The organism is Methylobacterium sp. WL1, assembly GCF_008000895.1.
Taxonomy (GTDB): domain Bacteria; phylum Pseudomonadota; class Alphaproteobacteria; order Rhizobiales; family Beijerinckiaceae; genus Methylobacterium.
The window spans coordinates 3,359,564-3,415,708 of record NZ_CP042823.1 but is presented as its reverse complement, the minus strand read 5'-3'; the positions used below and the strand labels follow the sequence as shown (position 1 = coordinate 3,415,708).

The following is a 56,145-nucleotide window of genomic DNA, read 5'->3' as shown; positions in this document are numbered from 1 at the left end:
GGCCGAAATCGTGCGTTGGATGAAGCAGCCCGAGCACCGGCCCGACCAGGAAGCCGAGCGCGAGCAGGATGACGATGGCAGGGATGCGCAGTCGGGCCGCGAGAACCTGAGCGGCCATGCCGCCACCGACGACGCAAAGGACCGCCGTCGCCAAACCGTGTTCCATGCACGACGCTCCGGACCGACGTTCCGACCCACCCCCTTTGGCAGCCGAACCGGGATCCTACGATGGGGTGGGGGCGGTCGCGTGGTTCCTCCCGGACAGGCGGAGGATGCAGCGTACGCGCACGGTCAATCGAGCGGTCCCGCTACGGTTCCCGTTCAAGCGGCGCAGCCATGGACGCAGCCGCGGGGCTACTCGCTGACGGTGACTGCTTCGGCCACTCGGAGCGTTCGTTGATCGACGGCCGCGCGATCGACGGACCGTCCCGTTTCGTCTTCGGCGCGGCGGGCTGGGGGATCTGCCGCACGCCGGGTGCGATCAACCGCATTGGGACCGAGAGCTTCACCCACATGGACGGCGTCCCCTGGATCGAGGACGCCCGGCATTGGGTGTCGCGAGAGCAGCGAGCGCGTTTCGTCGCCATCCCGCTCCCCGCTCTCCGACGCAACCGCACGCCGGGACGACAAGCTTTCGCCTGGGCTGGTGATCCACCCAACGACGCAGGACGATCGCGCACCGCCGGCGCCCCGCGTGCTCGAGCGGCAAATCGACTATCGGCGCCGGCGTCGATAGTCGATTTGCTGCAGCACCTTGGCTCCGTCCAGGCAAGGTCTGCTTCCGGGTGTGACGTCCGGTGGCCTAACCGAACAAGATGGGCACTTTGCGGAACGTCCGGCTCCGGAGGACGGGTCGCGGCTTGGTGAGGGTTCACTCCGACAGCGAAATGCCGGGTCGCAGCGGGTCACCAAAATCATCGAGCTGCCTAAATTGCATAGGTGCTCGCACTTTGAGTCAGACTGGTGCGGCACCGGCGCAATCTTCTACACCGTTGGGGTAGATGTTTGCTCCCGGCATGTGGTGTGACGGATCGAGCCTGAAGCGTCCGGGCTCTTTCGTCCAGGTCGGGCAGATAAGTTCGTAGGGGGTGAGGCTTCGCAGGGTCTTCAGCCGATGACCGTAGTTGTAGGCCTCCACGAACAGTTGCAGGTGGCGGCGCAGCTCGTCGTTGTCGGTGTAATGGTAGCGCTTGACCGTGGCGTCCTTGATGGTGCGGTTCATCCGCTCGACCTGGCCGTTCGTCCACGGGCAGCGTGGTTTGGTCAGGCGATGCTCGATCTTGCTCTGCTCGCAGGCCCATTCGAACGAATGCCAGCGGTACAGGCGCGGCCCGTCCTGGGTCGCCCAGTAGGCGGCCGCCTTCGCTTCGGCCTCCGCGTTCACCGGCTTGTTGTCGGTGAACTGAATGCCGTTGTCGGTCAGGACCGTGTGGATCGTGTAGGGCACGGCCGCGACCAGATCGCGTGGAAAGGCCGCTGCGATCCGCTGAGTTGCCTTCTCGTGAAATTGAACGAAGGCAAATTTGCTCGTGCGGTCGATGGCAACGAACAGGTGGAGCTTGCCTTGTTCGGTGCTGACCTGTGCGATGTCGATGTGAAAGTAGCCGATCGGGTAGGCTTTGGCGCGCGAACGCTTGGGCTTGTCGCCGTCTATTTCCGGCAGTCGACTGATGCCGTGACGCTGGAGACAGCGGTGCAGACTTGAGCGGGTCAGGTGCGGAATGCTGGCCTGAAGCGCGTAGAGGCAGTCATCCAGTGGCAGCAGGGTATGCCGGCGAAAGGCAACGATGACCGCTTCGTGCTCCAGGCTCAGCACCGTGGAATGAGGCTCCTTCGGTCCCATCCGCGCATCGGTGCAGGACGGACGCGACCGCCACTTCTGCACGGTGGTCGGGCTGATCCCAGAGTGCTTCGCGGCGGCTCTCACGCTCTCTTTACGAGCTTGGATTGCCCGACGGACCGTCTCTGTCGTTGTGGCGCTGCCGTGGAGAATCTGTCCCACAGCGCGTCCCTCGATGTGGCACCAGATGTATCACTACACGGCGGGACCAAACATCTAGGAAGGGCGCGAGCGAGCGCTCGCGCTGAACCTATTGAGCGAGCCGCACCACCTCGCCAGCCGGTTGGGTGCCGGATAGCGGGTTGTCGACCGATGTTGCGGCCTCTGACAGCAGGTTTCCTGCACACCTCCGGAATGAGTTTTCTGCATCTCGGCTTTGAATAATTTTAATCGGCGTTCCAGCCGAGCGCCGGATTAAGCGGCTTGAGCGGACGTCAACACCTCACTGCGCCAGGCTTCGCATCGCCATCCGTCCCGCCTGGCCGAAGAGGAAATCCATGCGTTCTTTCGTTCTCGGCGCTGTTCTCGCCGCCCTGATCCCGCTTTCGGCCCAGGCCCAGGAGACTGGTGACGCGGCTGCCGGCGAGAAGGCGTTCGCCCCCTGCAAGGCGTGCCACAACTTCCAGAAGAACGGGGTGGGTCCGGATCTCAAGGGCGTGGTCGGGCGCAAGGCCGGCACCTACGAGGGCTACAATTACTCTGCCGCGCTGAAGAATTCCGGCCTCACCTGGGACGAGGCCAACCTTCACGAGTGGCTGAAGAACCCGAAGGCAAAGGTTCCCGGCAACAAGATGATCTTCCAGGGCTTCACCGACGACAAAAAGATCAACGACGTGATCGCCTACCTGAAGGCCCAGTCCTGAGGAGGCTCTCGATCGAAGGATCGAGCGCCTCAGCACAGATGAGCTATTCCGTGTCATTGAGGTCGGAATAATCCCTGGTGATCACAAAAAATTTGTGGCAAATATTTCGTTCGGGTAGTCATCAGGATAGATTTACTTCGGTGACTGGTATTGCTATCGTTTGATCGGTCGCCGGCGTAACGCACCGAGCGTCATTTTCCTTGAGCCCCGCCGGCATCTGCCGCGCGGGGTTTTTCTTGCTCTCGAATCTTTGGCGCACCGCGTCGGCGACCGAGATCGCAGAAGTCCAACTTGTCGCGACAGCGGATGACCCTGGCGGTCCTGGCCGTCGCGCGTCACCTGATGCTAGCGAAGGCCCAGCGCTTGATGGACCAGAACGACTGTCCGAAACCCTTCGAGAACCACGGCACCGTCTATCTGATCTGAGGCGGCTTGGCCTTAGAGGCTCCGACCTGTCGGACCCGCTCCGGATGCAAATTTGGGTGGAACCGCCCGACGCATGGTTGCAGGTTTACTGCGCGTTCTGCTTGTTGCGCCGGCTTTTGAACCGTTGGGCGTGTGAGTGCGTTCCCAAAGACTTCGGTCAATCAGGATAAACGATGCCCATTCGCGTTCTCACGGCTGCGGCCGTCGCCAGCCTCTTCCTTGCCGGGCAAGCGTCTGCACAGGCCCCTGCCACCGCGCCCGCGGCCCCTGGAACGCCGGGCGTCGTGGCGCCGCAGAACAGCACCACCGGCGGCAACGCCGCCGTGACGGCATCGCCTACAGGTCAGCCGGCCGATACGCGGTCCAACAGCTCCTCGTCCGCCGGAAATGCCAACCAGCCCGAGCGCGCCGTACCCCAGGGCGGCGGCGGTGGCGGAAGCAGCAAGTAACGATCGAGCCTCTTCGGGCTGCGTCGTTCAGCATGTTGAATGGCGCGCCGATCAAGATGGCCTCGGATCCCGCAGTGACGCGGAGGTCCGGGGCCAGCAGTTCGCCCCAAGAAAAGGGGCCGCGTTTTATATCGGCCGGCTTATGAGCCGCAGCGCGTTTGCTGCCAATCAGCAGCTGAGACGGCGGCCTTCGGCCATTCCGATCTTCCGGTAGTGATACAGACCGGACTTTACCTGCCCGCTGATGACCGCACGGCGGACGTCCGGATTGCAGCGCAGATACTCCATCTCGTCGAACGCATAATCGCCTCGTCCGCCGCGGGGTGCACGATCATAATCCCGCCCGTAATCACGGCGGTCCCGCGAATCGTAGTCCCGTTCGCGACGGTCATAGTCGCCGCGGTCGTAGCCGTAATCTCGGCCGCCATAGGGTTGGGCCAAGGCCGGGGCCACGGCGCTGAGGAGCGCCAGACCCAAAACGGTCGCTGAAATCGCCTTCATGCGGACTTCCTTATCGGTACGAAGCAAGAACGAGTTTAGGGAAATGTGGTTCGACGCCGGAGTTGCAGTCGCTGTCTCTACGTCAGTCGTCATGTTCGTGGTCGGACTTGCAGGACAAAGCGGCGTACCGGAATAATCTCTCATGTGCGCGGGTTCCGTCCAGGACAAAGAGCTGGAGGAGAACCACGAGACCGGTTCGTGCCGTTCACGAATGCGCGGCGTTCTGCATGGTTGGAGGCGCCTGCGGACATCGTGTCGATCATCGCGGTGTCGCGCGGTTAAGTGCGCGCCAGGTGCCGCCCGAAACCACCATCTGTGCTAATCAATCACCTCGTCGGCCGTCGCGAGGAGCGACGGCGTGATCGTCAAGTCGAGGGACGCGGCGGTTTTCAGGTTGATCAGGGTCATGAAGCGCTCGCTCGCCTGCACCGGCAGGTCGCCGACGGACGCCCCGCGCAGGATCCGGTCGATGTAGCCGGCGGCCTGCTGGACGTCCCGGGCCACACTGGTCGTGTAGGCCGCGAGCCCGCCCATGCGGACCTGGGCCGCGTAGGCGTAGACCGCAGGCATGCGATGCCGGGCGGTCAAGTCGATGATCTGCCGGCTGTAGACTCCGGTGATCGCATCCGGCAGCACGATCAGACCGCCATGAGGTTCCTCGGCGAAGGTGGTGATCGCCCGCTCGATTTCGGCCGCGTCGTGGACGCCGCTGGCCTCGGCCTGGATGTGAAGTTCCGGGCCGATCCGGGCGAGTTCGGCACTGTAGCCGGCAAACCGCGTGCGGTAATCCGGATTGATGATGGCGCGCGCCCGCGTCACGCCGGGGCTGAGTTCCTTGAGGAGCTGCAACCACTTTCCGACGAATGTGTAGTCGAAATTTGTGAACCCGGTCAGGTTGCCGCCGGGCCGCGACAGGCTGGCAACCAGGCCGCCGCCGACCGGATCCTGCGCTTGGATGAACACCACCGGTGTGGTCGTGGTCGCCTGCTGAAGGGCCGTCGTCCCGACGACACCTTGCGCGAAGACCAGATCGGGCTTGGCCGCCAGGATCTCGTCGGCCTGCCGGCGCATCTTCGCGCTGTCGCCGTCGCCGTACCGCAGGTCCACGGCGAGGTTCTGGCCCCAGGTCCAGCCGAGCTTCTGCAGGCTGTCCTTGAGCGTGCCGACAATGATCGACACATCCGGATGACCCTCGTCGTAGACCAGGAGGACACCGAGACGGCGCCGAGCCGAAGTCTGGCCGCATCCGGCCGCGGGCCAGGCGATGGCGCCTCCGAGGCCCACCAGGACGTCGCGTCGCCTCATGCGCGTATTCCCGGAGAACTCCGGCTGAGGCAGTCGCGCGGTCGGCCGATCGAAGGACGCGCCATCCCGCCTGCTGCTAGATTGACAGAGAACCGTGTTTCGCGTGTCGGCCATCGCGGACTGCGGGTCGAGGGCATGATCGGGCTCAACGGACTTCGATGCGCGTTCCGGACGCGCCGTTGAGCAGGCGCTTGAGATGGAACGCCGACAGGGCATCGTCGGGCCGAAGCCCGATCAAGGCTGCGAAAGCCGGCATGGCGCCGGCCTCACCCGCCTCCAGCTTGGCGAAGGCATCGAGATAACGGTCCAGCATCGCCGCGTCGTACTCAGCCTCGGTCAACGGCTCGAACGCACGCAGCGCCCCCTGCTTGCCGCGCAGGACGAGATCGCCGACCGGGCGCCCGCGGAACTGCTCCGTCCGGATCACCACGCTCTGGCTGACGCAGATCCGCGTGCCGAAAGCCTTGTTGGCGTTCTCGAGACGTGCGGACGTGTTGATGGTGTCGCCGTAGGCCGTGTAGTCGAAATACCGGCCCCCCCCGAAATTGCCCACGATGGCCGGCCCGGCATGAACGCCGATCCGGGTCGCGCCGATCTCGATCCCCCGGTCCCGCCAGCGGGCCCGGAAAGCCTCGGAGGCGGTGTCGAGGGTGAGCGCGCAGGCGACCGCCCGCGCGGCATGGTCCGGTTGGTCGCCGGGGGCCCCGAAGAGGACGTGGATGGCATCCCCGACGATCTTAGCGACCGTGCCCTCGTGCGCGAACACGAGATCGGTCATCTCGGCGAAGTAACCGTTCAGGATTTCGGCGAGCTGGGTCGGGTCCAGGCTCTCGACCAAACTGGTGAACCCGGCGATGTCGGTGAACAGCGAGGCCACCTCGCGCCGCGCGCCGCCGAGTTCCAGGCCCGACGCGTCGCCGGCCAGGCGTTCGGCGAGATTGGGCGAAAAGTAGCGCGCCAGGGAGGCGTGCGCGCGCTCGGCCAGCATCTGTCTCCGGCGACCCTCGCGCAGTGTCCCGACGTGCCGGAGCGTCCGCGCGATGGTGGTCTCGAAATCGGTGAAATCGATCGGCTTCGTGAGGAAGTCGAACGCCCCGCGATTCATGGCGGTGCGGATGTTGGCCATATCGCCGTAGGCCGAGACGATGATCGTCGAGGGCTTGTCGTCGGATTCCTGCAGCTTGGCGAGCAGCGTCAGCCCGTCCATCCCCGGCATGTTGATGTCGGATACGACCATGTCGACGTCGCAGTTCTCGGCCAGCAGGTTGAGGGCCTCGTTGCCGTCATGCGCGAACAGGAATCCGACCTGGCCGTCGCGGATCTGACGGCGGAACTTCTGGGTGATCAGCGCCTCGAGATCCGGCTCGTCGTCGACGACCAGGATCTTTGCCGGCGGTGCCTCGGCGATCATGCCGTCCCCGCGATGGAGGCCAGGCGACGGTCGATCTCACCCCGCAGCAGGTCGAAGTCGATCGGCTTGGTGATCAGATCCACCGCGCCGCCCGCCAGGACCTTCTCGCGCGTCTCCGCGTCGCCGTAGGCCGTGATCATGATCACCGGGACGTTGGGGCGTGCGGCCCGAACGAGCGGGAGGAGCTCCAGCCCGGTCATGCCCGGCATGTTGATGTCGGAGAACATCAGGATCAGGCTGGCTCCGTCCGCGGCTTTCACGCAGGCCAGGGCCTCGGGAGCCGAATGCGCGAATTCCATAGCGAAACGCCCGGCGCGCAACTCGCGGCGAAACTGCTGCCGGAACAGGTCGGTGACATCGGGCTCATCGTCCACGACGAGGATGATGACGTTCATGGCTCGCTCTTTTCCGCGGCGACGATCAGCTGCGCGGCCTTTGCGCCGTCGCGCGGCAGCGTGATCGTGAATTCGGTGAACTGGCCGGCCTCGGTGGCCAAGTCGATGGCCCCGCCATGCTGCTTCACCAGGATGTCGTGGCTCAGGGACAGGCCGAGGCCCGTACCTTCTCCGGCCGGCTTGGTCGTGAAGAACGGATCGAACATCTTGGCCTTGACGCTGTCCGGGATGCCGGTGCCGTTGTCGCGCACACGGATTTCGACGCTCTCGCCCAGATCGCGGGTCGTCACCGACAGGGAAGGCTCGTAACCCGGCCCGGTTTCCACGGTCTTGCGCTTCTCGGTGGCGTAGAATCCGTTCGACATCAGGTTCAAGAGGACGCGGGTCAATTCCTGCGGGTAAACATCCGCGGCGCCGGCCGCCGGATCGAGATTGCGGTTCAGGGTGATGTTGAAGTCCGGCTGGGCCGCGCGGGCGCCGTGATAGGCGAGGTTCAGGCTCTCTTCGACCAGGGCGTTGATGTCGACCATGCGGTGCTCGCCGGACCCGGAACGGGAGTGCAGCAGCATGTTCTTGATGATTGAATCGGCGCGCTTGCCGTGCTGCACGACCTTTCCGAGGTTGCCCTTGAGCAGATCGGCGATCTCGTCGACCTCCTCGCGGATCTTCGGATCGAGCGCGGCGGGCTGAAGCGCCTCCTGCAGTTCCTCGACAAGTTCGGAGGACAGGGACGCGAAATTGTTCACGAAGTTCAGGGGGTTCTTGATCTCGTGGGCGATCCCCGCGGTGAGCTGCCCCAAAGAGGCGAGCTTCTCGGACTGGACCAGCCGGTCCTGCGCCTTGTGAAGATCGTCGAGGGACTTGTTGAGGTCGTGGGTCCGCTCCTCGACCTTGGCTTCCAGGGTCTCGTAGGATTCCTGGACGCGGCTCGCCATCAGGTTGAACCGGTCGGCCAGGGTCTCGATCTCGTCGCCGGTGCGGATCACGATGCGCTCCGACAGGTCACCGGATCCGAAGCGTTCCGCGCCGTCCTCGAGCTGGCGGATCGGCACGACCAGGCGGTGGGCGAGGAAGGTCCCGGCGACCGTCGCAAGCATCACGCCGAGACCCATCAGGGCTAGGGTCTGGACCACTGAGGCGTAGAGCGGCGCCATCGCCTCGCTCAGCGGCACCTGCACGAACACGATCCAGTCGACCCGCGGGATGGCGGCATGGGCCGCCAGCACCGAGCCACCGTCGAACGCGGTGGCGATCCCGTAATCCGTCGTGTCCGGATTGGCGCCGGTCCGGCGGGCCGCCAGGGCGGTCGCGACCTCCGGCAGGGTGGAGAGGTCCGTGTCCCGCAGGACGAGGCTCAGATCCGGGTGCGCGATCAGCCGCCCGCTGGCTGTCACCACGAAGGCGTAGCCGCCCGCGCCGTTGTGGATGCTGCTGACCACGTCCCAGATCAGCTTCAGGTTGACCTCGGCCACGGTGACGCCGGGGTTGCGCCCGGTATGGGCGACCGAGACGGTCATGTACGGCTCGGATCCCCGCCGGAAATAGACCGGGCCGAACCAGACCTTCTCGGCGAGCGCTTGGATGAAGCGTGGCGCCGTCGAGAAATCCTTGCCGCTGCCGACGACGTCAGGTTCCAGGCGCGAGATCCGCAGCTGCTCCCTGCCGCTCGGATCGAGATAGGCGACCTCCGTGATCGCGGGCGCCTGCCGCAGCAGTCGGATGAAGTCGTAGCGCTGCTGTTCCGGAGTGATGCGGCGCCATTCGGCCCGGGTGGTCCAGCCGATTTGGCTCTCGATCTCGGAGATGAAGGATTCGACCCGCTCGGCAGCCGCGTGCGCCTTCTCGCGCTGAACCTCGATCGCGGTTCGTTTGGCGTCGCCGTAATTCAGCAGCAGGTCGACCACGCCGTTGATGAGCAGCACCAGGGTCACGAGGCCCACAAAGGCGACCGCGAACTTCGCCGCCAGCGGCAGGCGGAAGCGTCGGGCCCGGATCTCCAGGCCCGCAGGCGCAGGGACAGGGTCCACCCGCATCATTCGACGATCTCGTCCGCTTGGGCGAGCAGCGCCGACGAGATCTCCAGTCCCAGTGTCCGTGCCGTCTTCAGGTTCACGATGAAGTCGAACTTCGTCGGCGCCTGCACCGGCAGGGTCGCGGGCTTTTCGCCGTGGAGGATGCGATCCACGTAAGCTGCTGCGCGGCGCACGGCATCCGCCGGGTCGGGACCGTACGACATCAGGCCGCCGCGATGCGCGAAGCGCCGGATCGCGAATACCGCCGGGACGCGATGCTGAGCCGTCAGAGCGACGATGCGGTCACCGTTGGCCTCGCTGAACGTCCCCGGGGCCACGATCAGCCCGGCCTCGCCCCGGCGCCCCAGATCCGCGACGAGCGGCTCGATCGCGTCGGCATGGCTGACCATGACGACATCCGTCTCGATGCCGAGGGAGGCCGCCGCCGTCCGGAGCGCCTCGGAATAGAAGTTGCCGCGCCGGATTTCCGTGTTGGCATTGGACAAGAGCACGACGTGTCTGATCGTCGGCAGCGCTTCCTTGAGGGCCGCCAGCCATTTCCCGGCCAGGGACGCCTCGTACAGGGTGAAGCCGGTGACGTTGCCGCCCGGTCTCTGAAGGCTGGCGACGTATCCGGACCCGACCGGGTCGGAGGCACCGACGAAGATGATCGGAATCGTTCGGGTCAGGGACGACACGGCGGAGAGCTGCGCGTTCAGGAACGCGAAGATCACGCGCGGCTCCGACTTCACGATCTCGGCCGCCAACGCGCGGGTATGCTCCACATCCGCCCCACCCCAGCGGTCCTCGACGCGCAAGTCCGCGCGGCCGTGATCGCGCAGGGCCGCCCGGAACAGGGCCGAGAGGGTGCGGCCCTCGGTGCCGCCGTCCGCGAACGGCCAGAGCGCCGTCACCCGGGCTTGCTCCTCGGCCGGTGCAGCCAGCGGCCATCCCGCAGCGGCCCACGACAACCCGGCAAGGACGCTGCGCCGCCTCATCCGATCACCGCGCCGGTGCTTCCGCCATCGCGACCCAATCCCTGATTCCCCCGACGCCCGATCGAGAACTTATGGCACGCATGGCCGCGCCACCAAGGCCGAGCGGTGGACGCAGTTATCAGAATGCCAGCCGCATCCCCCCGACGATGTTGCGTGGCGCACCTGCGAACACGGACCCCGTGGTGGTCGCCAGCACGGCGGCGCCGTTCTGGAGGCCGGTCGTGCCGCTAAGTGAATTGGCGATCGTCTGGGCCGATGCGGCGTAGGTCGTGTCGAACAGGTTGCGCACCTCCAGGTAGAGGTTCAGCCGCTTCGCGTAGCCGCCGGTCAGCTCCGTCGCATAGTGCACGTTGGCGTTGACGATCGCGAAGCCGGGTGCCTTCAGCTGGTTGGCGTTGTCGATGTAGAAATCGCCCTGCACCACCGTCTCGACGAACGCCCCGAGCCCGGCCAGCGGCCCCGCCGGCACGTCGTAGCCGACCCGGGCCAGGAGCTGGTGGGCCGGCACGCCGGGGATCTGGTTGCCCGCCCGGTCGAACCGGCGCGTGAAGCTGCCGGCACTCAGCTGCTCGGTGTAGCGCGTGTAGATCTGGTCATCGAACGTGTAGGCCAGGACCCCACGCCAGCCCGGCGCGAAGGCCCAGTCGGCCCCGACCTCGAGGCCCCGATGCTCTGAGGCCGGCGCGTTGAACGTGTAGGACAACAGGCCAGCGCCCGGCGATTGCGAGACCAGCTCGTTGCGGAAGAACTCGTAGAAGCCGGTCACGCTGAAACGCAACGTCTCGGTCGGGCTCCAATCCGCCCCGAGGTCGAAGCCGAGATTCTCTTGGGTCTGAAGCTGGGTGTTGTTGCCCGGCAGGCCGGCCGATGTGACGAACAGGTTGCTGGCGGCCGGCGTGGTGTACCCGGTGGCGACCCGGCCCCGGAGCGCCCAGGTCTCGTCCGGCCGGTAGACCAGCGCGATCTCGGGGGCGACGTTCAGGAAATTGCGGTCGGCATCCGCCACCGTCCGGGTCGCTCCCCCGGCGGTGTAGCTGTAGGCGAGGTTGCGGCCGGTGATGGCTGTGCCCTCGGCGCTGATCCCGAGCACGCCGGTCCACCGGTCAGACAGGGCGAGCTCCAGCCGCGCCCGCCCGCCGAGATTCGACTGCACCGCGTCCTGGACGCCGATCAGCGCCCCGAGCCTCGGGCCGCCATAGGGCGCCCGGTTGTAGGTCGTGCTGTGGTTGTCGATCGTGTTGTAGGCGAGCGCGACGTAGCCCACCGCCGGCAGGCCGAACAGGTCGCCGCGCCGCGTCAGGTCGGTCAGGAAGTTCCAGGCCGGGAACGAGCCGCGGCCCGAGGTCGTGTAGAACGGCTGGTTGAAGTTGCGTTCGTCGAAGCCGAGCTGCGTGCGCCAGGTGGTGAACGCGTCGATGTCGTGCTCCCAGCGTGCCGCCACGACCGTGCGCCGGTCCTTGCGGCCGAACGCGCCCTCGTCGGCGGTGACCGGCACGGTCGCACCGAATGCTCCGTTGCGGAACAGGCTGAAGGTCGTGCAGCCCGGGGCAGCGATCGCGGCCGCCGCGCAGCCGCGTTGGTACGGATTGATCCGGTACTGCGCCAGGGAGGAGCGGGCCGCGAGATTCGTGTCGAGGTTGTTGTTGATGACCTTCAGGGTGAAGCGGTTGTCCGGCGTCGGCGTGTAGCTGGCGAGCAGGTTGATGGTCTGCGTGTTGAAGCTCGAATGATCCTGATACCCGTTGGCGCGGACGTCGCTGGCGAACAGACTGATCTCGAACGGCCCGCTGGCCTTGCCGACGGTGAAGTAGGTGTTCAGGTAGCCGAAGCTGCCCGCGTCGGTGCCGATCTCGTAGCCGTCGATCTCGCGGCCGGTGCGGGTGCGGAACGCGATGGCGCCGCCCGTGGCATAGTTGCCGAACAGGGGCGATTGCGGTCCGCGGAACACGTCGATGCGGCTGTAGGCCCGCGGGTCGGTCAAGTCGAAGCGGGACGCGCCATCGGGCTGAGTGAGGATGAAGCCGTCCTCCAGCACCACCGTATTCTTGATCACCCCGGTGGACCGGGCATTGTTTCCCCGGATCGAGATGATCACGTCGCGCCCGCCATTGCCCTGGCGGACGGTGACGCCCGGGCTGTTGGCGAGCACCGAACCGATGCTGGTCGCGGGGCGATCGGCGATAGTGTTTTCGCGGCCGATCCCGGTGACCACCTGGCCGACCGGGTGCTCGATGACCGACGGGGCCGAGCCGGGAGGGGCGGCGATGCCGAAGGGTGACGCGATGGCGGTCCGCCCGGAGCCGGGATTGGCCGCACCCTCTACGGAGAGTTCGTCGAGCGTGACGGATTGCTGCGCCGAGGCGGGGAGGGCGCCGCCGCCGAACAGCAGGGCCAACGCGCCGAACCGCGCGGCATTCTGGTGGATCAACATCCTGAATTCTCGTCTGATCGATCTGGGGACCGGACGGCACAGTCGCCGCACGGGAGCGCACGTGATCAGGCGATGAGGGGCGGCGCCCGGGGTTGGCCGGTGATGCGCTGTGGCGCGTCCGGCCGCGATGGGGGCGGGATCGGCCACGCCACCGCGATCCAGCGCAGCGGCCGGGCGACGGTGGGGCTGCCCGTAAGGGGCGGGGGGACGATCCCGGCGCGACACAGCCGACAGACCTCACAGGCCGGGGGCGCGACCGGTTGCTCCACGGTGGCGCTGATCGCGTCGTCTCCCGCCGGGTGACCGCACAGGATCGCCCCGGGCAGCATCCCGGGTGCGGTCAACGCCATCCGCAGAGCGGCCATCGGGGCGAGCGCCTGCACCCAGAGGGCGAGCAGGATCAGCCCGGCTCCGAGGAATCGGGTACGCGTCCCAGGATGCGCGAAATCGGTCGTCACGGGCGTCGAGCCCGTCAGTCTGGAGTCAGGCGGTCCTACGCCGGTGGGCGACCTGAACGGCGCAGTCGATCGTGAGCATGCCCAGGATCGCGAGTCCGGTCAGGGGAAACAGCACGCCGAGCCCGGCGATCACCAGGGCGACGGTCGCCACCACCCGCCGGTCCCGCGGCCAGGGCGGCACACCGAGTCCGCCGGCTGGGCGCCGCTTCCACCACATCGTGGCGGCGGTGACGGCGAGCAGGATCGTGGCAAGGCAGAACGCCAGCATGGCGAACTGGTTGATCCGGCCCCAATGCTCTCCCTTGTGGATGCCGATCCCATACTGGATCGCGCGCGCGACCGAGCCGAGGTCGGCAAAGTGGACGTCGACCAAAGGTGCGCCGGTGTACTGATCGAGGGAGATCATCCGTTGCTGTGCGACGTCGTGCGGGTAGACGGCGGCCGCGTAGACCCCGTCGACTCCGACCGGGAGCGCGAGTTCGTAGCCCCGCTCCATCCCGAGCCGCGTGAGAATGTCCGCCGCCTGATCGATCCCGATCGGTTCAGCCGTCCGCCCAGCCGGCAGCGAGCGCGGCACCGGCGCATCCTGCAAGGTCCAGCCCGCATCCGGCAGCCGCGCGCGCAGCGGCACTCTCGAGACCGGTTTGCCGGCCCACAGGATCGCCGGCTGGCCAAGGCCTGCGGCGTTCGACCAGGTCCGGAGCTGCTGCCCCCACCAGATCGACCAGGGTAATCCGGTGATCGCCAGGAACAGCAGGCCGCTGCCAGCCACGAGCCCGGTCACCGCGTGTAGGTCGCGCCACCAGACCCGGCGGCGCGGCGTACCCCGCAGGCTGACGATGCCGCCGCCCTGGCCGCGCGGCCACCACAGGTACAGGCCGGTGACGACCAGGATGATGGCGAAGCCCGCCACAACTTCGATCACCGCGTTGGCCAAGGCGCCGAAATAGCTGAGGCTGTGCAGCTGCCGCACCACCATCATGAACTCGCCGTCGCGATCCACACGGTCGAGCACCGAGCCGGTATAGGGATCGAGGTAGACGAGGCGCTTGCGTCCCCCCTCGGACAGCGTGACCACCGCCGATGCGTCGGGTGCGGCCGGGTCCGCATAGGAGACCGGTACCCCATCCGGTTCGGCCTGCAGGGCGTTGAAGATCAGGCGGTCCGGCCCGAGCGGTGCCGTCGCCTGGACGGCCACGCGGGTCCGGTAGGCGAACAGGCTGCCGTTGATCTCGTCCTTGAACAGGTAGAGCGCCCCGGTGGCCGACAGGGTGATCAGGAACGGCAGGCACAGCAGGCCGGCGTAGAAGTGCCAGCGCCACACGGCACGATAGACGGCCTCGCGGGATGCGCGCAGAGCGGCGACGGCCCCGAACGCTGGGGCATCGCCGTGCAGAAGAATCGACATGGGAACGGTCCGGGCCTGAACGATCGGGAAGCGGGATCGTCAGGCGGCGGGCGGACCTCGGGCGGAGGTGGCGGTGCGCGGCGGGCCCGTCTTCGGGCGCTCGGCTTCCGGCTGCCAGGCGAGGCGCGAAGCCGGCGCGAACGGCCACGCGACCACCGCCGGCTCGGACACGGGCAGCGCGACGCTTCCGGCCTGCACGAGCGTGCAACACGGATGGGCGTGGTGCGCGACAGTTTCGTCGTCCGGCGCCCCCGACCCGTGCTCGGCGCACAGGACCGCACCGGGCAGCCCGACCGCGCGGGCCGGCGTCGCAAAGCCGAGGAAAGCCTGAAGCAACAGCGCGTAGAGCGCGACCATCCCGATGATCGCGCGGCCTTGAACCGTCTGGGGCAGGCACCGGCGCATGGCGTCGTTGTTAGGCGTCTCCGCCACCTGCCGTCAACGGGATGCCGGAAGCGCGGAAGCGGCTTCCCACGCGACGTTCGTTCAGCCGGCTGCGCGCAACTCCGGCAGCGCCTCGGCGCTCCAGACTCGGACATGGGCGTCGATAGCCAGCGCCTCGTCCACGTCGGCGGGTGCCGTGCGGTACGGGCCGGCGAAGTGTTCGCAGGCCCGCTCGACGATGTCGCTGATGCCGTAGAATCCGATCCGGCCGGCGATGAAGGCTGCCACCGCCACCTCGTTGGCCGCGTTCATCACGGTGGGCGCCGCACCGCCAGCGGCCAGCGCCGCCCGGGCGATGCGCAGGCACGGAAAGCGCTCCTCGTCGGCCGCCTCGAAGGTCAGCGCGCCGAGCTTCACGAGATCCAGGGGCCGGCCCCGGGCGATGGTCAGGCGGTCGCCGAGCCCGAGGCAATGCGAGATCGGCACGCGCATGTCGGGCAGGGCCAGCTCCGCGGTCACGGCGCCGTCGAGCCAGTAGACGAGGCCGTGGATCACCGATTGCGGGTGCACGACCACGTCCAGGCGCTCGGGCTCGATGCCGAACAGGTGGTGGGCCTCGATCAGCTCCAGACCCTTGTTCATCAGGCTGGCCGAATCGATGTTGATCTTCATGCCCATCGACCAGGTCGGATGGGCCGCGGCCTCGGTGGCGGAGGCGGCGGCGATCCGCTCGCGGGTCCAGGTCCGGAACGGGCCGCCGGACGCCGTGATCATCATGGTGCGGACATCCGCCAGCGGCCGGCCGGCGAGCGCCTGGCTCAGGGCGTCGTGCTCGGAATCCATCGGCAGGATCGTGGCGCCGTAGCGCGCGGCGTCGCGCATGAAGGCGTCGCCGGCACAGACCAGGCTCTCCTTGTTGGCGAGCGCGACCTTGCGGCCTAGCCGGAGCGCGGCGTGGGTCGATTTCAGACCGGCGGCGCCGCTCACCGCGGCGACCACGATGTCGGCGTCCCGGGCGGCGGCCTCCATCACCGCGCTCTCGCCGGCTCCGTTGGCGATGCCGCTGCCCGAGAGCGCCTCGGCCAGCGCCGGGCCGGCGGTCTCGTCGGCCAGCGCCGCGAAGGATGCGCCGAGCTCGCGCGCGACTTTGGCCAGCGCGATGGCGTCGCGACCGCCGACGACGGCGCCGGTGCGGAACCGGTCCGGATGCTGGGCGAGCAGGTCGGCGGTGGAGCAGCCGATCGAGCCGGTGGCGCCGAACACGGTGACGATCTGGGTCACGGGTGAAACTCCCTCATCGTCATGGAATAGCGTCATGGGATCAGGCCGCTCCCGCGCAGGGCGAGATAGAGCCCGGCCAGCACGGCGACTGCGAAAAACCCGTCGAGCCGGTCCATAACGCCGCCATGGCCCGGGATGATCTTGCTCGAATCCTTGACCCCGTAGCGGCGCTTCAGACCGGACTCCACAAGGTCGCCGGCCTGGCTCAGCACGGAGGCCAGGGCGCTCACCCCGGCGACCATCGGCAAGGAAGCGGCGCTCGGCAGTTCCAGACCGGCGAGGTCGGCGGCCATGGCCGCAAGCGAACCGGCCACGACGGCGCCGATCAGGCCGCCGATGGCGCCCGACCAGGTCTTGTTGGGCGAAACCCGGGGCATCAGCTTCGGGCCGCCGATCTTGCGGCCGGCGAAGTAGGCGGCGATGTCGGTGGACCAGACCACGGCGAACATCCAGGCCGGGCCAATGAGGCCGATCCCGGGATCGTCGCGCAGGGCCACGGGCACCGAGGCGATCGCGGCCGCCCCGAGTACGCCGGCGAGCGCACGCAGGCGGCCGGTGGCGGTGCGGGCCACCGTGGCGCAGGCCGCGGCCCCGAGGAGCAGGACGGCGATGCAGGCGAGGGCGGGTGCGCCGCCACGCTGGCACAGCAGGAGGGCGGCGAGCGTCGCCGCGCCGAGCGCGATCAGCACCTCGCGCGGCTCGGTGCGGCTCATCACCATCCACTCGGCGAAGCCGATGATGCCGGCAGCGAGCCAGATCCCGGCGAACGGCCAGCCGCCATAGACGAGGGCCGCCAGGATCGCGGGGGCGAGCACCACGCCCGAGGCGACGCGCAGCCAGAGTTCGCGCCGCCCGGAGGGGCGTGCGGCCGGTGGGGCGGTGGGGGTCACGCGCGTCTCGGCCTTCGCCTCAGACGTGCATGATCTCCTTCTCCTTCGAGGCGAGCACGCCGTCGATCTCGGCGATGTACTGGTCGGTCGCCTTCTGGACGTCGGCGGCCTGGCGCTTCTCGTCGTCCTCCGAGATGGCGCTGTCCTTCAGGAGCTTCTTGAGGTGGTCGAGCCCATCCCGGCGGACGTGGCGCACGGCGACGCGCGCCTCCTCGGTGTACTTGTGGGCGACCTTGACCATCTCCTTGCGGCGCTGCTCGTTCATCTCGGGTATGCGCAGCCGGATGGTCTGGCCCTCGGTCTGCGGGTTGAGGCCCAGATCGGATTCGCGGATCGCCTTCTCGACGGCGGTGACCATGCTACGGTCCCAGACCGAGATCGACAGGAGCCGCGGCTCCGGAACGCTCACGGTTGCGACCTGCGCCATCGGCATCGACGAGCCGTAGGCATCGACCTGGATCGGATCGAGCAGCGAGGGCGTGGCGCGTCCGGTCCGCAGGGATCCGAGATCCTTGGAGAGCGACGCGACCGCGCCCTGCATGCGGCGCTTGATGTCGTTGAGGTCGAATTCCGGTGTGGCCATGGTGGTGGTCCCGACAGATCTGACGTCGTCTTCTCGCCCGGTACGGGCAGTCGCGGCCTCAATGGCGGAATTTTCCCGGTGCCGCAAACCTCTGGAGCATCGTCCCGAAAGGTGACGACCTGTTTTTGGACACCAACGATGCGCGTCGAGGAGCGCGCGTCCCGGGCCGGATCAGGGCGCCACGAGGGTAGAGGGTGCCTCGCCGGACAGGATCCCGGCGATCGAGCTCGGCGGATGCAGCGAGCCGACCACGATCGACAGCCGGCTCTCGCGGGCGAGCGCGAAGGCTGCGGTGTCCATCACCTTGAGGTCGCGGGCGATCGCCTCGTCGTGGGTCAGGCGGTCGTAGCGCGTGGCGTGCGGGTCTTTCTTGGGGTCGGCCGAGTAGACACCATCGACCTGCGTGGCCTTGAGCACGGCGTCGCAGCGCAACTCGGCGGCGCGCAGCACCGCGGCCGTGTCGGTGGTGAAGAACGGGTTGCCGGTTCCGCCGGCCAGGACCACCACCTGACCCTTGTCGAGGTGGTGCAGGGCCGGTTGGCGGGCATAGGTCTCGCAGATCGTCGGCATCGATACCGCCGACATGGTCCGGGCCGGCACGCCCGCAGCGTTGAGCGCGGTCTCGATCGCCAGTGAGTTCATCACGGTGGCCATCATGCCTAGGGAATCACCCGTGGCCCGGTCGATCCAGCCGGCCGCCGAGATGCGGGCGCCACGGATCATGTTGCCGCCGCCGACCACGATGGCGATCTCGGCCCCGGACTCGATCGTGCGGGCGATGTCCTCGGCGAGCGCCGCCAGCGTCGGCGGATGGAGCCAGTAGCCGTCCGGGGCGGCCAGGGCCTCGCCCGACAGCTTGAGGAGGATACGGCGAAACGGCGTCGCTTCCGGCATCTCGATCTCCGGTTCCATACCGCATCACCCGAACCCGCGAGGCTTCTACGTCAGCCGCGGGATCGGCGTCGAGGGGCGGACGTCGATCCCGGCGGGGATCACGGGGACGAAGTCCCACCGACACGCGATCGACGTGCAGCTTTGGCAGAGGAGCGGGGCACGCCATCGGGATGAACACCCGGGATTTCATGCGCATCGCACTCGTCATTAACGTCGCGTCCGGGGCCGTGGCGTCCGGCACGACGCCGGAGGCGATCCGGGAGAAGCTCGTGGCGGCCGGGATCGAGCCCCTGGGGGAGGCCGACCGCGGGGCGGCTCTGCCGGTACGGATCGCCGCCGCAGCGTCGGAGCCGGGCATCGACGCCCTGGTGGTCGCTGGTGGCGACGGCACCATCGCGTGCGCGGCCGCCGCCCTCGTCGGGAAGGCGACGCCACTCGGCATCCTGCCGCTCGGCACGCTGAATCTCCTGGCCCGTGATCTCGGCGTGCCGCTCGATATCGATGCCGCGGTGGCGGCCCTCGTCTCGGGCACCCGGCGGCGGATCGACGTCGGTGAGGTCAATGGCCGCACGTTCCTGATCAACTCTGTGCTCGGCCTGCCGGCGCGGGTGACGCGGCACCGGGAAGTCCATCGCCGGCAACTCGGCTCGCGCAGCCTGCTGCGCTGGATCCACGGGGTTTTGCGCCATCTCGTACGCTATCCGCGGCTGACCGTGACCGGCACGATCGACGGCGTAGCGCGGACCTGGCGGTTCCGGCTGCTGGCGGTGGTGATCGGCGACTATGCCGAGCGGCCCGGCCACGTTCTGGTGCGGTCACCGAACGATGCCGGGCAGCTCACCCTCTACGTCCTGTCGCAGCTCTCGCTGGTGCGAACCCTCCGCCTCGCCCTCGGCTTCGCGTTGGGCGACTGGCGGCGGCTGCCGGACGTGGAACGGCTGCCGGCCGCCAACCTGACCATCGCATCGGAGACGCGGGCGCTGCGGGTCATGAACGACGGCGAGGTGATGCTGCTCCCGACTCCGCTGCGCTACCGGATTCACCGGCGGGCGCTGACCGTAATCGTCCCCGGGATGGGCGAACGCCGGTGAGACGGATCAGTCACATCTCCGACCTGCATTTCGGCCGTACCGACCCGGCCGTGGCGGAGGCCCTGATCAACGAGCTGAACGCCGATGCGCCGGACCTGATCGTAGCGTCTGGCGACTTCACCATGGCTGCACGGCCGTCGGAATTCGCGCAGGCCCGCGCCTTCCTCCATCGCCTGAAGACGCCTTGGATCGGGGTGCCGGGCAACCACGACATCTCGCCGTTCCGGCTGGTCCAGCGCTTCGTGTCCCCGTTCACGCGCTATCGGCGCGCCATCGCGGCCGAGACCGAGCCGTGCTTTGAGGACGCCGAGATCGGGGTCGTCTGCCTCAACACCGCACGGCGCTGGGCGCCGGAGCCGAATTGGTCGCACGGCGTGATCCGCCGCAGCCAGCTCGCCCGAGCGGAGGCCCGTCTCTGTGCGATGCCCGACCAGCTGTTCAAGATCGTGGTCGGCCACCACCCGTTCCTGCCGCCGCCCTGGGACCCGGGAACGCGCACGGTCGGGCACGCCGACCGGGCCTTGGCCTTGTTCCGCCGGTGCGGCGTGGGGCTGACGCTCGCCGGCCACCTGCATCGGCACTATGCGCGCTACGCGGAAGGAGGGGGATCAGTCCCCGATACGCTCGACCGGACTCTGGTCCCAGCACGCCCGGGGCGGCTGCTGACCATTCAGGCCGGCTCGGCGACCTCGACGCGCCTGCGGGGCAACGAGCCCAATTCCTATAATCGCATCATCGTCGCGGAGGGCTGCGCCACCGTCCGGGTCCGGGTCTGGGACGGGGGCGCCTGGATCGATCTAGCGCCGGCATGACTGAAGCGTTCACGCCGGCGCCGTGTTTCAGCTCCCGGCGAACAATCCGACGGAGCCCAAAAGGGTCATGACCAAACCGGACGCGAACACGCCGATCATCAGGTAGGAGAAGGTTTTCAAAGCCATGGACGGCATGTAGCGCGGCCGTATCGAATCGCGTGTGCGCTGCAGCACGGGGCGTCGGGGATGAGGATCCGAACGCAGCCCGCGCAGCGTCTTATGGGCAGCGATGGGCGGAGATCAGCCCGGCCGCTCATAGGCAAGGTTCGGACCGAAGCAGGCACTTCAGTTCTTCGCAAGACCCCGTCCGGACCTTCTAACTCGCCGTATCCGAGGTTACGCTCGCAACCCGGATTGCCACCGCGAAAGGAAGTGCCGTGCCGGACGGAACGACTGCATTGAAGCCAAATGAACCGGACTACGACCGCCTACTTCGGGCGAACCTCGAACGGGTGTTCAACGAACGCGACAGCGCCAAGCGTGATCACGCGTTGGATGAACTCTTCGTTGCCGATCCGGTCATGTATGAACCGGCCGACGTCGTCAGGGGACGCGCCGCAATTTCCGCCGTCGCCGGCAAGCTCCTCGAGGAGTTCGGGTCAAACTTCCGCTTCGTGCCTGATGGCGCTGCGACCGGGCATCACGGGTTCGGCGTTCTGCGCTGGCATGCCGGCCCACAGGATGGCCCGGTCACCCTCAACGGCTCAGACGTTGCGGAAATCGTCGAGGGTCGGATTACGCGCCTTTGGGTGATGCTGGACCCGCCGACAAAGTAGAGGCGCGTGCTGGACGTCGACACGGTGCATCAGATGCCGCGATGAGCGTCCGCTCGAGGGCAGCAATCGATCGGTGTCGAGGGAACGCTTCGAGCCCGCCACCGCCCTGGAACCGCCAAGCCGCGTCGTTCAAATCGTGGCCCCACCCATAAATAACCCCGCCCGGCTCGCGCCGGGCGGGGTTTCGAATTTCCGAACCCAAGGGTCCGAAAAGGATCAGGCGCGGCCGGCCTGCTGGGCGACTTCGGTGGCGAAGTCCGGGCCCTCTTCCTTCTCGATGCCTTCGCCCAGGGCGTAGCGGACGAAGCCGGTCAGGGCGACGGCGCCGCCGACCTTGCCGGCGGCTTCCTTGAGCACCTGGCTGACCGTCTTCGAGCCGTCGTGCACGAAGGGCTGCTCCAGGAGGGTGACCTCCTTGTAGTAGCTCTTGAGGCCGCTCTCGACGATCTTGGCGAGCACGTGATCCGGCTTGCCGGCGTTCTTCTCGCGCAGGATGTTCGACTCGCGCTCCAGGGTTGCGGCGTCGACGCCCGACGCGTCCAGCGCCACCGGGTTGGTGGCGGCGACGTGCATGGCAATCTGGCGGCCGAGCGCCGACAGGGCCTCGACGTCACCCTCGGACTCGAGCGCCACCAGCACGCCGATCTTGCCGAGGCCGTCGGAGACCTGGCTGTGGACGTAGGAGGCGATCACGCCCTTCTTGATCTCGAGCTTGGCGACCCGCCGCAGGTTCATATTCTCGCCGATTGTGGCGATCAGGCTCTGCAGCTTCTCCGAGACGGTCTCAGTGGCGCCCGGGAAATGGGCGGCCTGGAGACCCTCCAGCGTGCCGTCGGTGTTGAGGGCGATCTTGGCGGCTTCGCGGGCGAAGGCCTGGAAGGCGTCGTTGCGGGCGACGAAGTCGGTCTCGGAATTGACCTCGACGATCGCAGCGTGATGGCCGGCGGATTCCACGGCGACCAGGCCCTCGGCGGCGACGCGGCCGGCCTTCTTCGCGGCCTTGGCGAGGCCCTTCTTGCGCAGCCAGTCGATGGCCGCCTCGATGTCGCCCTGCGTCTCGTTGAGCGCGCCCTTGCAGTCCATCATGCCCGCGCCGGTCTTCTCCCGGAGCTCCTTCACCATCGCGGCGGTGATGTTGGCCATGGCGGTCCCTTTCGTATGGTCTGGATGAGAGAGGCCCGGCACGCGGGTGAGCGGCCGGGCCCGATAAGGTTGGATCCGCGACACCCCGATGGCCGGGGCGTCGCGAGGTCCGGAAGGCTTACACCGCGGCGGCGGCCTCGACGAAGCCGCGAGCCTGCGAGACCCACGAGTCGCGGTCGATGCGGCCGTTGAGCTTCAGGTCGGAATCAACCTTGGCGACCTCCTCGGGCGTCATCGCGGCGATCTGCCAGTAGTGGTAGATGCCGGCATCGTTGAGCTTCTGGACGATCTGCGGACCGGCGCCGTGGAGCTTGGTCAGGTCGTCCGGCGCGCCGCGCGGGGCGGCGAGCAGCTCGAAATGCTCGGTGGTCTCGGCGAGCATCGCCACGTCGGCCGGATCGAGCGCGTCGGACTCGACCGAGACGGCGGCGGCGTCGTTGGCCGGCAGCTCCTCGGCCTGCGGCTCCTCGGAGGCGCCCAGATCGACGCCCGACGACCCTTGGGCCCGCGAGATGCCGTCGATGGCGGCCTTCGCGATCAGGTCGCAGTAAAGCGCGATGGCGCGGCCGGCGTCGTCGTTGGCCGGAACGATGTGGGTGATGCCGTCCGGGTTGCAATTGGTGTCGACGATCGCGGCCACCGGGATCCCGAGGCGGTTGGCCTCCTTGATCGCCAGCTGCTCCTTGTTGGTGTCGATCACGAACAGCAGGTCCGGCACGCCGCCCATGTCCTTGATGCCGCCCAGTGCCTTCTCCAGCTTGTCCTTCTCACGGGACAGCATCAGGCGCTCCTTCTTGGTCAGGCCCGGGCCGCCGGTCTCGAGCGTCTCGGTGACCTTGCGCAGGCGCGAGATCGAGCCCGAGATGGTCTTCCAGTTGGTGAGCATGCCGCCCAGCCAGCGGGAGTTCACATAATACTGGGCCGAGCGCTTGGCGGCGTCCGCGATCGTGTCGGCGGCCTGGCGCTTGGTGCCGACGAACAGCACCCGGCCGCCCTTGGCCACGGTGTCGCTCACCGCCTGAAGCGCGGTGTGCAGCGCCGGGACGGTCTGGGCCAGGTCGATGATGTGGATGTTGTTGCGGGTGCCGAAAATGTACGGCTGCATCTTCGGGTTCCAGCGGTGCGACTGGTGACCGAAATGGGCGCCCGCCTCGAGCAGCTGACGCATAGAAAAATCGACGGCCATATCTTTTTACTCTCCGGTTGGATCCGCCGCGGAGGGATGCAGCCGCCCGAAAGATTCGGTCGGCCACCGGAAGACGCCTCATTCAGGCATGAGGCCGGCTCCGCGTGTGGGATGGGCGGGCGCTTAGCAGAGGACGGGGCTCGATGCAAGGATTTGGGTGACGCGCAGGGAGCGGCTCGAGGCGTTCGCAACCGGTCGCGCTCGGCTCTGATGATGCTCCGATGGCTGCCGTCGCATTCGCTATGCTGACGTTCGCCGGAGGCCGCTTCAAGGGGCGGCAAACACCCTCGCAACATCGGGCTCGTTCATCACCCGATACCCCCCGGCCGGAAGGTCGGTCGGCAGGTCGAGCCCCCCGATTCGGTCCCGATGCAGCGCCACGACATGGTTGCCGATCGCCGCGAACATTCGGCGGACTTGGTGGTAACGGCCCTCGGTCAGCGTGACCGCGCAGTGGGCCGGATCTTCCTGCTCCAACTGCACCGGCAGCAACGGCCGGTCCTCACCCTCCAGCATCAGCGTGCCGGACGCGAAGGTGGCCGCTTCGGTCCCGTCGAGTGGCCGGTCCAGGGTGACCCGGTAGCGCTTCGCCACGTTCGCCTTGGGGGCGATGATCCGATGCAGCAATGCGCCGTCATCGGTGAGCAGCAGCAGGCCCGAGGTCTCCTTGTCGAGGCGCCCCACCGTCGAGAGCGGCGGGTCGCGCCGCCGCCAGCGCTCCGGCAGCAGCCCGTAGACCAGCGGGCCGGCCTCCTTGTGCGAGCAGGTCACGCCCAGCGGTTTGTGCAGCATCAGGCACAGCCCCGGCAACGGATCGACCGGTGCGCGGTCGATGGTCAGCCGCTGCGGGAGGTCCGGATCGAGGGCGATCCGGTCACCGGCATCCGCCACCTCCGCGCCGTCCAGCAGGATCGCGCCGCCCCGCGCCAGATTCTGGATCTCGCGGCGCGATCCGTAGCCGAGGTTGGCGAGCAGCTTGTCGAGCCGGACGGACTTCGTCGCCATCATCGGCGCGCCTCGTAGACCCGGTAGCCGCCGGCCTGCACCGTGACCGCGACGTCGCGGAAGGCCGCCCCTAGGGCGGTCTCGTACGGGAGGTGCGCGTTGGCCACGAGCCACAGCGTGCCGCCCTTCCGCAACGCCTCGGCGGCCCGGGCGATGAACGTCCGGCCGAGCGCCTGGTCCTCGGTGCCGCCATCGTGGAACGGCGGATTCATGACGACGAAATCGAGGCTCCCCGGTACCGTGCCGCCCGCCCGGATGTCGGCCCAGACGATCGTGGCGCGCGGGTCGGCGACGTTGCGATGCGCCATGTCTACGGCGCGGCGATCGACCTCGACCAGCGTCAGCGCCGTGACGGCGGGCGAACCCAGGATTACCCGGGACAGGATCCCGAGGCCGCAGCCGAGATCGGCGCCCCGTCCCTTCATCGCCGGAAGGTTGGCCAGGAGCAGCGCCGTGCCGGGATCGAGCCGATCCCAGGAGAAGATGCCCGGCTGCGTGCACAAGGCCAGGTTGTCGACGTGGCGCGGCCCGCCCTCGTCGATCGCGGCCGCGAGCCCGGTCGGTTCCGGCGGCCGCACCAGCGTGCAGATCCGGTGGTGGCGGCGCGGCTCGTCGGCCGCTTGGCATTCGAAGGCGGCCAACTCCTTGGCCAGCCGGGCACCACCCCGGTCCTTCGGGGCGAGCGCCATCATCCGGCCGCCGGGCACGAGGGCCCGCAACGTATGGGCGAGGACGTAGCGCCGCTCGATAGTGCCGGGCGGTGCCAGCACGGTCGCGGCGTCGAGGCTGCCCTCGGACAGATCTTCGAGCCGGGCAGAGCCGGGGATCAGGGGGGACAGCTGGACGGCGTCACCGGGGACCTCGGCGAGGTCAACCGGCGGCAGGCCGTAGACGGCGTGGCGCATGAATGATTCAGGATCTGGAGAGCTGGCATCGGAACGCGAATCCACGGCGGAGCGGGAAACCCGCGCCCGACTCGGATCATCCGGGGGGAACGATGCCTGTTACACTGGAATGGGCCCGGAAGCCCAGCCTCAGGATCCGCGCACCTCGCCGTCCGATCTCGACCGAGCCTCCAACCGGCAACCGGTGCGTGTGTGCAAACTGACGCGGCCACAGCCGTTCACGAAACCCCGGATCCGGGTCTATCGTGTCTGCCATGACCGTTCCGATCGATCCGCGCCCGTCCCTGCAGCATCCGGACGACGATCCCTATCTCTGGCTGGAGGAGATTGACGGGCCGGAGGCGCTGGCCTGGGTCGAGGGGCGCAACACCGAGACCCTCGCCCGCTACGGCGATGCCGCCTTCGCCCGGGACCGCGACCTCGCACGTGCGATCCTCGATCGGCCGGATCGGATCCCGCTGGTCTCGCGGCGCGGCGGACAGCTGTACAATGTCTGGAAGGATGCCGAGCATCCGCGCGGTCTGTGGCGGCGCACCGACGAGGCGAGCTTCCGGACCGGGGTGCCGGACTGGGACATCCTGCTCGATCTCGACGCCCTCGCCGTCGCGGAGGGCGAGGATTGGGTCTGGGCCGGATCGTCGATCCTGAAGGACGGCCATGATCGAGCCCTGCTCTCCCTCAGCCGGGGCGGCGGCGATGCCAAGGTCGTGCGCGAATTCGACCTGACGGCCTGCCGCTTCGTGGCCGACGGCTTCGTCCTGCCTGAGGCGAAGGGCGGGGCTGCCTGGCTCGACCGCGATACGCTGCTGGTGTCGAGCGCCTACGGCGACGGCATGGCCACACGTGCGGGCTACCCACGCACCATTCGGATAGTATCGCGCGGCTCGGATCCACAGGCCGCTGCGGTGCTGTTCGACGTGCCCGAGACCAGCATGGCCGCATGGGCCTCGGTCGATCGGGAGACGGGCGTCGAGCGGCTCGTCTTCATCGAGCAGGTCGGCTTCTTCGATACGAAGATCCACTTGGGCGACCGGACTGGCCCGCGCACGGAGCTCGACCTGCCCTCCGACGCGGATGTGCAGATCGACCGGGATTACCTCGCCGTGCGACCGCGCCAGCCCTGGCCCGTGGACGGCGTAGAGCACGCGACCGACACCGTGCTGGCGCTGCCGCTCTCCGAGTTCCTGGCCGGACGTCGCGACTTCGCGGTGCTGTGGCAACCGGACGAGCGCCGCGCGCTCCAGGACGTGTTCTGGTCGGCGGGGCGCCTGTTCGTGCATGCGCTCGACGATCTGCGCCCGACCTACACGGTTTGCACGCCGGGGGACGATACTTGGACGACGCAGCCGTTGGAGGGGCTGCCGGCGCTCGGCAGCGTCAATGTCTGGCCCCTCGACGGCGATCCCGAGGAGGCGGACGGCACGCTGCTGGCGCTGGTGCACGACCCCGTGACGCCCGCGACGCTCCTCATCATCGCGCCGGATCTCGGAGCACCCGCGGTCTTACGCGCAACGCCGCCGGCCTTCGACGCGCGTGGATTGCGCGTGACCCGGCATGAGGCGATCTCGGCCGACGGAACGCGCGTTCCCTATGTTCAGACCGGCCCGGAGGGCCAGACCGGCGAGGCCCCGGTGCACATGACCGCCTACGGCGGGTTCCGGATCCCGCTGCTGCCGAGCTACGCGCCGGTTCTCGGGAAGCTCTGGATGGAGCGGGGCGGTACGAACGTCGTCGCCAATATCCGCGGCGGCGGCGAGTTCGGGACGCGCTGGCACGATGCCGGCCGCCGCGAGGGCAAGACCCGGGCGCATGACGACTTCGCAGCGGTCGCGGCCGACCTCGTCGCGCGCGGCGTGACGCGGCCGGGCCGGATCGCCGCGGAGGGCGGATCGAACGGCGGCCTGCTTATCGCCAACATGCTGACCCGCTATCCGGAGCGGTTCGGGGCCCTGTTCTGCACGATCCCGCTGATCGACATGCGCCGCTACACTAAGCTCCTGGCCGGGGCGAGCTGGATCGCCGAATACGGCGATCCGGACGACCCGCAGGACTGGGCGTTCATCCGTGCGATCTCGGCCTACCATGCGGCTGAAGCAGACCGGCCCTACCCGCCGATCCTGCTGGCTACGAGCCGCCGTGACGACCGCGTGCATCCGGGCCACGCACGCAAGATGGCCCGGAAGCTGAACGCGCTGGGCTATGACGCGGCCTTCTACGAGCCGGCCTCGGGCGGACACGGCTACGGCAAGGACAATGCCGAGGCGGCGGCCTTCCTGGCGCTGTGCCTGACCTTCCTGCGCCGGTCGATCGGCTGGTCCGAACCGGACGCCTGACGAACGCGAGACCCCTGAATGTCTCAGGGGCTCAGCCGCCGAACCCCGCCAAAGGGCCTCGCCCCTTGATACCCGGTTCAGCCGCGCGGGAATTCGAGACCCATCTCGCGGTAGCGGGCCGGGTCGTCGGCCCAGTTCTCCCGGACCTTCACGTGCAGGAACAGGTGGACCATCGTGTCCGCCGCCTCGGCGATTTCGATGCGGGCCGCCTGGCCGATCGCCTTGATGGTCTGGCCGCCCTTGCCCAGGACGATCGAGCGCTGGCTCTCGCGCTCGACGAAGATCGTCTGCTCGATCCGCACCGACCCATCCGCCCGGATCTGCCACTGGTCGGTCTCGACCGTGGACCGGTATGGCAATTCCTCGTGCAGCCGGTCGTAGATTTTCTCCCGGGTGATCTCGGCGGCGAGCATGCGCAGCGGCGCGTCCGAGACCTGATCCTCCGGATAGAGCCACGGACCCGGTGGCATCCGGGCGGCGAGCGCCCGACGGAGATCGCCGACGCCATCGCCCTTGAGCGCTGAGATCATGAAGGTCTCGGCAAAGGGAGAGGCCGCATTGAGCTTGGCGGCGAGATCGAGCAGCCGCTCGCGCGGGATCAGGTCGATCTTGTTGAGGATCAGCATCTTCTCGCGCTTCACCCCGCCCAGTCGGCTCAGGATCGCCTCGACCTCGTCGTCCAGGCCCTTGCAGGCGTCGACCAGCAGGCACACCGCATCCGCGTCGGCGGCGCCGCTCCAGGCCGAATGCACCATCGCCCTGTCGAGCCGACGCTTCGGCGCGAAGATGCCGGGGGTGTCGACCAGGATGACCTGGGCTGATCCCTCGATCAAGATGCCGCGCACCAGCGCCCGGGTCGTCTGCACCTTGCGTGAGACGATCGATACCTTCGTGCCGACCAGGTTGTTGAGGAGCGTCGACTTGCCGGCATTCGGCACGCCGATGAGCGCGACGAAGCCCGCCCGGGCATCGGCGGGCGTGCCCGGGAGCGCCGAGGGGCCCTTCGGTGCCGAGCCCTCGGCCGGGCCGTCATCCTGTGCGTCGTCGTGATCGTGATCGGTCATGCTGTCTCCGTCGGTCCCGCCTCGGGGACGGTACCGATACCCTCGCGCTCCATCAGCGCGCGGGCGGCCTCCTGCTCGGCGACACGCTTCGAGGTGCCCTCGCCGTGTCCCGGCTCGAGCCCCTCGACCTGTACGGCAATGCGGAACCGGGGCGCATGATCCGGGCCGGTGCGCTCGACCACCGCGTAAATGGGGATCGGCAGGCTCCGGCCCATTGCCCATTCCTGCAAGGCGGATTTCGCGTCGCGGCCGCGATGGGCCGACAGGGGCTCGGTCGGGTGGAAATGCGCCTCGACGATCAGGCGCGCCGCGTCGAAGCCGGCATCGAGGTAGACCGCCCCGAGGATCGCCTCGCACACGTCGGCCAGGATCGTCTGGTTGCGGCGGCCGCCGCCCATCACCTCGCCCTGGCCGAGGATCAGGTGCGGCCCGACCTCCCAGGAGGCCGCCACCGCCGCGCAGGTCTCCCGGCGCACGAGGCCGGCCAGGCGACGCGATAGGTCACCCTCGTCGGCGTCCGGAAAGGCGGCATAGAGCCGGTCCGCCACCGCCAGCCCGAGCACGCGGTCGCCGAGGAATTCCAGGCGCTGGTAGCTGCCGCCGCGTCCGATGGCCTTGCTGGTATGGGTCAGGGCCCGGGTCAGCAGGTTCTGATCGGCGAAGGTGTGGCCGATCCGCTCCTCCAGGACACCGAGCGGCGGCCTGGGCTTGTGGGAACGCCGCGCCCGGGAAGACGGTCGGGCCTGTCCAGCCTCGTCCAAGTCCGGGCCGTTCAATGGATGGTCGAGAACAGGCGCGACCAGCGCACGTGGGCCGGCCAGTTCCAGAGCTGCCAGGCCGGGGTGCCCTCGTCGATCGAGAAGAAGATCATCTCGGCGCGCCCGACCAGGTTGGCGAAGGGCACGTAGCCGACGCTGGCGAGATCCCGCGAATCGGTGGAATTGTCCCGGTTGTCGCCCATCATGAAGAAATGACCGCTCGGCACGGTGTAGAGTTCGGTCTTGTCCCAGAACCCGTTGTCGCCGTCCCGCTCGATCACCCGGTGAACGACGCCGTTCGGCAGCGTCTCGAGGTATTGGGGCACCTTGGTCGCCTGGCCGTAGGGATCGGTCGTCTCGTAATCGGCGATCCGCTCGCGCTTGACCGCCTTGCCGTTGATGTTGAGCACGCCGTCGATCATCTGGATCTTGTCGCCCGGCAGCCCGATCACGCGCTTGATGTAATCGGTCGCATTGTCCTTGGGCAGCTTGAACACCGCGATGTCGCCGCGCTTCGGCTCGGCCGCCCAGACGCGCCCATCCGCCTGAATCGGAATGTATTCCGACAGCGGAAGCGAGTACTTCGAGTACCCGTAGGAATACTTGGAGACGAACAGGTAATCGCCGATCAGCAGCGTCGGCACCAGCGAGCCCGACGGGATGTTGAACGGCTGGAACAGCAGCGTGCGCACCACGAGGGCGATCAGCAGCGCCTGGACGCCGACCTTCAGCGTCTCGCGGATGCTGGCCCAGGTGCCGGTCTCGACCGGTTTCGTCAGCGGCTTGCCGTCGTGATCCACGCGTGCGCGTTCCATCTTCAGACTCAGATTCCGTCGCCGGAGCACGCCCCGGCTCTTCCGTTATCGTACGATGGTCCCGGAAAGCCTGCTTCCGCAATCCCGCATCATACGGCCGCCGCCAGCAGGGCACGGCCCCGCCGCTCGCGGCGGATCAGCGGTTGTCCCGAGGAATGCGCCGCAATCGTGTCCGCTGCGTGCGGCGGTCTAGACCAAGCGCGAGCCCCCCGCAACGCGCGAGGGGTGCGGGATAATCCGCCATCCCGGATCTTAACCGGATGACGAAGTCGGCAGCGCCTCGATGATCACGAAGGCTTGAGCCATCGGCGGGTCGTCCGTCAGGCTGACGTGCAGGCGGCCCTCATGCCCCGCGGGCAGCAGTTCGGAGAGGCGTGCGGCGGCGCCGCCGGAGAGCCGCAGGGTCGGCTGGCCGGAGGGCAGGTTCACCACCTCCATGTCGCGCCAGAACACGCCGGCGCTAAGGCCCGTCCCCAGGGCCTTGGCACACGCCTCCTTGGCGGCGAATCGCCTGGCATAGCCGGGCGCCCGCGCGGCGCGGCGATCGCAGCGCGCCCGCTCCCCGTCCGTGAACACCCGGTGTGTGAAGCGATCGCCGTGCCGCTCCAGCGTCCGGGCGATCCGGTCGATGTCGCAGAGATCCGAGCCGATGCCGATGATCATGCGCGCCGCCCACGATCCATCGCGGCCCGCATGTTCCGGACAGCCTGGGCGAGCCCTACGAAGATCGCGTCGGCGATCAGCGCATGGCCGATATTCAGCTCCCGGATCTGCGGCAGCGCCGCCACCGGGCCGACGCTGTCGACCATGAGCCCGTGGCCGGCATGGATCTCAAGGCCGAGGCCGGCGCCGTGCTGGGCGGCCCGCGTGATCCGGGCCAGCTCGTGGGCGATGCGCCCGTCGTCCCCCGCCACGGCGGCCTCGCAGTAGCTGCCGGTGTGCAGCTCGACGACCGGAGCGCCGAGCGCGGCGGCCGCCTCCATGATCGCCGGTTCGGGCTCTACGAACAGCGACACCCGGATGCCGGCCTCGGCGAGGGCCCGGATGCGGGAGGCGAGATGAGCGCGGCCGCCGACGATGTCGAGGCCGCCCTCGGTGGTGCGCTCCGCACGTTTCTCCGGCACCAGGCAGGCGGCGTGGGGCCGGGTCGCCAGGGCGATCGCCACCATCTCGTCGGTCGCGGCCATCTCGAAGTTCAGCGGCACCGTGAGGTCGCGCTTCAGCGCGGCGATGTCGGCGTCCCGGATGTGGCGGCGGTCCTCGCGCAGATGCGCGGTGATCCCGTCCGCTCCGGCCTCGACCGCCAGGAGGGCCGCGCGAACGGGATCGGGATACTGCTCGCCGCGTGCATTGCGCACGGTGGCGACGTGGTCGATGTTGACGCCGAGGCGCTGCTTCTCGAAGGTCGTGTTCTCGGACGTCATGGGCTCATCGGTCCCGGGGCCGGCCTGCTCCGGCAGGCGCCCTCGAACCGCCGATATGCTGGCGGCGCGCCCCATCGGCAAGACGGACTGGTACGTTGGCCGAGCGGACGCGTCCGGACCTGCCGCCCTTGCCAGTGCGGGAAAAAACCAGTATGCGCCGCCCCTCGCGTTCGCTCCGGCCGGGGGCTGAACGGACGGTGCCGCTCGCGGCATAGGGTCTTGAACGACCCGTCGTCCGGTGTCTCCGCCTTCGATCAACCGCTCGGGCCTGAAAATCGGCTCGAAGGGCTTGGCGCCGAGCGTCTCGCGAAATGAACCGGCCCGAACCAGCTGCCTTCGGGCGGCCGGGCTCCTTTTGACACTGAAAGGCCCGAATATGCCTCTCTACGAGCACGTGCTCTTGGCCCGGCAGGACGTGACGTCCCAGCAGGTCGAGACGATGATCGACACCTACAAGGGTGTGATCGAGCAGAACGGCGGCCGCCTCGAGAAGATCGAGATGTGGGGCGTGAAGTCCCTGGCTTACCGCATCAAGAAGAACCGCAAGGCGCATTTCGCGCTCCTCAACATCGACGCCCCGCCGGCTGCCATTGCCGAGATGGAGCGCCAGATGCAGATCTCCGAGGACGTGCTGCGCTTCATGACCGTCCGGGTCGAGGATCTTGATTCCGAGCCGTCCGCGATGATGCAGAAGCGCGACCGCGACGACCGCAAGGATCGCGAGCGCGGCCGGCGTCGTGACGATGACGGCTTCGGTGGTGGCGGCGGCGGCTTCGGCGGCGGCGACCGTCCGGACCGTGGCGATCGCGGTGGCGATCGTCCCGAGCGTACGTTTGGCGGGGAGGCCTAAGCCATGGCATTTGGTGCTGGTGCGGGTGCTGGCGGCGGACGCCGTCCCTTCTTCCGTCGTCGCAAGACCTGTCCGTTCTCCGGCGCGAACGCGCCGAAGATCGACTACAAGGACGTCAAGCTGCTGTCCCGCTACGTGTCGGAGCGCGGCAAGATCGTGCCGTCGCGCATCACTGCGGTGTCGGCCAAGAAGCAGCGGGAGCTCGCCCAGGCGATCAAGCGCGCCCGCTTCCTCGGCCTGCTGCCCTACGTGATCAAGTAGGCTGATTCGACCGTCCGGCCCGGGCTAGACCCGGGCCGGTCCTCACAGAGCGATCTGGCATCGCTCGATCGTTGGGGCGCAGTGTCGCCTCTAACCCTGCCTTGATGGCAGCGGGACAGCGGAAGCCATGGCACAACATATCGGCATCGGTATCGGCGCGGGCCTCGTCTCCGCACTCTTGTTCGGAGTGTTGCTGAAGGCGACCCCGCTGGCGATCGTGCTCTACCTCGTGGCGCCGCTGCCGATCCTGATCGTCGGCCTGGGCTGGAGCCACAAGGCGGCGTTGGCTGCTGCAGCCGCCGGCAGCCTGGCGCTGGCCCTGGTGATCGCGCCCTTCATGGGCCTCGCCTACGCCGCCTACATCGCCCTTCCGGCCTGGTGGCTCGCTTATCTGACCCTGCTCGGCCGCGAGACGTCTTCCGGCCTCGAATGGTACCCCACCGGCCGCCTGCTCGGCTGGACCGCCGCCACCGCGGCGCTGGCGTTCATCGCCATTGCGGTTCTGTCCTCGCCGAACCACGCGGCCTTCGACGCGCAACTTCGCGGGCTCGCCCGTACGCTGGTCCAGGTCCGCGATCCCGCTGCCCGTCCGACGCCGGACCGTCGTGCCGAGGTGCCCCAGCCGGAGGTGACCGAGTCCGGTTCGGACCCCGCGCCGGACACGGAGCAAGCACCCAAGGCCGGCGCCGACGAGGCCGAGGTGACCCGGACCGAGGTCGCGGACGCGCTCGCGCGCGTCGTCCCGGCCTTCGCGGCCAACGGTCTGGCTTTGCTCCTCACCTTCTATCTTTGGGCCTCGGCCAGGATCGTGAAGATCTCCGGCCGGCTGCCGCGGCCCTGGCCGGACCTGCCGGCGACCGCAATGCCGCGCACCACCCTGGTGACCCTGGCCGCGGCCGTGCTGATGTGCTTCGCCCCCGGCTACGTCGGCGTGTTCGGCGTGGCGCTCGTGGGGGCGTTCAGCGCGGCTTTCGCGCTCCAGGGTCTCGCGGCGTTCCACGACCGCTCGCGCGGCCGGCCCGGTCGCGGGCTGATGCTGTTCGGCATGTACCTCATCCTGTTCGTGACCCAGGGTGTGGCCCTGGTGGCACTCACCCTGTTCGGCTTGGCCGACACCGCCCTCGATCGCCGACGTCCCAAGGACAACCCGGCGCCGTGAGTCCCCGGCCCGCGAGGCCGACCAACTGAAGGAGAAAAACGATGGAAGTGATCCTGCTCGAGCGCGTGGCCAAGCTTGGCCAGATGGGCGAGACCGTGAACGTCCGCCCGGGCTTCGCCCGCAACTTCCTGCTCGCCCGCGGCAAGGCCCTGCGCGCGACGGAATCCAACAAGAAGCACTTCGAGTCGCAGCGCGCCCAGCTCGAGGCCCGCAACCTCGACCGCAAGAAGGACGCCGAGGCCGTCGCCGAGAAGCTGAACGGCCAGAGCTTCATCCTGATCCGCCAGTCGGGCGAGACCGGCGTGCTCTACGGCTCCGTCTCCACCCGCGATCTCGCCGAGGTGGTGGCCAAGGACGGCTTCACGGTCGATCGCGGCCAGTTCATCCTGAACCAGCCGATCAAGACCCTCGGCCTGCATAACGTCCCGGTGGTCCTGCACCCCGAGGTCGATGTCCAGGTCACGGTCAACGTCGCCCGCAGCCCCGAGGAGGCCGAGCGTCAGGCCCGCGGCGAGTCGGTCACCGAGCGCGAGGCGTTCAACCTCGACGACCTCGGCCTAGAGGTCGGCATGGCGTTGGCCGATGCCGGCGAAGGTGCCGACGACCGCGGCTGATTCTCTCGGGACGACCGGTTTTCGCCGCTCCGCAAGGGCCCTCCGGGTCGCGCGGGGCGGCGCAGGCCGGAGCCCTGTATACCGGTGAAGACTGGGGATCGGTCCCTCCGAGACTTGACACGTTCCAGTTTTGTTCCAGCATGGACGCCCGCCCCTCGCGAGAGTCGGCGGGCGTCCGTTCGTCCGGGCCGGGGCCGGACGAACCGGCCGTCGGCTAGGCTTCAGTAACCATACTGAGGCCAAGGTCGCGCGGTGTGATCCTGGTGCGCCCGCCGCGGCGCCTGAATTCGGAGTCGTCCGCCGATGGCCCTGCCCAATGCGCTCACGGCCAAGCTGGAAGCGGTCCAGGCCGAGTACCGCGTCGCCCCGCACAACATCGATGCGGAGCAGGCGCTGCTCGGCGCCATTCTGGTGAACAACGACGCCTATTACCGGGTGTCGGACTTCCTGCTGGCCGAGCACTTCATGGAGGATGCCCACCAGCAGATTTTTTCCGTGGCGGCGTCCCTGATCCGGGCCGGCAAGCTCGCCACGCCCATCACTATGAAGACCTATCTGGGCGACGCCGATTTCGGCGGCCAGACGGTGATGCAGTACCTCGCTCGGCTTGCCGCCGACGCGACTACGGTGATCAACGCCGGCGCCTACGGCCGCACGATCTACGACCTCGCCATCCGCCGTCGCCTGATCACCATCGGCGAGGATCTGGTGAACGGGGCCTACGAAGCTCCGGTCGAGCAGGCGCCCCGCGACCAGATCGAGGAGACCGAGCGGCGCCTCTACGAGCTCGCCGAGGCCGGCAAGTACGATGGCGGCTTCCAGAAGTTCTCCGACGCGCTCACCGCCGCGGTCGACATGGCCGCGAAGGCCTACCAGCGGGACGGCAAGCTCTCGGGCATCGCCACCGGCCTGTCCGACCTCGACGCCAAGATGGGCGGCCTGCAATCCTCCGACTTGATCATCCTCGCGGGCCGCCCGGCCATGGGCAAGACCTCGCTGGTGACCAACATCGCCTTCAATATCGCCAAGGCGTATCGCGGCGAGAAGCAGGCGGACGGCACGATGCAGACCGTCAACGGCGGGATCGTGGGGTTCTTCTCCCTTGAAATGTCAGCCGAGCAGCTCGCCACCCGCATCATCGCCGAGCAATCGGGCGTGCCGTCCTACAAGATCCGCCGCGGCGACATCCGGCCGGAGGATTTCTACAAGATCACCGACGCCGCGCGGGATATGCAGACGATCCCGTTCTACATCGATCAGACCGGCGGCATCTCGATCGCCCAGCTCGCTGCCCGCGCCCGGCGCCTCAAGCGCCAGAAGGGGCTGGACTTGCTGATCGTCGACTACCTGCAGCTGCTCTCCGGCTCCGGCAAGCGCAGCGACAACCGCGTGCAGGAGATGACCGAGATCACCACCGGCATGAAGGCGCTGGCGAAGGAGCTGGCTGTGCCGATCATCGGGCTGTCGCAGCTCTCGCGTCAGGTCGAGAACCGCGATGACAAGCGCCCGCAGCTCTCGGATCTGCGTGAATCGGGCTCGATCGAGCAGGACGCCGACGTGGTGATGTTCGTGTTCCGCGAGGAATACTACGTCAACAACAAGAAGCCGCGGGAGGGCACGGAGGAGTTCTTCGCCTGGGAGGCAGAGATGAACCGCGTCCACGGCAAGGCCGAGGTGATCCTGGGCAAGCAGCGCCACGGTCCGACCGGGACGGTGGAGCTGCAGTTCGACGCGAACATCACCCGGTTCTCGAACCTCGCCCAGAGCGAGCGGCTGCCCGAGCAGATGTGATAGAGACTCGTCCCGAAAGGCGGCTGCCGAATTTCGGGAAAAGGTCACACGGATCAAAACGCTACCGCATCTTGTGGGTTCTGATACCCGGCATGATGCGGTCGTGTGGCGATGACCGTGTGAACGGGCGGCTGCGAGGATGTGGTCGTGACAGATCCGAACCGGGCGCCGCAGAAGCTGTAGCCGGCGCGGTACGAGGACGATGTCTATGCCTGGACGCAGGAGCAGGTGCATCTCCTTCAGGCGGGTGCTTGGGCGCGTCTCGCCATCGAACATCTTGGGGACGAGATTGCCGAAGTGGGCCGCAGCGAACGCCACGTGCTGACGAGCGCCGTCTGCGTGATCCTGCTTCACCTACCGACGTGGGATCATCAGCCCACGCGGCGGAGCCGCAGCTGGATGACGTCGATACCGACGCAGCGCAGCTTAGTGGCGGAGCGTCTTGAGGACAGCCGAAGCCTCAAGTCGCAGATCCAGGCGTTCATGAATCGGACCTATCATCGCGCGCGGATCGAGGTGGCAGGGGAGACTGGGCTTGATGAGGGCGCCTCCCCGCCGTTCTGCCCCTACGACTTTACCGCGATCATGACCCGGCCGATTCCCTGGCTGCCGGACGACGGCGAGCCCCGATCGACGCGCAGGTAGGGTCGCCCCCGGCGGTCTGCGGTCGCTGCGAACCATCGCCGGATCCGGCCGTTGAGCGGAAGACGAATGTCCCGCCGCCGCAGGATCGACGATGACCGAGCCGACCCCTCCCAAGATGCCGTATTGGCACGTCTATACCGACGGGGAGGGGGTGAGCCGCCAGGAGCTCTTTTCCATCGAGCGCTTCACGTTCGAAGGGATCAACCCCGAGACCGCGCCGCAATGGAACGACAAGATGGACCCGGCGCCGTCGGTGGTGACCTTCACGGTGCTGCCGGTGGGTTGGGTCGGCGAGTGGCATGAGAACCCCCGACCGCAATGGATCGCGATCCTGTCTGGCCGCTGGTTCGTGGAGACCATGGACGGCCACCGGGTCGAGATGGGCCCGGGCGAGCTGATGATGGGCGAGGACCAGAACACCAGGGTCCGCGATGGTAAGAAGGGCCACCTCTCGGGCACCGTCGGCGACGAGCCCTGTACCATGATCGTGACGGGGCTCCAGGTTGAGCCGACCGTCAACCAGCCCGGCCGCTTCAAGTAGGGCCCGCGGCATGGACGGCTTCGAGCTGACGCAGCCGCGCTTCAAGGCGTATGTGCTGCCGAACGCGCCACTGGAAAAGCTCGCCGATGGCTTTCGCTGGACCGAAGGCCCTGTCTATTTCGGCGACCGCAACGAGTTGCTGTTCTCGGATCTTCCCAACAACCGGGTGATGCGCTGGACGGATCAAGCCGGGCTGAGCGTCTATCGCGAGGGAAGCGACTTCGAGAACGGCCACACCCGGGATCGCCAGGGGCGGCTTCTGTCCTGCTCGCATCGCGGCCGGCGGATCCACCGGACCGAACTCGACGGCCGCATCACCAGCCTGGTCGAGCATTATCAGGGGCGGCGGCTCAACTCGCCCAACGACATCGTCTGCAAGTCCGACGGCACGATCTGGTTCTCGGATCCGCCCTACGGCATCCAGACCGATTACGAAGGCGGCAAGGAGGAAGCCGAGCTTCCTGCTTCCCTCTACCGGTTCGACCCCCGCGACGGGTCGCTGCGCGTGGTCGCCGACGACTTCCAGGGTCCGAATGGCCTGTGTTTCTCCCCCGACGAGCGTAAGCTCTACGTCGTCGAGACCGGACTGCAATTCGCAACGGACCCGATCCAGCACGTGCGCGTGTTCGACGTCGCCGAGGATGGCGGCCTGTCCGGTGGGGCGGTGTTCTGCAAGATCGCGCCCGGCAATGCCGACGGGATCCGCTGCGACGAGCATGGCAATGTGTGGTCCAGTGCCGGCGATGGCGTGCACTGCATCGACCCTGGCGGCGAATTGATCGGCAAGATCCTGGTGCCGACGACGGTCGCGAACCTCACCTTCGGTGGCCGCAACGACAGCCGCCTGTTCCTGTGCGCCTCGCATACGCTGTACGCAATCTACACCAACGTGCGCGGGGCGCGGCTGCTATGAGCGGCGTCCGGGCCATCGTCGGCTTCAGCCGCACCGTGGCGGACCTCGCCGTCACGGAGGCCTTTTATCGCGACGGTCTCGGCTTCGAGCGGATCGCTCCGCCGGAACCGGTGCCGACCGCGCAGGCCGAGGCGATGGGTCTGACGGGGCGGCAGGCCCGGCAGCTGCGCCTGCGTCTCGGCGGCCAGATGGTGACGTTCCTCACGGTCGAGCCCCCCGGCGCGGCTTACCCGGTCGATCCTGCGGCGACCGATCCGTTCTTTCAGCACCTCGCGATCCCGGTGCGCGACATCGATGCTGCGATGGCGCAGCTCGGCCGGGTCGAGACGACGCCGATCAGCCAGGGCCGCGCGCAGGTCCTCCCCGCGTCCTCAGGTGGCGTCACCGCGTACAAGTTCCGCGATCCGGACCGGCATCCTCTGGAACTGATCTTCTTCCCCGACGGGGAGCCGGCCGCGCGCTGGCGGGCCGCGCCGGGCCTGTTCCTCGGGATCGACCACTCGGCGATTACCGTCGCCGATCTCGATCGGACGCTGTCGTTCCTCACCGGCGCCCTGAACCTGCGCGTCGCGCAAACCGGCCTGAACCGGGGGCCCGAGCAGGCGCGGCTCGACGGCCTCGATGATCCCGTGGTCGACGTGATTGCGCTCACGCCGCCCGCACCCGCGCCGCATGTGGAACTGCTGCACTACCGTCAGCCGGCCGGCTCGAAGCGGTCAAACACGGTGTTCGGCGCGGCCGACCGTGCCTCTACGCGATTCGTCTTTTCCGTGGCCGATATGGACGGGCTGCTCGAGGTACTCCGTGTCGCAGGGTTTGCACGTCGTTCGTCCGTGGATGGCGAGGCTGCCTATTGTGTGGGACCGGATGGCCATGGGTTCCTGTTCGTGAAGGCTTGAGCCCGCGGACGGACGCTGCGTGTTGCGCACTTGACGCGTCGCCCCTCCGGCGTCCAATCCGGCCGCCCCGGAGGTCAGACCGATGCCGTTCCTCGCACTGCCCTTTCCGGCCATCGATCCGGTGGCGCTCGCGATCGGGCCGATCACGATCAAATGGTACGCGCTTGCCTACATCGCCGGCCTGATCGGCGGGTGGTACTACGCGCGCCGCCTCGTGATGGCCGACAGCCTGTGGGGCGTGGTCAAGCGCCCGCAGGTGGTCGACATCGACGACTTGGTCGTCTGGGTCGCGCTCGGCGTCGTGCTGGGGGGCCGGATCGGCTACGTGCTGTTCTACAATCTGCCGATGTACCTCGCCGACCCGATGGAGATCCTGGCGATCCGCAACGGCGGCATGTCGTTCCACGGTGGCTTCCTGGGCGCGATCCTGGCCTTCCTGCTGTTCGCTCGAGCCAAGAAGCTCAACGGCTACACCCTTCTCGACATCGGCGCCGTGGTCGTGCCGATCGGCCTGTTCTTCGGGCGGATCGCGAACTTCGTGAACGGCGAGTTGTGGGGCCGCGTCGCGCCCGACTTCGCTTACGCGATCGTGTTCCCCACCGGCGGGCCGCTTCCGCGCCATCCGAGCCAGCTCTACGAGGCGGCAACCGAAGGGCTGCTGCTGTTCATTGTCATGGCGTTGAGCGTCCGCCGGTTCGGCTTCCGCAAGCCCGGTCTGCTCGGCGGGATATTCGTGTTCGGCTACGCCCTGGCCCGGACGATCTGCGAGTTCTTCCGCGAGCCGGACCGGCAGCTCGGCTTCCTGTTCGGCGACCATCTCGGGCCGATGGGCGGCGGCGTGACCATGGGCATGCTGCTCTGCGTGCCGATGATGATCGTCGGCCTCACCTACATCGTTCTGGCGGCGACAGGGCGGACCCGTCCGCGCAACGCGGTGGCGGCGTCCGACCCACGGGAGGCGGCGCGCGAGGCGCCCGCGAAGGCGTGACGCCGCTCGGAGCCGAGATCGCGGCGCTGATCCGGCACGGCGGCCCGATCGGCGTCGACCGCTACATGGCCCTGTGCCTGGGACACCCGGTCCACGGCTATTATCGCACCCGCGATCCGCTTGGGGTGCAGGGTGACTTCACCACGGCGCCCGAGATCAGCCAGATGTTCGGCGAGCTGGTCGGCGCCTGGGTGGCCTACGTTCACGGGCGAATGGGGCGGCCGGACCCGCTCATTCTGGTGGAACTCGGCCCCGGTCGCGGCACGCTGATGGCCGACGCCCTGCGAGCCCTGAGGGTGGCGGCCCCGGGCGTGCGGGTGTTGCTTCACCTGGTCGAGACCAGTCCGGTCCTGCGGGACGTGCAGGCGCGCGCCCTGGCCGGAACGGATCCCACTTGGCACGCAGGCCTGGAGACTCTGCCCGAGGGTCCGGCGATTTTCATCGCCAACGAGTTCTTCGACTGCCTGCCGGTCCGCCAGTTCGAGCGCCGGCCGAGCGGTTGGCACGAGCGGCAGGTCGGCCTTGGGCCGGAAGGCGGGCTCGTCTTCGGGCTAGCCCCCGAGCCCGCGGTGGAGATCGAGGCCCCGGGCACGGAAGGCGCTCTGCTGAGCGTCCCCGGTGCCGGGCTCGCGCTGATGCGGACGCTGGCCCGCCGGCTGCGCGCGACCGGCGGCACGCTGCTGGCGATCGATTACGGCCATGTTCGGCCGGGCTTTGGTGATACTCTCCAGGCTCTGGCGGGGCACCGCTTCGCCGACCCGCTCGCGGCACCGGGCGAGGCGGATCTCACGCATCACGTTGATTTCGCGGCCCTGGCCCGGGCCGCCCGTGCCGAGGCGGCAACGATCCTCGGTCCGGTGGAGCAGCGGGAATTCCTTCTTGCCCTCGGTCTGCTGGAGCGCGCCGAGCGGCTGAAGGCGCGCGCCACGGCAGATCAAGTGCTTACGATCGATTCGGCCGTGGAACGGCTGACGGATGCTAGCCTGACCGGCATGGGCAGCCTGTTCAAGGTCCTGGCGGTAACCGACCAGGATCTCGGGCCGCTGCCCGGATTTCCCGAAGCCTGAGGCTTCGCGTCCGGACGGCGGCTGAGGATGTGGTCAGCCGAACGAGCCGAAACCTGCGTCGGATCCACTCGCGGCCCGCGGGGTTGGCGGTGCCGGCGGGTTCAGGTCAGACGGGTCGATGTCGCCGCGCTCGCGCACGACGGGATGCTCGGCGGTGCTGGGGCTCCGGTGTTCCGGAACCTCGGGCGCCCTGGTCTCGATCGGGGAGTCGTTCTCGGTCCGTCGTGACATTGCGATCCTTCTCGGAAGAATCCGGAATCCGGACTCATGCTGCAATGCAGCAAGAATCTGACGGTTCCACGACGTCGTCAAGGGCCGGCCGTTCCGCTATCGAGCGCGGCAGCACAACCGCTAGGGAGCCGACCGTGACCGCAGGCAGGTCCATCGAGGCGCCGGAACTTTCGTCGCATGCCGGTCTGCGCCATGCCTTCTTCACGCGGGCCGGCGGCGTCTCGGAGGGCGTCTACGCGTCGCTCAACGGCGGCCTCGGCTCGCACGACGCACCGGAGCATGTGGCCGAGAACCGGACCCGGATGTGCGCCCAGTTGGGCCTGGCGTCGGACCGCCTCGTGAGCCTCTACCAGGTCCATTCTGCCGTGGTCGTCACCGTGGAGGCCCCGTTCCCGGCTGCGGACCGCCCAAAAGCCGACGCCATGGTGACGCGGGTCCCGGGCCTCGCCCTGGGCATTGCCACGGCCGATTGCGGCCCGATCCTGTTCGCCGATCCCGAGAACGGGGTGGTGGGCGCCGCCCATGCCGGCTGGAAGGGCGCGTTGACGGGGGTGATCGCCGCGACGGTGCAGGCCATGGAAGCCCTCGGTGCGCGGCGGCAGCGGATCGTAGCTGTACTCGGTCCGACGATCGGGCAAGCCTCCTATGAAGTCGGCCCGGACTTCATCGCGCGCTTCCGCGCCGAGGCTCCCGGCCAGGAGCGCTTCCTGGGGGCGGCGAATCGCGATGGGCATGCGCAGTTCGATCTTCCGGGCTTCATCCTGGCAAGACTCGGCGAGGCGGCGATCGGCGAGGCCGCGATGCTCGGCCTGTGCACCTACGCGGACCCGGAGCGCTTCTACAGTTATCGCCGGACCACGCATCGCGGAGAGGCGGATTACGGGCGGCTGATCTCCGCTATCGCACTGACCCCATGATGGTATCGGACGACGCCCAACGCCAGCGTGGCCATTGCGTCCAGGGAGGTGCGACACTTTGTCAAACGAAAATCGCGCGAAAAAGCGTGGCCATAAGCGAACCTTGACCATTCGAGCGCGTTTTGACCCACGAGGTGCCGGGGAAAAACGGCGGATTGCCAGAGGGGCCGCGATGAGCGGTCGGCGATACCGCCCGCGTAAAGCAGCCCTGGAACCGCTGGACGATTGTCAGATCCGCGTTCCGTATCGGTCCCGAGAGGCCGAAGCGGAGCAACCCGTGAGGACCAGAAGATGAAATCCCTGCTTCGCGCCACCACCGCCCTCGCGGGCGTCGCTCTCGCTGGCTCGGCCTTCGCCGCCGACCTGCCGCGCCGCGCCGCCCCGCCGCCGATCTTCACCCCGGTGCCCGTGTTCACCTGGACCGGCGCCTACTTCGGTATCAACGCCGGCTACGCGTTCGACGCCAGCAGCCGCTCCAACAATTCGGTCTTCGGCATCCCGGCCCCCTACGCCGCCGTCGGCACCACCGCCACCTTCCGCGACCGCAGCCAGGACGGCTTCTCGGGCGGCGCCCAGGTCGGCTACAACTATCAGTTCACCCCGGGCTCGGGCGTGGTCGTCGGCATCGAGGCCGACGCCCAGTACCTCGACTTCGGCCGCAACCGGAACAACGCCTTCATCAGCGGCGCCGTCGCCCCGGGCTACTACGTCACCGACCCACGCGGCCTGTCGAGCCTCGACTATTTCGGCACCGTGCGCGGCCGCCTCGGCTACGCCTTCGATCGCACCCTCGTGTACGGCACCGGCGGCTTCGCCTACGGCTCGGGCAGCGCTGACCGCTCGTTCGGCGGCTACGCCGGCAACGACAGCTTCCGCACCGGCTACGCCGTCGGCGGCGGCATCGAGTACGCGCTCCCCACAGACTCGTTCCTGAACTTCTTCCGTTCGAGCGCCGTGACGCTCAAGGTCGAAGGCCTGTACGTCAACCTGGAGCGCGGCAACCGCAACCAGGGCGCCCTGGTCGTCAACGCCGCCAACCTCGTCCCGGTGGCCTACAGCGCCATCGGCCGCCGCGACGACGAGTTCGCCGTCGTCCGCGCCGGCCTGAACTACAAGTTCGGCTCGTACTAAGATCTGAGTTCGGCGCGCTCCCCGCGCCGGCCTCGTGGGAACAGGTGAGAAAGCCCGACCGAAAGGTCGGGCTTTCTTGCGTCGGGGGCCTGGACGCGCTGAGATGAAGTTTTCGCAACCGCCCCTGACAAAGCGTCACCGCACACCCATGTCCTCTGCGGCCGTGCGGCGCGTTCGAGCCCGCGGGTACGACTCGAGGAGGACGACTCCATGAATAGCGAAGAACGCGACGTCATCTCCGGTATCTTCCAGCGTCTGGAGCAGGCCCAGACCCAGCCCCGCGACGCGGAGGCCGAGCGCTTCATCGCCGACAAGCTCCGCACCCAGCCCTATGCTCCCTACGCAATGGCTCAGCTGATCTATGTACAGGAAGAGGCGATCAAGAGCCTGAACCAGCAGCTCGAGCAGGCGCGCAGCCAGGCCGCTCCGGCTCAGTCCTCCGGCGGTGGCGGTTTCCTGTCGAGCATCTTCGGTGGTGGTGGCAGCCAGCGCCAGGAGCCGCAGCCCGGCTACGGGCAGCAGCAGCGGCCTGGCGGCCAGCCCTGGGGCGGCGCGCCCCAGGGCAATCCCCAGCAGGGCTATCCCCAGCAGGGTTACCCGCAGCAGCCGGGCTACCCGCCGCAGCAGCAGGGCGGTCCGTGGGGCGGGCAGCCTCAGGCAGCTCCGGCCCGGGGCGGTGGCTTCATGGCTACCGCGCTCCCGATGGCGGCCGGCGCGGCCGGTGGCATGCTGCTCGGCAGCGCGCTGTCGAACGCCTTCGCGGGTGGGCATTCGAGCCTCGGCAGCGCCGCGGCAGCAGGCCTTGGCGGTGGCGGTGAGACGGTCGTGAACAACTACTACGGCGACGGTGGCAACCAGGATCTCGGCTCGGCCCTCGACGGCGGTGGCGGCAGCGACTTCCAGGATGCCAGCTTCAGCGATCCCTCCGGTGATTTCGGCGGCGATCTCGGCGGTGGCGACGACAGCGACTGGACCTGATCGATCCAACCAGACCGAAACGAGGCCCGGTCGCGCCCATGCGCGGCCGGGTTTTTTCTCGCCGACTTGGACGGCTATGCGAGGCGGCTCCAGTCTCGAACGCACTGTCGACAAGGCGCCAATGGCCGAAGCTTCGATGTTTAGTCGTGTCGACGTCAGCGCGCGAGCTTGAGCCGATCCGACGCGGCCGGACTTTGTATCGTGGCCGGCGTCGCTCCAGGTTCCGGTCCTGAATTCTCCCAGTGGGCGAAGGCGACGCTGGCGAGAATGAGTGCGATGGCGACCGGGAACAGGAAGCGTGACATGGGCCGGAAACCGAGGTGTGGGGCCTCGGTTCCGGCGGTGCGGCTATCGGGCCGGAGCCGTGTTGCCTGTGCCAGCTCCGACGCCCGGCCGCGCGGTGCCGGTGCCCGGCACAGTTGCCGCACCCGCCGCGCCCGTTGTGGTGCCGGTGGTCGCGGCAGGTGCGCCCTCGTTCATCTTCTGGCTGTTGCTCTTGACCGAACCGGGATTGTTCATGTTGCCGGTCGCACTGCCGCCGCCGGCTGGCTGCTGGGCATAGGCGGTACCGGTCAGGGCGACGGCGAGCGCGGCCGCGAAGCCGTAAGTCTTGATGCGCATGTGCGTTTCCTCGGTTCGGCCCGTCTTCGGGCTCCTAAGACAACGCGGCCGGACCCGGTCTGTTCGCTGGGGATGTGACTTCACCTGAGGCGGAGCAAAGGAGCGGTGTGGTCAGCGGTTCGGCGGATCGATCCACACCCGCGGGCCCGGGACCGCGGGATGGGCCGGGGCCTCGCTTTTCCGGGCCGGCCGAATCGGGGCAGCGTCGGCCTTGGTCGCCCGCGTGATCGATCCGGTCGTCAGTGGATCGGCCCAGGACGATGCGAGTTCGGCGACCTGCAAGGGCGGCGCCGGCAAGTTGCTCTGATACCCCGCCACGATGGCAGCTAGCCCGGTGCCGACCAGGACGAGGGCCAGCCCGTCGATGATCCTATGGCCCAGTCTCGGCATATCACCCACGCGTGTTGAGGAGCCTCCTGGCTACGACCGTAGGCTTAACGAACTGTGCCCGGATCCGGCGGATCGGCACGGGCCTGCGCAACGATCCCGGTCGCCGGGCGCTTACCGCGACACGATCCGATGAGAGGCGACATCCGTGGAAGCCAGTGACCTGAAGCAGCACCCGCCCTTCCGGGTGATCACGTCTCGCGATGGCCATGAGGTCATCTCCGAGGATGTCGAGACTGAAATCGCCGCGCGGACCCGGTTCGCGTCGGCGATCGACCTGTGCAAGACCCGGGACGACGCGCATTCCCACCGCGTCACTCTGCAATCCGCCGGCGCGACGATCGCGGTCTGGCCTGAAGCCGGCGCGTGATCGAGAGAATTGGCCATGCGTGATTTGTTGCCGAGGGCCTCGAGCCTTGGGGCTCTGCTCATCGCGCGCAAGCAGACGCTGGCGGTCGCCGAGTCGTCCTCCGGGGGGCTCGTCGCGGCCGCGCTCCTGTCGGTGGCTGGCGCCAGCGCGTATTTCCTCGGTGGCGCCATCGTCTACACGGCCGAGGCCCGCGCCTGCCTGCTCGGCATCGACGCCGCTGCGATGGCCGGCCTGCGCTCGGCCTCCGAAGGCTATGCCGCACTCCTGGCCCGGACGGTCCGGGAACGGCACGGCGCGACCTGGGGTATCGCCGAGACCGGCGCCGCCGGCCCAAGCGGCAACCGCTACGGCGATGCGGCCGGGCACACCTGCCTGGCGGTCAGCGGACCGGTCACGCTGGTGTCCACGATCGAGACCGGCGGCGCGGACCGGGTCGCGAACATGCGGGCCTTCGCTGGCGGCCTCCTCGATCTGCTGGACCGGGTTCTCACGGAGGAGCGCTGAGCGGCGCGGGGCGTCGGCGGGCCGGAACGGGCCTGCCGGCCCGACGTTCCGCCTTGTCGAACCGGCCTCGCTCCAGGAGATCCACGTGCCTCAGAGATACCCGCTTCGGTTGTGGGTCTTGCGCCATGGCGAAAGCTCCGGGAACGTCGCCCGCGACGCAGCCCAGGCTGCGGGCGCCGCGCGCATCGACATTCCGGAGCGCGACGTGGACGTGCCGCTCAGTGCGCTCGGCCATTCTCAGGCGGAGGCTCTGGGGCGGTGGTTCGCCAGCCTCCCCGACGACGAGCGCCCGAACCTCGTCCTCGCCTCGCCGTACCGGCGCGCGGTCGAGACGGCCGAGGGGATCCGCAGGGCGGGCGGCGTCGCATCCGCTACGCCGCGGCTCCTCGTGGACGAGCGGCTGCGCGAGAAAGAGTTCGGCATCCTCGACCGGCTGACGCGGATCGGGATCGAGAGACACCATCCCGAGCAGGCCGAACTGCGCCGCGATCTCGGCAAGTTCTACCATCGCCCGCCGGGCGGCGAGAGCTGGTGCGACGTGATCCTGCGCTTGCGCAGCGCCCTCGACACGGTCGGCCTGCACCATGATGGGCGCCGGATCCTCCTGGTCGCCCACCAGGTGGTTGTGCTGTGTCTGCGCTACCTGTTGGAGGAGATGACCGAGGCCGAGATCCTGGCCATCGACGCCCGGGGGGACGTGCCGAATTGCGGCGTGACCGAGTACGCATTCTCGGCCTCCGCGGCACCTGGCGGCGGGCTTGTGCAGATCCGCTACAACTTCGTCGCACCCCTTGAGGCGGAAGGCACTCCCGTTACCTCCGAACCCGGTGCCGACGCGACTGCGACGTAACTCGTGCACGGCGGCAGCCTAAGCGCCCGGGGGAAACCATGAGCACCGTCACGCCGGTCACCGAGCACATCCTCCGCAGCATGGCCCCGCCCGAGCCGGACGGCGACAGCAAGGACGGACGTGGCCGCGTCCTCATTGTGGCCGGATGTACGGGCCTGCCCGGCGCGGTGCTGCTGGCGGCCCATGCGGCACTCCGGGTCGGCGCCGGAAAGCTGCAACTTGCGGTCTGCCAGGACCTGGCGATCCCAATCGGGATCGCGGTGCCGGAGGCGCTGGTCGTCGGGCTCAAGCAGACCGAGGACGGTGGCATCGACCGCTCCTGCGCCGAGGCGCTCGCGAAGCGGGCGGCCCGCGTCGATGCGGTTTTGGTCGGACCCGGCATGTCCGAGGATGCCGACGCAGAGGGCGTCACCGGGGCTCTGGTCCGCGGAGCCGGCGAGGCCGCGCTCGTCCTCGATGCCGGCGCCCTTGCCGCGTTGCGTGCCGTCCCCGACCTGACGCGGAGACTGACCAAGCCGGCGATCATCACCCCGCATGCCGGCGAGATGGCGCAACTCCTCGATGAGGATCGTGCGGCGATCGAGGCGGATCCATTGGCAGCGGCCCGACGCGCGACCGAGCGCTTTGGCACGGTCACGGTCATGAAGGGTGGCCGAACCCATGTGGTCGCCCCGGATGGCCGCGCCTGGTGCTACGAAGTCGGCCATGTCGGGTTAGCCACGTCGGGCTCCGGCGACACGCTCGCGGGCCTCGTCGTCGGCCTGCTGGCCCGCGGTGCCGAGCCGGAGGCGGCCGCCCTTTGGAGTGTGTACGCCCACGGCGAGGCCGGGCGCCGGCTCGCGCGCCGCTACGGCGGCATCGGGTTCATGGCCCGCGAGATCCCGGGGGAGATCCCTTGCATCCTGGCCGAGGTCATGACGTAGCGGCTTGCCGACGGCACCGGACCGGAGCGTTCGCAACGGCAGAGGATGGCTTAAACGCTGGGTCTCACTCCGCCGCAGTCGCGGAAAATTCGCCTTCCGGAGGCGAACCGAACTGTGCCGCGTGCAGGCGGCGATAGACGCCGTCGGCATCGAGCAATGCCGCGTGCCGCCCCTGCTCGACGATGCCGTCCTCACCCAGGACCACGATGCGGTCGGCGTCGCGGATCGTCGCCAGCCGATGGGCGATGACCAGGGTCGTGCGTCCCTGTGCGAGGTCGGCCAGCGCCTGCTGGATCTCGCGCTCGGTCTGCGTGTCGAGGGCCGAGGTCGCCTCGTCGAGGATCAGGATGGGCGGATTCTTGAGGAACACCCGCGCGATGGCGATGCGCTGCTTCTGCCCCCCGGACAGCCGCACCCCGCGCTCGCCCACCACCGTGTCCAGCCCGGTGGGCAGGCTGTCGATCAGCGCGCCGAGCCGGGCGCGGCGGGCTGCCTGGTCGATCTCGGCCTCGGTGGCGTCGAGGCGTCCGTAGGCGATGTTCTCGCGGATCGTGCCGGCGAACAGGAACACGTCCTGCTGAACGATGCCGATCTGCCGCCGGAGGGAGGCGAGGGTGAGCGCGCGCACATCGATGCCGTCCAACGTCACCCGCCCCGCCGCGACTTCGTAGAAGCGCGGCAGCAACGCGCAGAGCGTCGTCTTGCCGACGCCCGACGGGCCGACGAAGGCGATTGTCTCCCCCGCGGCGATGGCCATGTCGAGCCCGGCGAAGATCGGGCGGCTCGCGTCGTAGCCGAAGCTCACGCCCTCGAAGCGGATGTCACCGCGCAGGGTCCCCGCATCGATGGCGTCCGGCCGGTCGACGATATCGGGTTCGGTGGCCAGCAGGTCCTGGTAGCGGCGAAAGCCCGCCACCCCCTTCGGATAGGTCTCGATCACCGCGCCGATCTTCTCCAGCGGGCGGTAGAAGACGCCGACCAGCAGCAGGAAGCCGACGAAGCCGCCGGCGGTCAGGTCGCCGCGGACCACGAAGGCCGCGCCGCCGAGCAGCACTGCGATCTGGACCAGGCGCAGGCCGAGATAGTTGATCGACAGGCTGGCCGCCATGAGCCGGTAGGCTTCGAGTTTGGTGTCCCGGTAGCGGGCGTTGTCGCGGGCGAACAGGGCGCGCTCGTGCTGCTCGTTGGCAAACGCCTGCACGACCCGCATGCCGCCGACATTCTCCTCGATGCGCGCATTGAAAGCGCCGACCCGGCCGTATTGCGTCTGCCAGTTCCGGGTCATGCGGCCGCCGTAGCGCAGGCTCACGAAGGCGATGACCGGCAGGATTGCACCGGTGATCAGCGCCAGGGTCGGGTGAACCCAGACCATGAGGGCGAAGGCCCCGATGAGTGTCATCACGGCGATGAACAGATCCTCGGGCCCGTGGTGGGCGACCTCGCCGATCTCTTCCAGATCCTTCGTCACCCGGGCGACGAGGTGACCCGTCTTCTGCCCGTCGTAGAACCGGAAGGAGAGCTTCTGCAGGTGATCGAAAGCCCGCGCCCGCATCGTGGTCTCGATGTTGATGCCGAGCACGTGGCCCCAGTAGGTCACCACCACCATCAGGCCGGCATTGGCCACGTAGACCAGCGCGAGGCCGCAGGCCGCCAGCACGATCAGGCTCCAATCCTGCTGCGGCAGCAACCGGTCGACGAAGACCTTCACGGCGATCGGAAAGCCGAGTTCCAGCAGGCCGGACAGCACGGCGCAGCCGAAATCCGTCAGGAACAGCGTCCGGTGCGGCCTATAATAAGCGAGGAAGGCCTTCAGCATGGCGGACGGGTCAACGCTCGGTGGCGCGTTCGAGGGGGCAGAGCGCTCCGCAGGACGGGACGCCCGGAAGGCGGTGGCGCAGGCAGCAGACCCGCCGGCGCCGGCAGCCCGACGCATCTGCGCACAAGGCCTGCGCGAGGGGGTTCCTACCGCAGGCGAGCGTACCGCGCCATCCGAGCCTGGTCGCGGCGGCCGTGCAGGCCGGGTCATTTGCGCCGCCGAGTTCCCCGGCGACGTAGTCGAGGATCACCGCCGCGTTCCCCCACAGGACCCGGGGGGCGATGCCGCATCGGGCGTGGCACATCTCGACGAACGGGCTCAGGTGCCCCTCGACCAGACCCGCCAGGCCGGACGCGCAATCCGACGACCGGCAATCCGGGGTCTCCGCCGGGACCAGGAGGCGGGCGGGCCGGCCGGCATCGTCGAGTTCGAGACGTGTCGTGTCGAAGCCCAGCGGCAGCGGGCGCCCAAGGCGGATCAGGGCGGTCAGGGCCGGTGTCGCGAGAGCTGCCAGGTAGAACTGGCTCCAGTACGAGACCAGGACGCGCCGGTCGGCGGCCCCGTATCCGGCTCCGAAGGTTGCCAGCGTCGCGTCGAAGACGGCCGGCTCGCGCAGCGCGGCGACGGGAAGCGCCGTGGGACCGCCGGGCCCGACGGCGACGCCGCCCCGGTACGCCTCCAGGGAGGCCGGGACGCATGCGGCGATCTCGGCGATCATCGTGCCCCAACTCCGTCGGCCCGCAGGGTCCGATCGACCGTCACCACCAGCGCCGCCACCGCGGCGGCGTAGATCGGCAGCGCGGCTCCGAAATAGGAGGGCCACCCGATCCACTCGGCCAGAGCCGGGGCGGCGACCCGGAGCGGCATCGCCGCGAAGAATGCTGCGCCGAACAGCAGCGCATAGTCCGTGGCCGGCCTCGGCCCCTGCGCCCAGCGGTAGATCATGTTGAACACCGGCACGCCCAGGATCCCACCGCAGACGAAGTTCAGGATGGTCGCCGCGACCGCAACATCCACTGCGCCGGCGGCACAGGCGGATGCCATCACGCCGCCGGAGGCGAGGACGCCGACCGCCCCGATGGCGATCAGCCGGGCCGTGCCGAAACGTGCGGCGAGGCCGCCCGCGACAAGCGCCATGACGAGGTTGATCGCCGGCAGCACCGTGCCGGTGAGAAAGCCGACCTGCGCGAGCGGCACGCCGAGATCGAGCAGCGCCAGCGTGTTCGGCCCCGACAGGAGGTAGGCGGCGGCGAAGTAGGAGCCGAGTACCAGGATCCGCGCGCCGAGGGCGCGCAGGCGGGCGAACGACCCCGACCACCGTTCCGGCAGACCGCCGGACCCGCGGAGCCGGGCCTCCGGGTAGCCGAGGATCGGCAGGAGACAGAGGGCGTCGAGCGCGGCGCAGGCGAGAACGGCAACCCGCCATCCAAGGATATCGTAAGAGCCGACCAGGACGCCCACGCCGAGGATGCCGCCGAGGGACGCCCCGCAGAGCTTGGCCGAGGCGACGAACGCCCGTCGCTCCGCCGGGATCGTCTCAACGACCAGGGCCTCCAGGGCGATGTCCATGGTGGCGACGCAGGCGCAGGCCGCGATCGCCAGCAGGAGCAGCGCCGACACCGGCCAGTGCTCGCCGAAGCTCAGGACGCCCAGCAGCAGGACCGTCACGCCCTGTGCGGCGACGATCCATCCGACCCGGTGGTCGAGGAACGGCAGGCGGATCCGGTCGATGGCACCGGCCCACAAAAAGGTCAGGCCCACCGGCAGGTTGATGAGCTGCAACAATCCGACTTCGGCGAGATCGAGCCCCCGGACCCGCAGGATCAGCGGCGCTCCGCCGGCGAGGAATCCGAGGGTCGCCCCGAAGGTCATGTACAGGCAGAAGAACGGCGCGAGGGGGCGAACGCCCGCCAGGGACCCGCCCAGACGCAGCCCGACCTCGGCGTCGCTTGCCCGGGTCACCGGGTGCAGCATCGCATGCGCCGTCCGGCCTCGGGATCTTTGCCCCAAGCCTCATCGTGCCCCGATCGAGGTCCGTGTCGGCAGCGCCAGTTTATAATCAAACTAATTCAATATTTTTCTTTGGGTATACATGTTTAAACCGTGCAGATCGGACCCGGCAAGCCTTCGATGCTGGACAATATGCGCGCGGAGACCCGCGACATCGACCCGCCCTACCGCTCCGGCCCATACCCGGCCAGGAACACCCGGACTGCGCCGTCGACCTGATATCGGATCTCGGCCGCGCCCGCCGCATCGCCGGCCGCAAAGAGCAGGCGCGTCATCTGGCCGGCCTGGCAGAGGTGCAGGAAGTGCCTTGCGGCGAGTTCGGTGTCGGCGACGCGGAGCCGGCCAGCCCGCACCTGGGCGTCCAGATAGCTAGACAGCCGCGCCACGCCGCAGGCCGGACCGGCCTCGTAGAAGGCCTGTCCGAAGCGCGGGAATTTCTCGCAGGCGCCGATCACCATACGGACCACCGCCACGTGCTCCGGCCGACCCATCTCGGTCAGGAAGCTGGCGCCGAGTTTCGTCAGCACGGCCGGCACGTCGGGATCGTCGGCGTCCAGGGTGAACAGGGCCTCGGCCAGGCTGCTCTTCTCCCGGATGATCAGCGCCTCGAACAGATCCTCCTTGCTGTCGAAGTAGACGTAGAGCGTGCCCTTCGAGACGCCGGCCGCCCGGGCGACCTCGCCCATGCTGGCTCCGTCGAACCCCGCCGCCAGGAAGACCGTGCGCGCGCCGTCGAGGATCTGTCGCCGCTTGTCGCTTTCGATCGGTGACGATCCCCGTTCCAGCACCGCGCCCTGAATCATCACCCACTCCGCGTCCAACACGCCGTTTCCCTTGACCGAACCGTTCGGTCAATTTACCCTGAAGTGAGATTCGACGTGGGTCAAGGCACGTCCGGTGTGTTGACGGAACGGTTCGGTCATCAGGTCAGATGCGTACGATGTCCCTACGCGAGGATGGCGACCGGTCCGGTGCGCACAGCGAGCCATCGGACGAGGAGCGTGCCGAAGGGCCCGCACCGGCGACCGTTCAGCCCCGTCCCGCCGTGATGTCCACGACGGCCCCGATCGTTCAGGAACCCGGACCAGCCAGGAAGCGCCCGCTCCGGCGCATGGTGCTTGTGGGAGTTCTGGCTGCAGCCCTGGCCGGCGGCGGCTACGAGGGCTGGCAATGGTGGAGCGTAGGGCGGTTCTTCATTTCGACCGACGACGCCTATGTGCAGGCCGATATCTCGGTCCTGGCCGCCAAGGTTTCCGGCTATCTCGAATCCGTGCCCGTGGTGAACGGCCTCTCGGTCAAGAAGGGCGACGTGATCGCCAAGCTCGACGACGGCGATTATCGCCTTGCGCTCCAGGCCGCGCAGGACAAGCTCGCCACGCAGGAGAGCACGATCGTACGGATCGGCCGGCAGGTCGAGGCCGCGCAGGCGCAGGTCGCCCAGGCCTCCGCCCAGATCGACGCGAGCCGCGCCGATGCCGTTCGCGCCCAGGCCGACTTCGCCCGGGCGACCCAGATGCAGGCGGATTACGTCGCCAAGTCGCGGATCGACCAGGCCCGCGCCGACCGGGACCGGACCGAGGCTTCCGTGAAGGGCATGGAGGCCGGGCTGCTGGCGGCCCGGGCCAACGTCGACGTGCTCCAGGCCCAGAAGCGCGAGGCGGAGCGCCTGTCGGCCGAGTTGCGCACCGCGGTCGACCGCGCCCGGCGCGACCTCGACTTCACGGTGATCCGCGCCCCGTTCGACGGCGTGGTCGGCAACAAGGCGGTCGAGGCCGGCGCCTATGTGGCGCCGGGCACCCGGGTCGCGGCCCTGGTCCCGCTCCAGAGCGTGCGCATCGACGCGAACTTCAAGGAGACGCAGGTGCAGCGCATGCGCCCGGGCCAGCCAGTGATCGTGACGGTGGACGCCTACCCCGATCGCGAGATCCACGGGGTGGTCGAATCGTTCTCGCCGGCCTCCGGTTCGGTGTTCAGCCTGCTGCCGCCGGACAATGCCACCGGCAACTTCACCAAGATCGTCCAGCGCCTGCCCGTGCGGGTGCGCGTGCCCGATGAGATCGCCCGCGAGGGGCTGCTGCGGCCCGGCCTCTCGGCCGAGGTGCGGGTCGATACCCGGACCGGCACCGACCGCTCGGTCCTCGACCAGGCCGCGAACCGGCGGTTCGACGCGGCAAGCCGCTGAGCCCGACCATGGCCGCCACCGCCGCCGCCATCCCGGCCGGAGCCCCGGCCGCCGAGCCGCCGATGGACCGCCGCCGCATGGTGGCGTTCTTCTGCATGGTGTTCGGGATGTTCATGGCGATCCTGGACATCCAGATCGTCTCGGCCTCCCTCAACGAGATCCAGGCCGGCCTTTCGGCCTCCGGGGACGAGATCCCCTGGGTCCAGACCAGCTACCTGATCGCCGAGGTCATCTCGATTCCGCTGTCGGGTACCCTGTCGCGGGTGCTCTCGACGCGCTGGATGTTCGCGATCTCGGCGGGCGGCTTCACGCTGATGAGCGTGATGTGCGCGACCTCCTCGTCGATCTCCGAGATGATCGTCTGGCGCGCCGCGCAGGGCTTCATCGGCGGCGGCATGATCCCGACCGTGTTCGCCGCCGCGTTCACGATCTTCCCACCGTCCAAGCGTACCATCGTGTCGCCGATGATCGGTCTGGTGGCGACGCTGGCGCCAACCATCGGGCCGACGATCGGCGGCTATCTCACCGACCTGATGTCCTGGCATTGGCTGTTCCTGATCAACGTCGTGCCCGGCATCGTCGTGACGGTCTCCACCTGGATCCTGATCGATTTCGATAAGCCGAACTACGGCCTGCTGAAGTCGTTCGACTGGGCCGGCCTCGCGTTCATGGCGGGTTTCCTCGGCTGCCTCGAATACGTCCTCGAGGAGGGTCCGAACCACGATTGGCTGCAGGACGAGGCGGTCTTCGCCTGCGCGGTGGTCTGCGGGGTCTCGGGACTGCTGTTCTTCTGGCGTGTGTTCACGGCCAGGCAGCCGATCGTCGACCTGCGCGCCTTCTCCGACCGCAACTTCGCCAGCGGCTGCGTCGCGAGCTTCGTGCTCGGCATCGGCCTGTACGGGCTGACCTACATCTACCCGGTCTACCTCGCCCGGGTGCGCGGCTACTCGGCGCTGATGATCGGCGAGGCCATGTTCGTCTCGGGTCTGTGCATGTTCGCCACCGCGCCGATCGCCGGCCGGCTGTCCGGCAAGGTCGATCCGCGGATCATGATGGGGATCGGCTTCGTCGGCTTCGCCTGCGGCACCTGGATCGTCACCGGGCTTACGAAGGACTGGGATTTCTGGGAGCTGCTGTGGCCGCAAGTGCTGCGCGGCTGCTCGCTGATGCTGTGCATGATCCCAATCAACAACATCGCGCTCGGCACCCTGCCGCCGGCCCGGATGAAGAATGCCTCCGGGCTCTACAACCTCACCCGCAACCTCGGCGGCGCGGTCGGCCTGGCTCTGATCAACACCGTGCTGAACGCCCGCTGGGACCTGCATCTCGCCCGGCTCCACGAGCGCTTCACCTGGGCCAACACCGCCGCCCTGGAGCGCCTCGACTCCATGCAGCGCGGATTCGACTCCTACGGCAGCGCGGCCCCCGGCATGGCGCTCAAGGCCATGTCCAACACGGTCCGGATCCAGGGCCTCGTCATGGCCTTCGAGGACGTGTTCCTGGCGCTGACGGTCCTGTTCCTGGCGATGGCCTGCGCCGTGCCGCTGATCCGCCGGCCCCGCGCGGCGGCTGGCGGGGGCGGGGGACACTGACGGCTTGCACTGCGTAGGCCCGAGGATATCGGGGATCGTCTGTCGCGATGTGCGCCCCGCGACC

At 68.5% G+C, this 56,145-nt stretch carries 57 protein-coding genes (1 of these 57 running past the window's edge); 26 read left to right on the top strand and 31 right to left on the bottom strand.

Translation table 11 applies throughout. The features are described from left to right. Together FVA80_RS16615 and FVA80_RS16610 are read right to left on the bottom strand one after the other, a co-directional pair. Positions 1–166 carry the 5' end (the start) of a sodium:proton antiporter gene (locus FVA80_RS16615; protein ID WP_147908145.1) on the bottom strand. 1,661 nt of this gene lie to the left of the window's left edge, so the window shows 166 of its 1,827 coding nt (coding positions 1–166); its start codon is at positions 164–166; the stop codon falls past the left edge of the window. Between the two features lie 789 nt (positions 167–955). Continuing rightward, the gene (locus FVA80_RS16610; protein WP_187193384.1) at positions 956–2,002 is read right to left on the bottom strand and encodes an IS481 family transposase; all 1,047 of its coding nucleotides are present in this window, start codon (positions 2,000–2,002) and stop codon (positions 956–958) included. Between the two features lie 335 nt (positions 2,003–2,337). On the opposite strand from FVA80_RS16610, the gene FVA80_RS16605 reads away from it, so the two are divergent. Together FVA80_RS16605 and FVA80_RS31960 are read left to right on the top strand one after the other, a co-directional pair. Next, positions 2,338–2,703: a cytochrome c family protein gene (locus FVA80_RS16605; protein WP_147908143.1), complete on the top strand. Its 366-nt coding sequence runs from the start codon at positions 2,338–2,340 to the stop codon at positions 2,701–2,703. Between the two features lie 291 nt (positions 2,704–2,994). Next, positions 2,995–3,129, top strand: coding sequence for a hypothetical protein (locus FVA80_RS31960; RefSeq protein ID WP_281408649.1), 135 nt, complete (start codon positions 2,995–2,997; stop codon positions 3,127–3,129). A 617-nt stretch (positions 3,130–3,746) separates the two neighbouring features. On the opposite strand, the gene FVA80_RS16595 is transcribed toward FVA80_RS31960, so the two are convergent. The 14 genes from FVA80_RS16595 to pyrH form a co-directional block, all read right to left on the bottom strand. Further along, a complete protein-coding gene (locus tag FVA80_RS16595) occupies positions 3,747–4,079 on the bottom strand; it encodes a hypothetical protein (RefSeq protein ID WP_147908141.1) in 333 nt (110 codons plus the stop codon). Between the two features lie 318 nt (positions 4,080–4,397). Then, positions 4,398–5,384, bottom strand: coding sequence for an ABC transporter substrate-binding protein (locus FVA80_RS16590; RefSeq protein ID WP_147908140.1), 987 nt, complete (start codon positions 5,382–5,384; stop codon positions 4,398–4,400). Positions 5,385–5,529: 145 nt separating this feature from the next. After that, positions 5,530–6,795, bottom strand: a complete 1,266-nt coding sequence (locus FVA80_RS16585) for an adenylate/guanylate cyclase domain-containing protein (protein WP_147908139.1) — start codon at positions 6,793–6,795, stop codon at positions 5,530–5,532. Next, positions 6,792–7,190 carry a response regulator gene (locus FVA80_RS16580; protein WP_147908138.1) on the bottom strand — a complete coding sequence of 133 codons (399 nt, stop codon included), beginning with the start codon at positions 7,188–7,190 and terminating at the stop codon, positions 6,792–6,794. Before FVA80_RS16580 ends, FVA80_RS16585 begins: the two co-directional genes overlap by 4 nt. Then, positions 7,187–9,226, bottom strand: a complete 2,040-nt coding sequence (locus FVA80_RS16575) for an ATP-binding protein (RefSeq protein WP_147908137.1) — start codon at positions 9,224–9,226, stop codon at positions 7,187–7,189. The genes FVA80_RS16580 and FVA80_RS16575 overlap by 4 nt, the downstream gene beginning before the upstream one ends. Next, positions 9,223–10,116 (bottom strand): ABC transporter substrate-binding protein, encoded by an 894-nt coding sequence (locus FVA80_RS16570; RefSeq protein WP_246691984.1) that lies wholly within the window; start codon positions 10,114–10,116, stop codon positions 9,223–9,225. The genes FVA80_RS16575 and FVA80_RS16570 overlap by 4 nt, the downstream gene beginning before the upstream one ends. 202 nt (positions 10,117–10,318) lie before the next feature. After that, positions 10,319–12,631 carry a TonB-dependent receptor gene (locus FVA80_RS16565; protein ID WP_147908135.1) on the bottom strand — a complete coding sequence of 771 codons (2,313 nt, stop codon included), beginning with the start codon at positions 12,629–12,631 and terminating at the stop codon, positions 10,319–10,321. Between the two features lie 65 nt (positions 12,632–12,696). Continuing rightward, complete coding sequence (locus FVA80_RS16560; RefSeq protein ID WP_147908134.1) at positions 12,697–13,089, bottom strand: DUF2946 family protein; 393 nt, start codon at positions 13,087–13,089, stop codon at positions 12,697–12,699. A 25-nt stretch (positions 13,090–13,114) separates the two neighbouring features. Further along, complete coding sequence (locus FVA80_RS16555) at positions 13,115–14,497, bottom strand: PepSY domain-containing protein (RefSeq protein WP_147908133.1); 1,383 nt, start codon at positions 14,495–14,497, stop codon at positions 13,115–13,117. Between the two features lie 39 nt (positions 14,498–14,536). Beyond that, positions 14,537–14,929 carry a hypothetical protein gene (locus FVA80_RS16550; protein ID WP_246691983.1) on the bottom strand — a complete coding sequence of 131 codons (393 nt, stop codon included), beginning with the start codon at positions 14,927–14,929 and terminating at the stop codon, positions 14,537–14,539. Between the two features lie 54 nt (positions 14,930–14,983). Further along, entirely contained in the window at positions 14,984–16,162 is a 1,179-nt protein-coding gene (gene dxr / locus FVA80_RS16545; RefSeq protein ID WP_147908132.1) for a 1-deoxy-D-xylulose-5-phosphate reductoisomerase, read from the bottom strand. Positions 16,163–16,194: 32 nt separating this feature from the next. After that, complete coding sequence (locus FVA80_RS16540; protein ID WP_147908131.1) at positions 16,195–17,052, bottom strand: phosphatidate cytidylyltransferase; 858 nt, start codon at positions 17,050–17,052, stop codon at positions 16,195–16,197. 19 nt (positions 17,053–17,071) lie between these two features. Continuing rightward, the gene (frr, locus tag FVA80_RS16535; RefSeq protein ID WP_147855135.1) at positions 17,072–17,635 is read right to left on the bottom strand and encodes a ribosome recycling factor; all 564 of its coding nucleotides are present in this window, start codon (positions 17,633–17,635) and stop codon (positions 17,072–17,074) included. Positions 17,636–17,806: 171 nt separating this feature from the next. Further along, a complete protein-coding gene (pyrH, locus tag FVA80_RS16530) occupies positions 17,807–18,529 on the bottom strand; it encodes a UMP kinase (RefSeq protein WP_147908130.1) in 723 nt (240 codons plus the stop codon). Between the two features lie 188 nt (positions 18,530–18,717). Here pyrH and FVA80_RS16525 point away from each other — a divergent pair, with 188 nt between their 5' ends. From FVA80_RS16525 to FVA80_RS16515, 3 genes are all read left to right on the top strand, one after another. Then, the gene (locus FVA80_RS16525) at positions 18,718–19,620 is read left to right on the top strand and encodes a diacylglycerol kinase family protein (protein ID WP_147908129.1); all 903 of its coding nucleotides are present in this window, start codon (positions 18,718–18,720) and stop codon (positions 19,618–19,620) included. Beyond that, the gene (locus FVA80_RS16520) at positions 19,617–20,432 is read left to right on the top strand and encodes a metallophosphoesterase (protein WP_147908128.1); all 816 of its coding nucleotides are present in this window, start codon (positions 19,617–19,619) and stop codon (positions 20,430–20,432) included. Before FVA80_RS16525 ends, FVA80_RS16520 begins: the two co-directional genes overlap by 4 nt. Positions 20,433–20,809: 377 nt before the next feature. After that, positions 20,810–21,208, top strand: a complete 399-nt coding sequence (locus FVA80_RS16515; RefSeq protein ID WP_246691982.1) for a nuclear transport factor 2 family protein — start codon at positions 20,810–20,812, stop codon at positions 21,206–21,208. Between the two features lie 216 nt (positions 21,209–21,424). On the opposite strand, the gene tsf is transcribed toward FVA80_RS16515, so the two are convergent. From tsf to FVA80_RS16495, 4 genes are all read right to left on the bottom strand, one after another. After that, a complete protein-coding gene (gene tsf, locus FVA80_RS16510; RefSeq protein WP_147908127.1) occupies positions 21,425–22,351 on the bottom strand; it encodes a translation elongation factor Ts in 927 nt (308 codons plus the stop codon). A gap of 118 nt (positions 22,352–22,469) precedes the next feature. Next, entirely contained in the window at positions 22,470–23,537 is a 1,068-nt protein-coding gene (locus FVA80_RS16505) for a 30S ribosomal protein S2 (protein WP_147908126.1), read from the bottom strand. A 267-nt stretch (positions 23,538–23,804) separates the two neighbouring features. Continuing rightward, positions 23,805–24,545: a pseudouridine synthase gene (locus FVA80_RS16500; protein ID WP_147908125.1), complete on the bottom strand. Its 741-nt coding sequence runs from the start codon at positions 24,543–24,545 to the stop codon at positions 23,805–23,807. Beyond that, positions 24,542–25,447, bottom strand: coding sequence for a class I SAM-dependent methyltransferase (locus tag FVA80_RS16495; protein ID WP_147908124.1), 906 nt, complete (start codon positions 25,445–25,447; stop codon positions 24,542–24,544). The genes FVA80_RS16500 and FVA80_RS16495 overlap by 4 nt, the downstream gene beginning before the upstream one ends. A gap of 254 nt (positions 25,448–25,701) precedes the next feature. On the opposite strand from FVA80_RS16495, the gene FVA80_RS16490 reads away from it, so the two are divergent. Further along, positions 25,702–27,780: a prolyl oligopeptidase family serine peptidase gene (locus FVA80_RS16490; protein ID WP_147908123.1), complete on the top strand. Its 2,079-nt coding sequence runs from the start codon at positions 25,702–25,704 to the stop codon at positions 27,778–27,780. Between the two features lie 77 nt (positions 27,781–27,857). Here FVA80_RS16490 and era read toward each other — a convergent pair whose 3' ends face one another. The 5 genes from era to FVA80_RS16465 form a co-directional block, all read right to left on the bottom strand. After that, positions 27,858–28,844: a GTPase Era gene (gene era, locus FVA80_RS16485; RefSeq protein ID WP_147908122.1), complete on the bottom strand. Its 987-nt coding sequence runs from the start codon at positions 28,842–28,844 to the stop codon at positions 27,858–27,860. Beyond that, on the bottom strand, positions 28,841–29,605 hold the full coding sequence (rnc, locus tag FVA80_RS16480) for a ribonuclease III (protein WP_147908157.1): 765 nt from the start codon (positions 29,603–29,605) through the stop codon (positions 28,841–28,843). Before rnc ends, era begins: the two co-directional genes overlap by 4 nt. Positions 29,606–29,616: 11 nt before the next feature. After that, positions 29,617–30,417, bottom strand: a complete 801-nt coding sequence (lepB, locus tag FVA80_RS16475) for a signal peptidase I (RefSeq protein WP_147853668.1) — start codon at positions 30,415–30,417, stop codon at positions 29,617–29,619. A 252-nt stretch (positions 30,418–30,669) separates the two neighbouring features. Next, a complete protein-coding gene (gene acpS / locus FVA80_RS16470) occupies positions 30,670–31,080 on the bottom strand; it encodes a holo-ACP synthase (RefSeq protein ID WP_147908121.1) in 411 nt (136 codons plus the stop codon). After that, the gene (locus FVA80_RS16465; RefSeq protein ID WP_147908120.1) at positions 31,077–31,841 is read right to left on the bottom strand and encodes a pyridoxine 5'-phosphate synthase; all 765 of its coding nucleotides are present in this window, start codon (positions 31,839–31,841) and stop codon (positions 31,077–31,079) included. The genes acpS and FVA80_RS16465 overlap by 4 nt, the downstream gene beginning before the upstream one ends. A 376-nt stretch (positions 31,842–32,217) precedes the next feature. On the opposite strand from FVA80_RS16465, the gene rpsF reads away from it, so the two are divergent. From rpsF to FVA80_RS16390, 14 genes are all read left to right on the top strand, one after another. After that, complete coding sequence (rpsF, locus tag FVA80_RS16460; RefSeq protein WP_147908119.1) at positions 32,218–32,691, top strand: 30S ribosomal protein S6; 474 nt, start codon at positions 32,218–32,220, stop codon at positions 32,689–32,691. A gap of 3 nt (positions 32,692–32,694) precedes the next feature. After that, positions 32,695–32,952: a 30S ribosomal protein S18 gene (gene rpsR / locus FVA80_RS16455; protein WP_091712669.1), complete on the top strand. Its 258-nt coding sequence runs from the start codon at positions 32,695–32,697 to the stop codon at positions 32,950–32,952. Between the two features lie 127 nt (positions 32,953–33,079). Then, positions 33,080–34,111: a DUF2232 domain-containing protein gene (locus FVA80_RS16450; RefSeq protein ID WP_147908118.1), complete on the top strand. Its 1,032-nt coding sequence runs from the start codon at positions 33,080–33,082 to the stop codon at positions 34,109–34,111. A gap of 41 nt (positions 34,112–34,152) precedes the next feature. Further along, positions 34,153–34,725 carry a 50S ribosomal protein L9 gene (rplI, locus tag FVA80_RS16445; protein WP_147908117.1) on the top strand — a complete coding sequence of 191 codons (573 nt, stop codon included), beginning with the start codon at positions 34,153–34,155 and terminating at the stop codon, positions 34,723–34,725. A 303-nt stretch (positions 34,726–35,028) separates the two neighbouring features. After that, on the top strand, positions 35,029–36,516 hold the full coding sequence (locus FVA80_RS16440) for a replicative DNA helicase (protein WP_147853662.1): 1,488 nt from the start codon (positions 35,029–35,031) through the stop codon (positions 36,514–36,516). Positions 36,517–36,744: 228 nt separating this feature from the next. After that, on the top strand, positions 36,745–37,161 hold the full coding sequence (locus tag FVA80_RS16435) for a DUF29 domain-containing protein (RefSeq protein ID WP_147908116.1): 417 nt from the start codon (positions 36,745–36,747) through the stop codon (positions 37,159–37,161). 91 nt (positions 37,162–37,252) lie between these two features. Continuing rightward, a complete protein-coding gene (locus FVA80_RS16430; protein WP_147908115.1) occupies positions 37,253–37,702 on the top strand; it encodes a cupin domain-containing protein in 450 nt (149 codons plus the stop codon). A 10-nt stretch (positions 37,703–37,712) separates the two neighbouring features. After that, positions 37,713–38,615 (top strand): SMP-30/gluconolactonase/LRE family protein, encoded by a 903-nt coding sequence (locus tag FVA80_RS16425; protein ID WP_147908114.1) that lies wholly within the window; start codon positions 37,713–37,715, stop codon positions 38,613–38,615. A 35-nt stretch (positions 38,616–38,650) separates the two neighbouring features. Then, on the top strand, positions 38,651–39,514 hold the full coding sequence (locus FVA80_RS16420) for a VOC family protein (protein WP_246691981.1): 864 nt from the start codon (positions 38,651–38,653) through the stop codon (positions 39,512–39,514). Positions 39,515–39,596: 82 nt separating this feature from the next. Continuing rightward, complete coding sequence (gene lgt / locus FVA80_RS16415) at positions 39,597–40,502, top strand: prolipoprotein diacylglyceryl transferase (protein ID WP_147908112.1); 906 nt, start codon at positions 39,597–39,599, stop codon at positions 40,500–40,502. Continuing rightward, positions 40,499–41,569 (top strand): SAM-dependent methyltransferase, encoded by a 1,071-nt coding sequence (locus FVA80_RS16410; protein WP_147908111.1) that lies wholly within the window; start codon positions 40,499–40,501, stop codon positions 41,567–41,569. The genes lgt and FVA80_RS16410 overlap by 4 nt, the downstream gene beginning before the upstream one ends. Positions 41,570–41,934: 365 nt before the next feature. Beyond that, positions 41,935–42,717 carry a peptidoglycan editing factor PgeF gene (gene pgeF, locus FVA80_RS16400; protein ID WP_246691980.1) on the top strand — a complete coding sequence of 261 codons (783 nt, stop codon included), beginning with the start codon at positions 41,935–41,937 and terminating at the stop codon, positions 42,715–42,717. Positions 42,718–43,008: 291 nt separating this feature from the next. Continuing rightward, entirely contained in the window at positions 43,009–43,848 is an 840-nt protein-coding gene (locus FVA80_RS16395; RefSeq protein ID WP_147957846.1) for a porin family protein, read from the top strand. A 210-nt stretch (positions 43,849–44,058) separates the two neighbouring features. Next, entirely contained in the window at positions 44,059–44,826 is a 768-nt protein-coding gene (locus FVA80_RS16390) for a DUF2076 domain-containing protein (RefSeq protein ID WP_147909808.1), read from the top strand. 348 nt (positions 44,827–45,174) lie between these two features. Here FVA80_RS16390 and FVA80_RS16385 read toward each other — a convergent pair whose 3' ends face one another. Together FVA80_RS16385 and FVA80_RS16380 are read right to left on the bottom strand one after the other, a co-directional pair. Beyond that, positions 45,175–45,447, bottom strand: coding sequence for a hypothetical protein (locus FVA80_RS16385; protein ID WP_147909809.1), 273 nt, complete (start codon positions 45,445–45,447; stop codon positions 45,175–45,177). Positions 45,448–45,558: 111 nt separating this feature from the next. Continuing rightward, complete coding sequence (locus tag FVA80_RS16380; protein WP_147909810.1) at positions 45,559–45,837, bottom strand: hypothetical protein; 279 nt, start codon at positions 45,835–45,837, stop codon at positions 45,559–45,561. A 145-nt stretch (positions 45,838–45,982) separates the two neighbouring features. On the opposite strand from FVA80_RS16380, the gene FVA80_RS16375 reads away from it, so the two are divergent. The 4 genes from FVA80_RS16375 (at position 45,983) to FVA80_RS16360 (ending at position 48,481) form a co-directional block, all read left to right on the top strand. Beyond that, a complete protein-coding gene (locus tag FVA80_RS16375; RefSeq protein WP_147909811.1) occupies positions 45,983–46,204 on the top strand; it encodes a hypothetical protein in 222 nt (73 codons plus the stop codon). Positions 46,205–46,219: 15 nt separating this feature from the next. Next, entirely contained in the window at positions 46,220–46,708 is a 489-nt protein-coding gene (locus tag FVA80_RS16370) for a CinA family protein (RefSeq protein WP_147909812.1), read from the top strand. Positions 46,709–46,793: 85 nt separating this feature from the next. Then, complete coding sequence (locus FVA80_RS16365; protein WP_147909813.1) at positions 46,794–47,558, top strand: histidine phosphatase family protein; 765 nt, start codon at positions 46,794–46,796, stop codon at positions 47,556–47,558. A gap of 38 nt (positions 47,559–47,596) precedes the next feature. Then, positions 47,597–48,481 carry an NAD(P)H-hydrate dehydratase gene (locus FVA80_RS16360; protein WP_147909814.1) on the top strand — a complete coding sequence of 295 codons (885 nt, stop codon included), beginning with the start codon at positions 47,597–47,599 and terminating at the stop codon, positions 48,479–48,481. Between the two features lie 64 nt (positions 48,482–48,545). Here the strand turns inward: FVA80_RS16360 and FVA80_RS16355 are convergent, their stop codons facing one another. The 4 genes from FVA80_RS16355 to FVA80_RS16340 form a co-directional block, all read right to left on the bottom strand. Continuing rightward, on the bottom strand, positions 48,546–50,297 hold the full coding sequence (locus FVA80_RS16355; protein ID WP_147909815.1) for an ABC transporter ATP-binding protein: 1,752 nt from the start codon (positions 50,295–50,297) through the stop codon (positions 48,546–48,548). 10 nt (positions 50,298–50,307) lie between these two features. After that, positions 50,308–51,015, bottom strand: a complete 708-nt coding sequence (gene fhuF, locus FVA80_RS16350) for a siderophore-iron reductase FhuF (RefSeq protein WP_147909816.1) — start codon at positions 51,013–51,015, stop codon at positions 50,308–50,310. Next, complete coding sequence (locus tag FVA80_RS16345) at positions 51,012–52,271, bottom strand: MFS transporter (RefSeq protein WP_147909817.1); 1,260 nt, start codon at positions 52,269–52,271, stop codon at positions 51,012–51,014. The genes fhuF and FVA80_RS16345 overlap by 4 nt, the downstream gene beginning before the upstream one ends. A gap of 200 nt (positions 52,272–52,471) precedes the next feature. Then, positions 52,472–53,110, bottom strand: coding sequence for a TetR/AcrR family transcriptional regulator (locus FVA80_RS16340; RefSeq protein ID WP_147909828.1), 639 nt, complete (start codon positions 53,108–53,110; stop codon positions 52,472–52,474). Between the two features lie 137 nt (positions 53,111–53,247). On the opposite strand from FVA80_RS16340, the gene FVA80_RS16335 reads away from it, so the two are divergent. Further along, on the top strand, positions 53,248–54,489 hold the full coding sequence (locus FVA80_RS16335; protein ID WP_147909818.1) for an HlyD family secretion protein: 1,242 nt from the start codon (positions 53,248–53,250) through the stop codon (positions 54,487–54,489). 8 nt (positions 54,490–54,497) lie between these two features. Further along, positions 54,498–56,081 carry a DHA2 family efflux MFS transporter permease subunit gene (locus FVA80_RS16330; RefSeq protein WP_147909819.1) on the top strand — a complete coding sequence of 528 codons (1,584 nt, stop codon included), beginning with the start codon at positions 54,498–54,500 and terminating at the stop codon, positions 56,079–56,081. Positions 56,082–56,145: the final 64 nt, after the last annotated feature.

What these genes read in the sequence shown, in the direction of transcription:
- FVA80_RS16605 (WP_147908143.1), top strand. Translation starts at nt 2,338, where the DNA reads ATGCGTTCTTTCGTTCTCGGCGCTGTTCTCGCCGCCCTGATCCCGCTT.
- FVA80_RS16595 (WP_147908141.1), bottom strand. Translation starts at nt 4,079, where the DNA reads ATGAAGGCGATTTCAGCGACCGTTTTGGGTCTGGCGCTCCTCAGCGCC.
- FVA80_RS16590 (WP_147908140.1), bottom strand. Translation starts at nt 5,384, where the DNA reads ATGAGGCGACGCGACGTCCTGGTGGGCCTCGGAGGCGCCATCGCCTGG.
- FVA80_RS16585 (WP_147908139.1), bottom strand. Translation starts at nt 6,795, where the DNA reads ATGATCGCCGAGGCACCGCCGGCAAAGATCCTGGTCGTCGACGACGAG.
- FVA80_RS16580 (WP_147908138.1), bottom strand. Translation starts at nt 7,190, where the DNA reads ATGAACGTCATCATCCTCGTCGTGGACGATGAGCCCGATGTCACCGAC.
- FVA80_RS16575 (WP_147908137.1), bottom strand. Translation starts at nt 9,226, where the DNA reads ATGATGCGGGTGGACCCTGTCCCTGCGCCTGCGGGCCTGGAGATCCGG.
- FVA80_RS16565 (WP_147908135.1), bottom strand. Translation starts at nt 12,631, where the DNA reads ATGTTGATCCACCAGAATGCCGCGCGGTTCGGCGCGTTGGCCCTGCTG.
- FVA80_RS16555 (WP_147908133.1), bottom strand. Translation starts at nt 14,497, where the DNA reads ATGTCGATTCTTCTGCACGGCGATGCCCCAGCGTTCGGGGCCGTCGCC.
- frr (WP_147855135.1), bottom strand. Translation starts at nt 17,635, where the DNA reads ATGGCCACACCGGAATTCGACCTCAACGACATCAAGCGCCGCATGCAG.
- pyrH (WP_147908130.1), bottom strand. Translation starts at nt 18,529, where the DNA reads ATGCCGGAAGCGACGCCGTTTCGCCGTATCCTCCTCAAGCTGTCGGGC.
- FVA80_RS16525 (WP_147908129.1), top strand. Translation starts at nt 18,718, where the DNA reads ATGCGCATCGCACTCGTCATTAACGTCGCGTCCGGGGCCGTGGCGTCC.
- tsf (WP_147908127.1), bottom strand. Translation starts at nt 22,351, where the DNA reads ATGGCCAACATCACCGCCGCGATGGTGAAGGAGCTCCGGGAGAAGACC.
- FVA80_RS16505 (WP_147908126.1), bottom strand. Translation starts at nt 23,537, where the DNA reads ATGGCCGTCGATTTTTCTATGCGTCAGCTGCTCGAGGCGGGCGCCCAT.
- FVA80_RS16500 (WP_147908125.1), bottom strand. Translation starts at nt 24,545, where the DNA reads ATGATGGCGACGAAGTCCGTCCGGCTCGACAAGCTGCTCGCCAACCTC.
- FVA80_RS16495 (WP_147908124.1), bottom strand. Translation starts at nt 25,447, where the DNA reads ATGCGCCACGCCGTCTACGGCCTGCCGCCGGTTGACCTCGCCGAGGTC.
- FVA80_RS16490 (WP_147908123.1), top strand. Translation starts at nt 25,702, where the DNA reads ATGACCGTTCCGATCGATCCGCGCCCGTCCCTGCAGCATCCGGACGAC.
- era (WP_147908122.1), bottom strand. Translation starts at nt 28,844, where the DNA reads ATGACCGATCACGATCACGACGACGCACAGGATGACGGCCCGGCCGAG.
- lepB (WP_147853668.1), bottom strand. Translation starts at nt 30,417, where the DNA reads ATGGAACGCGCACGCGTGGATCACGACGGCAAGCCGCTGACGAAACCG.
- acpS (WP_147908121.1), bottom strand. Translation starts at nt 31,080, where the DNA reads ATGATCATCGGCATCGGCTCGGATCTCTGCGACATCGACCGGATCGCC.
- FVA80_RS16465 (WP_147908120.1), bottom strand. Translation starts at nt 31,841, where the DNA reads ATGACGTCCGAGAACACGACCTTCGAGAAGCAGCGCCTCGGCGTCAAC.
- rpsF (WP_147908119.1), top strand. Translation starts at nt 32,218, where the DNA reads ATGCCTCTCTACGAGCACGTGCTCTTGGCCCGGCAGGACGTGACGTCC.
- rpsR (WP_091712669.1), top strand. Translation starts at nt 32,695, where the DNA reads ATGGCATTTGGTGCTGGTGCGGGTGCTGGCGGCGGACGCCGTCCCTTC.
- FVA80_RS16450 (WP_147908118.1), top strand. Translation starts at nt 33,080, where the DNA reads ATGGCACAACATATCGGCATCGGTATCGGCGCGGGCCTCGTCTCCGCA.
- rplI (WP_147908117.1), top strand. Translation starts at nt 34,153, where the DNA reads ATGGAAGTGATCCTGCTCGAGCGCGTGGCCAAGCTTGGCCAGATGGGC.
- FVA80_RS16440 (WP_147853662.1), top strand. Translation starts at nt 35,029, where the DNA reads ATGGCCCTGCCCAATGCGCTCACGGCCAAGCTGGAAGCGGTCCAGGCC.
- FVA80_RS16430 (WP_147908115.1), top strand. Translation starts at nt 37,253, where the DNA reads ATGACCGAGCCGACCCCTCCCAAGATGCCGTATTGGCACGTCTATACC.
- FVA80_RS16425 (WP_147908114.1), top strand. Translation starts at nt 37,713, where the DNA reads ATGGACGGCTTCGAGCTGACGCAGCCGCGCTTCAAGGCGTATGTGCTG.
- lgt (WP_147908112.1), top strand. Translation starts at nt 39,597, where the DNA reads ATGCCGTTCCTCGCACTGCCCTTTCCGGCCATCGATCCGGTGGCGCTC.
- FVA80_RS16395 (WP_147957846.1), top strand. Translation starts at nt 43,009, where the DNA reads ATGAAATCCCTGCTTCGCGCCACCACCGCCCTCGCGGGCGTCGCTCTC.
- FVA80_RS16390 (WP_147909808.1), top strand. Translation starts at nt 44,059, where the DNA reads ATGAATAGCGAAGAACGCGACGTCATCTCCGGTATCTTCCAGCGTCTG.
- FVA80_RS16385 (WP_147909809.1), bottom strand. Translation starts at nt 45,447, where the DNA reads ATGCGCATCAAGACTTACGGCTTCGCGGCCGCGCTCGCCGTCGCCCTG.
- FVA80_RS16380 (WP_147909810.1), bottom strand. Translation starts at nt 45,837, where the DNA reads ATGCCGAGACTGGGCCATAGGATCATCGACGGGCTGGCCCTCGTCCTG.
- FVA80_RS16370 (WP_147909812.1), top strand. Translation starts at nt 46,220, where the DNA reads ATGCGTGATTTGTTGCCGAGGGCCTCGAGCCTTGGGGCTCTGCTCATC.
- FVA80_RS16360 (WP_147909814.1), top strand. Translation starts at nt 47,597, where the DNA reads ATGAGCACCGTCACGCCGGTCACCGAGCACATCCTCCGCAGCATGGCC.
- FVA80_RS16355 (WP_147909815.1), bottom strand. Translation starts at nt 50,297, where the DNA reads ATGCTGAAGGCCTTCCTCGCTTATTATAGGCCGCACCGGACGCTGTTC.
- fhuF (WP_147909816.1), bottom strand. Translation starts at nt 51,015, where the DNA reads ATGATCGCCGAGATCGCCGCATGCGTCCCGGCCTCCCTGGAGGCGTAC.
- FVA80_RS16345 (WP_147909817.1), bottom strand. Translation starts at nt 52,271, where the DNA reads ATGCTGCACCCGGTGACCCGGGCAAGCGACGCCGAGGTCGGGCTGCGT.
- FVA80_RS16340 (WP_147909828.1), bottom strand. Translation starts at nt 53,110, where the DNA reads ATGATTCAGGGCGCGGTGCTGGAACGGGGATCGTCACCGATCGAAAGC.
- FVA80_RS16335 (WP_147909818.1), top strand. Translation starts at nt 53,248, where the DNA reads ATGTCCCTACGCGAGGATGGCGACCGGTCCGGTGCGCACAGCGAGCCA.
- FVA80_RS16330 (WP_147909819.1), top strand. Translation starts at nt 54,498, where the DNA reads ATGGCCGCCACCGCCGCCGCCATCCCGGCCGGAGCCCCGGCCGCCGAG.